This is a genomic window from bacterium, assembly GCA_035559435.1.
GTDB lineage: Bacteria > Zixibacteria > MSB-5A5 > WJJR01 > WJJR01 > JACQFV01.
Genome location: DATMBC010000075.1, coordinates 1 through 56820 on the forward strand (window position 1 = coordinate 1; position 56820 = coordinate 56820).

56 protein-coding genes (1 of these 56 only partly in view) are annotated in these 56820 nt (G+C 63.9%); 28 read left to right on the forward strand and 28 right to left on the reverse strand.

Features of this window, described 5'->3' with window-relative positions; translation table 11 throughout:
* The 3 genes from VNN55_09130 to VNN55_09140 form a co-directional block, all read right to left on the reverse strand.
* Window positions 1–204 (reverse strand): biotin carboxylase N-terminal domain-containing protein (locus VNN55_09130; protein HWO57714.1); only part of this gene is annotated, 204 nt, incomplete at its 3' end.
* Window positions 205–213: 9 nt separating this feature from the next.
* Window positions 214–987 (reverse strand): enoyl-CoA hydratase-related protein, encoded by a 774-nt coding sequence (locus VNN55_09135; GenBank protein HWO57715.1) that lies wholly within the window; start codon window positions 985–987, stop codon window positions 214–216.
* Between the two features lie 20 nt (window positions 988–1007).
* Window positions 1008–2615, reverse strand: coding sequence for a carboxyl transferase domain-containing protein (locus VNN55_09140; protein HWO57716.1), 1608 nt, complete (start codon window positions 2613–2615; stop codon window positions 1008–1010).
* A 259-nt stretch (window positions 2616–2874) separates the two neighbouring features.
* Between VNN55_09140 and VNN55_09145 the strand changes: the two genes are divergently transcribed.
* The 9 genes from VNN55_09145 (at window position 2875) to VNN55_09185 (ending at window position 12074) form a co-directional block, all read left to right on the forward strand.
* Window positions 2875–4554 (forward strand): ATPase, T2SS/T4P/T4SS family, encoded by a 1680-nt coding sequence (locus VNN55_09145; protein HWO57717.1) that lies wholly within the window; start codon window positions 2875–2877, stop codon window positions 4552–4554.
* Between the two features lie 20 nt (window positions 4555–4574).
* Complete coding sequence (locus tag VNN55_09150; protein HWO57718.1) at window positions 4575–5786, forward strand: type II secretion system F family protein; 1212 nt, start codon at window positions 4575–4577, stop codon at window positions 5784–5786.
* 132 nt (window positions 5787–5918) lie between these two features.
* Complete coding sequence (locus VNN55_09155; protein ID HWO57719.1) at window positions 5919–6350, forward strand: prepilin-type N-terminal cleavage/methylation domain-containing protein; 432 nt, start codon at window positions 5919–5921, stop codon at window positions 6348–6350.
* 25 nt (window positions 6351–6375) lie between these two features.
* Window positions 6376–6900, forward strand: coding sequence for a prepilin-type N-terminal cleavage/methylation domain-containing protein (locus VNN55_09160; protein HWO57720.1), 525 nt, complete (start codon window positions 6376–6378; stop codon window positions 6898–6900).
* Window positions 6901–6921: 21 nt separating this feature from the next.
* Window positions 6922–8061, forward strand: a complete 1140-nt coding sequence (locus VNN55_09165) for a prepilin-type N-terminal cleavage/methylation domain-containing protein (GenBank protein HWO57721.1) — start codon at window positions 6922–6924, stop codon at window positions 8059–8061.
* 5 nt (window positions 8062–8066) lie between these two features.
* Window positions 8067–9740 (forward strand): hypothetical protein, encoded by a 1674-nt coding sequence (locus tag VNN55_09170; protein HWO57722.1) that lies wholly within the window; start codon window positions 8067–8069, stop codon window positions 9738–9740.
* Window positions 9737–10309 carry a hypothetical protein gene (locus tag VNN55_09175; protein ID HWO57723.1) on the forward strand — a complete coding sequence of 191 codons (573 nt, stop codon included), beginning with the start codon at window positions 9737–9739 and terminating at the stop codon, window positions 10307–10309. Before VNN55_09170 ends, VNN55_09175 begins: the two co-directional genes overlap by 4 nt.
* Window positions 10306–10788, forward strand: a complete 483-nt coding sequence (locus VNN55_09180) for a hypothetical protein (GenBank protein HWO57724.1) — start codon at window positions 10306–10308, stop codon at window positions 10786–10788. The genes VNN55_09175 and VNN55_09180 overlap by 4 nt, the downstream gene beginning before the upstream one ends.
* A complete protein-coding gene (locus tag VNN55_09185) occupies window positions 10788–12074 on the forward strand; it encodes a hypothetical protein (protein HWO57725.1) in 1287 nt (428 codons plus the stop codon). The genes VNN55_09180 and VNN55_09185 overlap by 1 nt, the downstream gene beginning before the upstream one ends.
* Here VNN55_09185 and VNN55_09190 read toward each other — a convergent pair.
* The 4 genes from VNN55_09190 to VNN55_09205 form a co-directional block, all read right to left on the reverse strand.
* Complete coding sequence (locus VNN55_09190) at window positions 12071–12550, reverse strand: GNAT family N-acetyltransferase (protein HWO57726.1); 480 nt, start codon at window positions 12548–12550, stop codon at window positions 12071–12073. The two genes, VNN55_09185 and VNN55_09190, sit on opposite strands and share 4 nt — an antisense overlap.
* Window positions 12550–13170, reverse strand: coding sequence for a cyclase family protein (locus VNN55_09195; GenBank protein ID HWO57727.1), 621 nt, complete (start codon window positions 13168–13170; stop codon window positions 12550–12552). The genes VNN55_09190 and VNN55_09195 overlap by 1 nt, the downstream gene beginning before the upstream one ends.
* Before the next feature lie 229 nt (window positions 13171–13399).
* Window positions 13400–13930, reverse strand: coding sequence for a hemerythrin domain-containing protein (locus VNN55_09200; GenBank protein ID HWO57728.1), 531 nt, complete (start codon window positions 13928–13930; stop codon window positions 13400–13402).
* Window positions 13927–14349 (reverse strand): hypothetical protein, encoded by a 423-nt coding sequence (locus VNN55_09205; protein HWO57729.1) that lies wholly within the window; start codon window positions 14347–14349, stop codon window positions 13927–13929. Before VNN55_09205 ends, VNN55_09200 begins: the two co-directional genes overlap by 4 nt.
* A gap of 348 nt (window positions 14350–14697) precedes the next feature.
* Here VNN55_09205 and VNN55_09210 point away from each other — a divergent pair, with 348 nt between their 5' ends.
* The 3 genes from VNN55_09210 (at window position 14698) to VNN55_09220 (ending at window position 18288) form a co-directional block, all read left to right on the forward strand.
* Window positions 14698–15231, forward strand: a complete 534-nt coding sequence (locus VNN55_09210) for a hypothetical protein (GenBank protein ID HWO57730.1) — start codon at window positions 14698–14700, stop codon at window positions 15229–15231.
* Window positions 15228–16850: an alkaline phosphatase D family protein gene (locus VNN55_09215; protein HWO57731.1), complete on the forward strand. Its 1623-nt coding sequence runs from the start codon at window positions 15228–15230 to the stop codon at window positions 16848–16850. The genes VNN55_09210 and VNN55_09215 overlap by 4 nt, the downstream gene beginning before the upstream one ends.
* A 76-nt stretch (window positions 16851–16926) precedes the next feature.
* Window positions 16927–18288: an amino acid permease gene (locus tag VNN55_09220; GenBank protein HWO57732.1), complete on the forward strand. Its 1362-nt coding sequence runs from the start codon at window positions 16927–16929 to the stop codon at window positions 18286–18288.
* 84 nt (window positions 18289–18372) lie between these two features.
* On the opposite strand, the gene VNN55_09225 is transcribed toward VNN55_09220, so the two are convergent.
* From VNN55_09225 to VNN55_09240, 4 genes are all read right to left on the reverse strand, one after another.
* A complete protein-coding gene (locus VNN55_09225; GenBank protein ID HWO57733.1) occupies window positions 18373–19626 on the reverse strand; it encodes an ABC transporter permease in 1254 nt (417 codons plus the stop codon).
* The gene (locus VNN55_09230) at window positions 19619–20842 is read right to left on the reverse strand and encodes an ABC transporter permease (protein ID HWO57734.1); all 1224 of its coding nucleotides are present in this window, start codon (window positions 20840–20842) and stop codon (window positions 19619–19621) included. Before VNN55_09230 ends, VNN55_09225 begins: the two co-directional genes overlap by 8 nt.
* 21 nt (window positions 20843–20863) lie before the next feature.
* Window positions 20864–22201 carry an efflux RND transporter periplasmic adaptor subunit gene (locus tag VNN55_09235; protein HWO57735.1) on the reverse strand — a complete coding sequence of 446 codons (1338 nt, stop codon included), beginning with the start codon at window positions 22199–22201 and terminating at the stop codon, window positions 20864–20866.
* 66 nt (window positions 22202–22267) lie between these two features.
* Window positions 22268–24361, reverse strand: a complete 2094-nt coding sequence (locus VNN55_09240) for a S9 family peptidase (GenBank protein ID HWO57736.1) — start codon at window positions 24359–24361, stop codon at window positions 22268–22270.
* Between the two features lie 259 nt (window positions 24362–24620).
* Here VNN55_09240 and VNN55_09245 point away from each other — a divergent pair, with 259 nt between their 5' ends.
* The 10 genes from VNN55_09245 (at window position 24621) to VNN55_09290 (ending at window position 38391) form a co-directional block, all read left to right on the forward strand.
* On the forward strand, window positions 24621–27797 hold the full coding sequence (locus tag VNN55_09245; protein ID HWO57737.1) for a cytochrome c3 family protein: 3177 nt from the start codon (window positions 24621–24623) through the stop codon (window positions 27795–27797).
* Between the two features lie 2 nt (window positions 27798–27799).
* A complete protein-coding gene (locus VNN55_09250; GenBank protein ID HWO57738.1) occupies window positions 27800–28942 on the forward strand; it encodes a hypothetical protein in 1143 nt (380 codons plus the stop codon).
* Window positions 28943–28976: 34 nt separating this feature from the next.
* The gene (locus VNN55_09255) at window positions 28977–30581 is read left to right on the forward strand and encodes a hypothetical protein (protein ID HWO57739.1); all 1605 of its coding nucleotides are present in this window, start codon (window positions 28977–28979) and stop codon (window positions 30579–30581) included.
* A gap of 19 nt (window positions 30582–30600) precedes the next feature.
* Complete coding sequence (locus tag VNN55_09260) at window positions 30601–31173, forward strand: hypothetical protein (protein ID HWO57740.1); 573 nt, start codon at window positions 30601–30603, stop codon at window positions 31171–31173.
* A complete protein-coding gene (locus VNN55_09265; protein HWO57741.1) occupies window positions 31170–31961 on the forward strand; it encodes a hypothetical protein in 792 nt (263 codons plus the stop codon). Before VNN55_09260 ends, VNN55_09265 begins: the two co-directional genes overlap by 4 nt.
* Before the next feature lie 403 nt (window positions 31962–32364).
* A complete protein-coding gene (locus VNN55_09270; GenBank protein ID HWO57742.1) occupies window positions 32365–33381 on the forward strand; it encodes a hypothetical protein in 1017 nt (338 codons plus the stop codon).
* Between the two features lie 56 nt (window positions 33382–33437).
* Window positions 33438–34454, forward strand: coding sequence for a hypothetical protein (locus tag VNN55_09275; GenBank protein HWO57743.1), 1017 nt, complete (start codon window positions 33438–33440; stop codon window positions 34452–34454).
* A gap of 407 nt (window positions 34455–34861) precedes the next feature.
* Entirely contained in the window at window positions 34862–35677 is an 816-nt protein-coding gene (locus tag VNN55_09280; GenBank protein ID HWO57744.1) for a cytochrome c3 family protein, read from the forward strand.
* 150 nt (window positions 35678–35827) lie between these two features.
* Window positions 35828–38086: a cytochrome c biogenesis protein CcsA gene (gene ccsA, locus VNN55_09285; GenBank protein ID HWO57745.1), complete on the forward strand. Its 2259-nt coding sequence runs from the start codon at window positions 35828–35830 to the stop codon at window positions 38084–38086.
* A gap of 101 nt (window positions 38087–38187) precedes the next feature.
* A complete protein-coding gene (locus VNN55_09290) occupies window positions 38188–38391 on the forward strand; it encodes a hypothetical protein (GenBank protein HWO57746.1) in 204 nt (67 codons plus the stop codon).
* Here the strand turns inward: VNN55_09290 and VNN55_09295 are convergent.
* Both VNN55_09295 and VNN55_09300 read right to left on the reverse strand, forming a co-directional pair.
* The gene (locus tag VNN55_09295) at window positions 38388–38840 is read right to left on the reverse strand and encodes a GNAT family N-acetyltransferase (protein HWO57747.1); all 453 of its coding nucleotides are present in this window, start codon (window positions 38838–38840) and stop codon (window positions 38388–38390) included. The two genes, VNN55_09290 and VNN55_09295, sit on opposite strands and share 4 nt — an antisense overlap.
* 5 nt (window positions 38841–38845) lie before the next feature.
* Complete coding sequence (locus VNN55_09300) at window positions 38846–39943, reverse strand: peptidase (GenBank protein HWO57748.1); 1098 nt, start codon at window positions 39941–39943, stop codon at window positions 38846–38848.
* A 272-nt stretch (window positions 39944–40215) separates the two neighbouring features.
* Between VNN55_09300 and VNN55_09305 the strand changes: the two genes are divergently transcribed.
* Window positions 40216–43005, forward strand: a complete 2790-nt coding sequence (locus tag VNN55_09305) for a TonB-dependent receptor (GenBank protein HWO57749.1) — start codon at window positions 40216–40218, stop codon at window positions 43003–43005.
* Window positions 43006–43395: 390 nt separating this feature from the next.
* Here VNN55_09305 and VNN55_09310 read toward each other — a convergent pair whose 3' ends face one another.
* The 5 genes from VNN55_09310 to ruvX form a co-directional block, all read right to left on the reverse strand.
* Window positions 43396–43950 carry a hypothetical protein gene (locus tag VNN55_09310; GenBank protein ID HWO57750.1) on the reverse strand — a complete coding sequence of 185 codons (555 nt, stop codon included), beginning with the start codon at window positions 43948–43950 and terminating at the stop codon, window positions 43396–43398.
* A 146-nt stretch (window positions 43951–44096) separates the two neighbouring features.
* Window positions 44097–45704, reverse strand: coding sequence for a hypothetical protein (locus VNN55_09315; protein ID HWO57751.1), 1608 nt, complete (start codon window positions 45702–45704; stop codon window positions 44097–44099).
* A gap of 244 nt (window positions 45705–45948) precedes the next feature.
* Window positions 45949–46953, reverse strand: coding sequence for an endolytic transglycosylase MltG (gene mltG, locus VNN55_09320; protein HWO57752.1), 1005 nt, complete (start codon window positions 46951–46953; stop codon window positions 45949–45951).
* A gap of 12 nt (window positions 46954–46965) precedes the next feature.
* Window positions 46966–47130 (reverse strand): hypothetical protein, encoded by a 165-nt coding sequence (locus tag VNN55_09325; protein HWO57753.1) that lies wholly within the window; start codon window positions 47128–47130, stop codon window positions 46966–46968.
* Window positions 47123–47590 carry a Holliday junction resolvase RuvX gene (gene ruvX, locus VNN55_09330; protein ID HWO57754.1) on the reverse strand — a complete coding sequence of 156 codons (468 nt, stop codon included), beginning with the start codon at window positions 47588–47590 and terminating at the stop codon, window positions 47123–47125. Before ruvX ends, VNN55_09325 begins: the two co-directional genes overlap by 8 nt.
* Window positions 47591–47888: 298 nt before the next feature.
* Between ruvX and VNN55_09335 the strand changes: the two genes are divergently transcribed.
* From VNN55_09335 to VNN55_09350, 4 genes are all read left to right on the forward strand, one after another.
* A complete protein-coding gene (locus VNN55_09335) occupies window positions 47889–48527 on the forward strand; it encodes a hypothetical protein (GenBank protein ID HWO57755.1) in 639 nt (212 codons plus the stop codon).
* A gap of 131 nt (window positions 48528–48658) precedes the next feature.
* Window positions 48659–49045: a RidA family protein gene (locus VNN55_09340; GenBank protein HWO57756.1), complete on the forward strand. Its 387-nt coding sequence runs from the start codon at window positions 48659–48661 to the stop codon at window positions 49043–49045.
* On the forward strand, window positions 49042–50253 hold the full coding sequence (locus VNN55_09345) for an acyl-CoA dehydrogenase family protein (GenBank protein ID HWO57757.1): 1212 nt from the start codon (window positions 49042–49044) through the stop codon (window positions 50251–50253). The genes VNN55_09340 and VNN55_09345 overlap by 4 nt, the downstream gene beginning before the upstream one ends.
* A 168-nt stretch (window positions 50254–50421) precedes the next feature.
* A complete protein-coding gene (locus VNN55_09350) occupies window positions 50422–51285 on the forward strand; it encodes a decaprenyl-phosphate phosphoribosyltransferase (GenBank protein HWO57758.1) in 864 nt (287 codons plus the stop codon).
* A 24-nt stretch (window positions 51286–51309) separates the two neighbouring features.
* Here VNN55_09350 and speB read toward each other — a convergent pair whose 3' ends face one another.
* From speB to pth, 10 genes are all read right to left on the reverse strand, one after another.
* The gene (gene speB, locus VNN55_09355; GenBank protein ID HWO57759.1) at window positions 51310–52179 is read right to left on the reverse strand and encodes an agmatinase; all 870 of its coding nucleotides are present in this window, start codon (window positions 52177–52179) and stop codon (window positions 51310–51312) included.
* 132 nt (window positions 52180–52311) lie between these two features.
* On the reverse strand, window positions 52312–52860 hold the full coding sequence (locus tag VNN55_09360) for an arginine decarboxylase, pyruvoyl-dependent (protein ID HWO57760.1): 549 nt from the start codon (window positions 52858–52860) through the stop codon (window positions 52312–52314).
* A 147-nt stretch (window positions 52861–53007) separates the two neighbouring features.
* Complete coding sequence (locus VNN55_09365; GenBank protein HWO57761.1) at window positions 53008–53466, reverse strand: hypothetical protein; 459 nt, start codon at window positions 53464–53466, stop codon at window positions 53008–53010.
* Window positions 53463–53945, reverse strand: a complete 483-nt coding sequence (locus tag VNN55_09370) for a hypothetical protein (GenBank protein ID HWO57762.1) — start codon at window positions 53943–53945, stop codon at window positions 53463–53465. The genes VNN55_09365 and VNN55_09370 overlap by 4 nt, the downstream gene beginning before the upstream one ends.
* Complete coding sequence (locus VNN55_09375) at window positions 53945–54172, reverse strand: hypothetical protein (GenBank protein HWO57763.1); 228 nt, start codon at window positions 54170–54172, stop codon at window positions 53945–53947. Before VNN55_09375 ends, VNN55_09370 begins: the two co-directional genes overlap by 1 nt.
* A 114-nt stretch (window positions 54173–54286) precedes the next feature.
* Window positions 54287–54793 (reverse strand): bifunctional nuclease family protein, encoded by a 507-nt coding sequence (locus tag VNN55_09380; GenBank protein ID HWO57764.1) that lies wholly within the window; start codon window positions 54791–54793, stop codon window positions 54287–54289.
* A 2-nt stretch (window positions 54794–54795) separates the two neighbouring features.
* The gene (rplI, locus tag VNN55_09385) at window positions 54796–55245 is read right to left on the reverse strand and encodes a 50S ribosomal protein L9 (GenBank protein ID HWO57765.1); all 450 of its coding nucleotides are present in this window, start codon (window positions 55243–55245) and stop codon (window positions 54796–54798) included.
* Between the two features lie 24 nt (window positions 55246–55269).
* Window positions 55270–55491 carry a 30S ribosomal protein S18 gene (gene rpsR / locus VNN55_09390; protein ID HWO57766.1) on the reverse strand — a complete coding sequence of 74 codons (222 nt, stop codon included), beginning with the start codon at window positions 55489–55491 and terminating at the stop codon, window positions 55270–55272.
* A gap of 125 nt (window positions 55492–55616) precedes the next feature.
* Complete coding sequence (gene rpsF / locus VNN55_09395; GenBank protein HWO57767.1) at window positions 55617–56030, reverse strand: 30S ribosomal protein S6; 414 nt, start codon at window positions 56028–56030, stop codon at window positions 55617–55619.
* Window positions 56027–56767 carry an aminoacyl-tRNA hydrolase gene (gene pth / locus VNN55_09400; protein HWO57768.1) on the reverse strand — a complete coding sequence of 247 codons (741 nt, stop codon included), beginning with the start codon at window positions 56765–56767 and terminating at the stop codon, window positions 56027–56029. Before pth ends, rpsF begins: the two co-directional genes overlap by 4 nt.
* Between pth and VNN55_09405 the strand changes: the two genes are divergently transcribed.
* On the forward strand, window positions 56766–56820 hold the beginning of the coding sequence (locus VNN55_09405) for a PTS sugar transporter subunit IIA (protein ID HWO57769.1). 452 nt of this gene lie beyond the right edge of the window; only the first 55 of its 507 coding nucleotides appear in the window; its start codon is at window positions 56766–56768; its stop codon lies off the right edge, out of view. The two genes, pth and VNN55_09405, sit on opposite strands and share 2 nt — an antisense overlap.

Genomic DNA, 56820 nt, shown 5'->3' on the forward strand with positions numbered 1-56820 from the left:
GGAGGCGCGCGCCGCCTCGAGGATCGTCGGAATGTTCAGGTAGGCCTCGGTGGCGCCGATGCCCACCGCCTCGTCGGCCAGCCAGACATGCCGGGCGTCGGCGTCGACATCGGTGTACACCGCGACCGATGGCACGCCCATCTCACGCAGGGTCTGAAAGATGCGGCAGGCGATTTCGCCGCGGTTGGCGACCAGGACTTTCATCGGGACACGCTACTCCGAGAGCCACCGCGGTTTGCGTTTTTCGAGGAAGGCGGTCAATCCGTCCTGCCCCTCGGCGGAGATTCGCGCGCGCGCGATTGTGGCGATGGTGTACTCGCGCGCCTCGTCGCGCGACAGGCGGGTCACGCGGCGGATCAGTTCCTTGGCGGTGCGCACCGCGTGCGGGCCGTTTTTCAGCAGTGCGTCGATCACCGCCCGCACCCGCCCGTCAAGTTGGTCGGGCGTTACCACTTCATGGACCAGCCCAATCGTGTGCGCGGTGGCGGCATCGAAGATCTCCCCGGTGAGGAAGTACCGCCGCGCCGACCGCTCGCCGATTTTGGCCAGGGAGAAGGGCGAGATGACAGCCGGCACGATGCCGAGACGGACTTCCGTATAGCCGAATTGCGCGTCGGGGGTGGCGATCACGATGTCGCAGGCGGCGATAAGCCCCATGCCGCCGCCGAGCGCCGGGCCCATGACCCGTCCGATCACCGGCACCGGGCATTCGTCGATGGCGCGGAACATCGCCTCCATCCGCGCCGCGTCCTGACGGTTCTCCTCTTCGGTGCGCTGGATTGAATCGCGCATCCAGTGGACATCGGCGCCGGCGCAGAAGGCCGAGCCCGCGCCGGTCAGCACAATCGCGCGCAGTGTGTCGGGCAGGTGCGTGAACGTCTCGTACAACTCGGCGATCATCGCCGCGTTGAAAGCGTTGCGCGCCTCCGGGCGGTGGAGCGCGACGGTCATCACGCGTCCGTCGGTGCTGGTTGACAGTGTGCTCATAGGGGGTGACCGGTCGGCGGTTACATGCGGTAGACGGGCGCCCGCGTTTCCGGGATCGGCGCGTTGAGCGCCGCGGAGAGGGCCAGCGCGACAATCGGGCGGGTCTGCGCCGGATCGATGATGCCATCGTCCCACAGCCGGGCGGTCCCGTAGTATGGGTCGCCCTCGCGCTCGTACTTTTCCCGCACCGGATCGGCGATCTCGCGAGCTTCCTTGGCGGAGAGTGTCTTTCCGTCGCGTTCCAACTGCTGGGTCTTGACCTGCACCAACACGCTGGCGGCCTGTTCGGCGCCCATGACCGAAACGCGCGCGTTGGGCCAGGTGAAGAGGAAGCGGGGGGAATAACCGCGCCCGCACATGGCGTAGTTGCCGGCGCCGTGCGAGGCGCCGATGATGACGGTGATCTTGGGCACCGCGGCGGTGGCCACCGCCTGCACCATTTTGGCGCCGTCCTTGGCAATCCCGCCCTGCTCGTACCGTTTGCCAACCATGAAGCCGGTGATGTTTTGCAGGAAAATCAGCGGAATGCGGCGCTGGGCGCACAGCTCGATGAAGTGAGCGCCTTTGAGCGCACTTTCGGAGAAGAGCACGCCGTTGTTGGCGACGATGCCGACCGGATACCCCATCCAGCGGGCGAAACCGGTCACCAACGTCTGGCCGTAGTTTGCCTTGAACTCGTGGAATCGGCTGCCATCCACCAGCCGGGCAATGATTTCATGCACGTCATAGGGCCGTCGGTTGTCGCTGGGCAGGACCCCGTAGATCTCCTCGGCGGCGTAGAGCGGCTCCTCGGGCGCCGACAAGTCGAGATCGACGCGTTTGACGGTGTTGAGGTTCTCCATCAGGTTGCGGCAGAGCCGCAGCGCGTCTTCTTCGTTTTCGGCCAGATGATCGGTGACGCCGGAGACGCGGGAGTGCATTTCGCCGCCGCCAAGTTCATCGACGGTGACCTCCTCGCCGGTGGCGGCCTTCACCAAGGGCGGCCCGGCCAGATAGATCGTGCCGTTGCCCTTGACGATGATGTTCTCGTCGGACATGGCGGGGACATAGGCCCCTCCGGCCGTGCACATGCCCAGCACCACGGCAATCTGCGGGATGCGCAGCGCCGACATCTGTGCCTGGTTATAGAAGATCCGTCCGAAGTGCTCCTTATCGGGGAAGACCTGCGCCTGCACCGGCAGAAAGACGCCGCCCGAATCGACGAGATAGACCGCCGGCAGCCGGTTCTCCAGAGCGATTTCCTGAGCGCGCAGATGCTTGCGGATCGTCTCGGGGACATAAGTCCCGCCCTTGACCGAGGCGTCGTTGGCGATGATGACGCACTCACGTCCGGCGATGCAGCCGATGCCGGCGACCATGCCGGCCGAGGGCATCTCGTTGTCGTAAAGTCCCCAGGCGGCCAACGGAGACAGCTCGAGGAAGGGCGTCTGCGGGTCGATTAGTTTTTCGATGCGTTCGCGCGCCAACAGCTTGCCGCGTTTGCGTTGGGTGGCGATGGCCGATTCGGGTCCACCCCGCGCGACTTGTGCCATACGATCCCGCAGTTGTGCGGCAAGTGATTTGTGGTATTGGGATTGGGCGGCGAAATCCGCAGAGCAGGTGTCGATGTAGCTTCCCAGGACGTCCATGATGTCTCGGCCGATGCGGGCTGCGCCGGGGCATGCCCTCGTAATTGACGGTCAGTCTTTCAGTTGCCGCCAAAGCAAGATGGCAATTCTCCTGCGCCGGCGGCAAGCGAAATCCGGCCGTCTCTGACTTTTGAGACACAATCAAACCCGAGTTGGACAGATGCTTGGTTCGGCGACGCAAGTTAGGACGCAACAAGTCGATACGATTATTGAAGACGTGGCAGACCGGCTGATTGGTCCGCCGCGCAGAGGGGGGCGTATGGCCCAAGTCGGGTATGCGCGGATCGGCGATGTGATGCTGACGCGCGGTCTCATCACGCAACAGCAATTAGATACCGCGTTGAAGGAGCAGGAAGCGACCGGCAAACGGCTGGGCGAAATCCTCGTCGGGCGCGGGTGGATCAGTTCGACCGATCTGGTCGAGGTGATCAGCGAACGACTGGGACTGCCCAAGATCACGATCAAGGGCCTGGCGGCCGACCCCGACGTCGTCAACATCATCCCATTGCCCACCGCCAAGAAGCACCGCGTGGTGCCGCTGTTCAAAATCGGCAACCGTCTCACGGTGGCGATGGCCGATCCGCTCGACATGGTGGCCATCGATGAGGTGCGTTACCGCACCGGCCTGATGGTCAACCGCGCGGTGGCCACGCCGGAGGACATCGATGCGGCCATCACGCAGTTTTACACCGTGGCCGACAGCGTCGAGCGCGCCATCCATGATGTGCCCGCCGGCGCCGTCACCGCCGCCGAAGACGCGCCGGTGGTGCGTCTGGTCGATGTGCTCCTAAGCGAGGCGGTCAAGCAACGCGCCTCCGATCTGCACATTGAACCGGATGACGGCGTGCTGCGGGTGCGTTTCCGCGTCGACGGTGTCCTGCGCGAAGAGGCCCAGCCTCCGGTGCATCTGCATCCGGCGATTGTCTCGCGCATCAAGGTCATGGCGGGGATGGATGTCTCCGAGAAGCGCATCCCGCAGGATGGCCGCTTCGCCATGCACGCCCCGCAGGGGCCGGTCGACATGCGTGTGTCCACCATTCCCACCATCCACGGCGAAAAAGCGGTGGTGCGTCTCCTCTCACGGCAGACCGGCGGGATGACCCTGGCGCAACTGGGGCTTTCCAGCGGGCACGAGGAGTCGTTGCGGGCTCAATTGCACGCCACCGAGGGGATGATCCTCATCTGCGGTCCGACCTCATCGGGCAAGACCACGACCTTGTATGCCGCATTGCGGGAAATCACTTCGCCGGAAAAGAACATTGTAACGGTCGAAGATCCGGTCGAGTATGCGCTGGCGACCGTCAACCAGGTTCAGGTCAACGAGAAGGCGGGACTGACCTTCCCGTTGTGTCTGCGCGCCTTTTTGCGACAGAACCCGGATGTGATCATGGTCGGTGAGGTGCGCGATGCGCCCACCGCGCAGATCGCGGTGCGCGCGGCGATGACCGGGCATCTGGTGCTCTCCACCATCCACACCATCGATGCCGCGGCCGCGGCGCATCGGCTGGTCGACATCGGTGTCGAGCCGTTCCTGGTGGCCACCGCGCTGCGGGCGGTGGTGGCGCAGCGTCTCGTGCGCCGGCTCTGCAACGACTGCGCCACGCCGGTCACGCCCTCGCCCGCGGTCGCCGAGCAATTGGGCATTGACCTGTTCGGCGCGCAGGGGCAGTGGCGCCGCGCGGTGGGATGCCGCATGTGTCGGGGCACGGGTTACTCCGGCCAGATTGGCGTCTTTGAGATGTTTGCGGTCAATGAATCCCTGCGGCAGATGATTGCCGAGGGCCACAGCGCGGCCGCCATCCGCGACAGATTGCGCGAGAGTGGATTCGAGACCATGCGCGATCAGGCGCGTCGGCTGGTGGCCGAAGGTGTGACGACCGCCGAGGAAGTCCTGCGGGTTGTACCGCGGCGAGTGGAAGCGTGGGAATCGGTCGCTTAACCCGGAGACTGTAAGCCGCAATGGCCGTTTTTCAATACACCGCCGCCAATCGCCTGGGGAAGACTGTCCATGGGCGCATCGAGGCCGACAGTGTCGGGGCCGCCGGCGCCGTGCTGGACCGTCAGGGACTTATCCCGCTGCAGGTGGCGCCAGCCTTTTCCGTGGCCGAATGGCGCCGCCGTCTCTCCGGCGGATTGCGCTGGCCGATCGAAGAGAAGATTCTCTTTACACAGAAACTGTCCTCGTTGCTGAAGGCGGGTATTCCGATTCTGACGGTGCTGCAGTTGGTGGCATCGCAAACGCGGAACCCCCAAGTGGCGGCGGCCATTCGCGAGGTCGCCGACCGGGTGGCCGGCGGCGCGACTTTCTCCGAGGCGTTGGCCGCGGCCCCGGGATTGTTTGACCGCGTCTATCTCGGCGCCATCCTCGCCGGCGAGGCCACCGGACGCCTCGATTCGATCCTCGAGCAGACCGCGCTTTACCTTGAGCGCGAGATGAACACGCGCCGCCAGGTGAAGGAAACGCTGCGCTATCCCATCATGGTGATCATCGCCATGACAATAGCGGCGGCGATCATTCTGAAATTCGTCGTGCCGCAGTTCCTCACCTTCTATGCCAATTTCCACACCGATCTGCCGCTGCCGACCCGGATCCTGATGGGCGTGGCCGCCTGGTTCAACCGTCTCTGGTGGATTCTGGGATTGGCGGCGCTGGCCGGCGGGGTGGCGATGTGGCGCTGGGTCAGAACGCCACGCGGACGGCGCTGGCTGGACCGCAAACTTCTGCGCCTGCCGATCGCCGGCGGGTTGTTCCTCAAGGTCGCGGTCAGCCGTTTCTGCCGCCTCTTCGGTGTGCTTTACTCGGCGGGTGTGCCCGCCACCAGCGCGCTGGACACGGTGGAAGCGGGCGTGGGCAATGTCGTGGTGGCGGCCGATGTCCGGGCGTTGCGCGAACGGATCATCCAGGGTGAGCCGGTCAGCCCCCGTCCCGACAGCGCCAGCATGCCGGAGTTGGTCTATCAGATGATGGCGATCGGGTTTGAATCCGGGGATGTGGACCGGATGCTGACCGAGACGGCGCGGCACTTCGAGCAGGAAGTCGACTATGACGTGCGGCGGCTCAACGAGCGGATCCAGCCGGTGCTGTTGGCGGTGCTGGCCGCGGGCGTGTTGTTGCTGGCATTGGCTGTACTATTGCCAACGTGGAACCTGATTTCACTGTTCCGACAATAACATGACCGTGACAGTCATATATGATGCGCGGTGCGCAAGAAATCGGCCGAGCTGCCGATAGCCAAATTAAGCAGCGCTGAGATTAGAAGCTCGGGGCAGCCGAGAAGTGACAACAGTATGGGGAGGACGCACATGAGTAAGTTCCGCTCATGGAAAAACGATCAGTCGGGTTTCACGCTGATCGAGTTGGTGATCATCATTGTGGTGCTTGGCATTCTGGCGGCCGTGGCCATACCGCGCTACTTCGATATGGTTTCGGAGGCGAAGGAATCGTCGTGCAAGGGAGCGCTGGGCGGTCTGCGTTCGGGCATTTCGATCTGGTACGCCAACCAGGCGTTGACGACCGGGACGGCGTCGTGGCCGGCGATTGACTCGCTGCGGACCGTCGGCGTGGTGATGGCGGGCGCAATTCCGCCGAACCCGTACCAGACCAACGCGCCGGATTCGATCGTGACGGGCGTGACCAAGGGCACGATCGTCGGCACGCGCGGCGGCTGGGCCTACAAGCCATCGACCGGCGAGATCTGGCCGAACACCAACACCGCCGGCGAGAACAATTTCTAAATCGCCGATGCGAGGGGCGTCATCGGTGTTGCGTCGGCGCGAGCCGATCGACGCCATGATCAGCGTGCGCGCACAACGCCACCAATCCGATCGTGCGGGAGTGGATTTCCGTCCGCTTCCGCGCCGTCGCTGTCCACGGAACGCGGGGTTCACCCTGATCGAACTGGTCATTGTGATCGTGGTCCTGGGCGTCATGGCGGCGGTGGCCATCCCGGTCATCGGCACGATCCTGGAATCGTCAAAGGAGACCGCCACCAAGGAAGAGATGCAGCGCTTGGCGCGGGCGGTGGCCGGGGCCGATACCGGTGGCGATCGGGGGTACGAAGGCGATGTCGGCCGACTGCCGGGCACACTGGTGGACCTGGCCGTCAAGCCGGCGTCCGTGCCGGCCTGGGATCCGTTCACCCATGTCGGCTGGAACGGGCCCTACATCGACAGCACCCGCGGCGACTACCTCTATGACGCCTGGGGACAGTTGTACGTCTATGACACGCTCACACGCACCCTTGAGAGCAATGGGTCAGGCAGCGCGATCACGATTTCGTTCTAAGCAGGTCAGCGACGGATGCATATGAAGCGGCATGGCGACCAGCGCGGGTTCACCCTGATCGAAGTTCTGATGACGATCGTCATCATCGGGATCCTCGCGGCCGTGGCCATGCGTTCGGTGCAATCGTCGATCGACAGTTCACGGATCCGCGAGACGCAGGCGGAGATGGACGAGTTGATTGCCGCCATCGCCGGCAATCCCGATCTCTACAACAACGGTTTGCGTTCCGACTTCGGCTACGTGGGCGACATCGGCGCGGTGCCCACATCGCTGGACAACCTGATCAGCAATCCCGGCGGCTACGTCACATGGAAGGGGCCGTATGTCAGCCGGCGATTCGCGCAGGACGCGCAGGGATTCAAGAAAGACGCCTGGGGCAACGACTACACCTTCACCGATGGCATCACGCTGGCATCAACCGGTGGCGGCGCGGTGCCAATGACCAAGTCGGCGGCAGCGTCCGCGGCCGACTTGACCGCGACGTCGATTACGGGGACCGTGACCGACGCCGCGGGCAACCCCCCGGGGGATTCCGCCATCGCCGTGACGGTGAGCATATCCTATCCCGACGGAGCCGGCGGCACGACTTCGGCCTCGACGAATCCCAGCGCGGGCGGATCGTTCACCTTTAACTCGATCCCGGTGGGCGTGCGTCAGTTGACGGCGGTCTATCGCGCGACCAACGACACGGCGGCCGCCTACGTGGCGTCGCTTCCCGGCGACGGCGCGACGGCAGTGCTCCGTTTGCCGGGCGCGCCGTTTGCGGCATCGGGCGGCGGCGGAGGCGGTGGAACCGGCGGCCTCGAGTTCGTTTTCGGATCAGCATCATCTCCCAACCAACACATTTACTTCTCGGTCTGGAATTCCGGGTCGAGCCCGGTCTCTGTCAGTTCGCTGACGGCCAATTGGACCACCACCGCCTATTATCAGATCATCCGCTGGGGCGGTACCATCGTCTTTAACAGCGCCAATCCCAAGGCGGGACGCGGCGAGTTGGTGACGTTCAGCGCGCCGCAGACGCTCGCCGCCGGACAGTTTGTGCAGATCCGGCTGGAGAACTTCACGAACGCGGTCAACGGCGGCGCGAACGTCTCGTTTACCAACGAAGTGTTCAGCATCCAATTCAGCAACGGCTCGTCGATCGCCTTTAACAGCAATTGATGCCTATGGCCAACGATACCGCCCATCCTCCGATCGCCGCGCCGGACACCGTGTCCGAGGTGGTCGTATTGCCACCCGCGACGATGGGTGTCGGTCCGGCGACCGAGGACAGCGTCGGACACCGTCCCAGCTTCCAGTGGGGCGCGCCGGCACGGCGGTCTTCACGCCGCACGACGGTCGGAATTGAGTACGACGGGCGTCGGCTGCTCGTGATCGGGGCCGCGATGCGCGGCGAGCGCGCGACGGCTATCAATCAGATCCTGCGCACCAGTTTCGACGAAGAACCCGGCGCGGAGCAACTGGCCGCGTGCCTGGGCGCCACAGTTGGACAACGACACCCCGACGTGCATCTAGTGCTGGCGACACCGCGCGCGGTGGTGCGCCACTTTCTGATTCCGCCGGTGGCCGCGCGCCGCCGGGAGAAGGCGGCGCTCTGGGAGGGGCAGAAGCTTATCCCGTTTCCGCTGCAGGACGGCCAGGCGCTCTTCGGCTTCCAATTCGTCTCGGCCGGCGACCGTGGGTGGATGGTCACGCTGGTGGCAGTGCCGACCGAGGATGTTCAGCCAATCCTGGCGGCGGTGGAGCAATTGCGTTGGACACTGCGAAGCGTCTCGGTGGCCGGGACGCAGTCGTTGGCGCCGTCGTCGTCGTCGCCCAACGAGGAGGTCGTCGCCGTCATTGCCTGGTCGCAGGAACGGGGATCGTTTGCGATTACCCACGGCGGCCAATTGGTATTCCATTACGACCTGGGGCCGATGCCCGCCTTGCCGAGCGGGCTGGCACAGGGTGTTTCGGACAAATTCCTGCCCGCCTGGCAGCGCTGGATCGATTCAATCGGCGTCGCGGTGGGCGATGCGCTCGACTTTCACCTGAACATCAATGCCAGCATCCCGCCGACCAGTCTCTACATCTATGGTCTCCGCCCGGAGCTGGCGCCGCTGCTGTCCGAGTGGGAGTCGCGTTTCCCCGGGGGTGTGATCCTCGCCGATCCGCTGACGGGTTGGCGAGAGCCCTTACCCGATGGCGTGAGCGAATGGTTGTCGATGCATGGCGGTCTGGTGGCGCCGGTCCTCGGCGCGTTGAGTCGCCCGGTGGCGATCGACCTGACGCCGCGGCGGATCCGTCTGGCGCACGCGCAACAGAAACGCGAGCGCATCGCGCGCAGCGCGTTTGTCCTGTGCGCACTGATCGGAATCGTCTGGGGCGGGTTCCTCTGGTCGGAGATCGCCGGCCACCGCAACGTCACGCTACAGGTGCGGGCGGAGTTTGAGCAGTTGCAACGTTCGCCAGTCTCGAGCCGACTGGAGTACACGCTGGCGGGCATCGCGGCCAATCAGCGTATAGCGCAGACGCTCGAGCAACGCGGGGAACCCTGGATGCCCTGGGCCAAATCGGTGTTGGCGGTGCTGCCGCCGAACGCGGCGCTCCGGCGCTTTGATCTGGCCTACCGCGACGACCGTCAGGCGGTGGTCGCCGAAGTGGATGGCACGTTGGCGCCCGGGACGGCGCCCTACGCGCTGACATACCGTGAGTGGTTTGACCGCCTGCGCCCTCTGTGTGCCGCGCCGCCGCTTCTGGTCAGCGAAAAGCACATCGGGGTGGAGGGGGCCGAATCCTCGGCGTTTACCGTCGAACTGATTATGCCGGCCGCACGCCGCGATCCGGGGGGCACGCGATGACGCACCGCCCTCGTTGGATTATCTGGACGGCCGGCACCGTGGTGTACTGTGCCGCCTGGGTTGCGCTGGTGTATCTGCCGCTCCGGCAGCATGAGCAGCGCGAGTCTGCCGAACGCGCCGACTGGCAGATCAAAGTCGAAGACATGCTGCGGCGACTGGATGCCGTGCCCGCGGCGGTTGCGCGCCTCGACTCGTTGGAACGTGCGGTCGCGCTCGGCGCGGGCGTCTTGCCCACGGGGGATTCGCTGGATGCGTTCTTATTGCAGTGGGCCGCGCTGGGCCTATCCCGCGGCATCGCGACCGTCAAGGTCGAACCGGAACTGGCCAGCATGATGGCGCTGAATCTGCCGTCAAACCGATCGTCGTTCGAATTGGACACATTGCTGGTGAATCTTTCGGCCAGCGGGTCGTTTCACAGTATCGGCGGATGGCTGGACGAGATCGAAGCGCAGCCCGCCTTTCGCTTCTGGCGGACCGGACGTTGGGACGATGCGGAAGAGCCGGGGAACGTGCGGTTCTCCGGCATGGCCGCGATTCTGGTGGCGGTGCCGAAGGGGAGGGCTTCATGAGCGCCTCCCGGCGTCGACAGCTTTTGTTCGCGCTCCTGGTAGGGAGCGCCGTCTTCGGTCTGTACATGAAGCCATGGGAGCGGCGGCGTCCGACGGTCGGCTCCGTTGCGGATGAGTCCGCTCCGATGGCGACGAATGTAGCCACGATGACGCCGTCGACCGTTCCGGTGCTTGTGGCGGATGTGGGCTGGCCGGCACGCGATCCATTTGCGCAGCCCGGCGAGTTTCCGACGCGGCGCGACGATCGTCCGAAGGTCGCTGATCGGGCGTCCCTGCCGAGGCCGTCGTTGCGGCTGCAGGGAATCGTCGGTGTTGACGGAACACGATCCTGTGTGATTGGCGGCGAAGTTCACTGCGTCGGAACCACGGTGCAGGGATGGATGATCACGGAGATCGCCGCGGATGGAATCTGGTTGTCGCGGGCAGGGCAGCGGCTGTTTGTGCCGCTGAAGTCGTTCGAGCCGTCCGGGGGGAAATGATGCATCGCCGATTGCTGATTCTGATGTGGGCCGCCACAGTGGCGGGGAACGCCGCGATTGCCTGGTCGAAACCGGCCGCGCGCGATGTCTCGTTGCGCTTCTCATCAACGCCGGTCCCGGTGGTCCTGCGCGCGCTGGCCGAACAGGTCGGATTTGATCTGGTGGTCGGCCCGGGGATCGAGGCCGAGATCGATGTCGACCTCAACGGCGTGCCCTGGGAGACCGCGCTGGATGCGGTGGCCGCAAGCCATGGCCTCTCGTATCAATGGCGCGACGACGTGCTGGTGGTGCTGCCCGGCGGCGAAGGGAATGGATTCTTGACGCACCAAGTGGTGACGCTGCGCTATGCGAATCCACTGGCGGTCAAGACCGTGCTCGCGTCAGTCCTGCGCGCGCCGGCGAAGGTGGAACTGCTGCAGGCGGTGACCACCGGCACGACCGCCGCCACCGCCGCGCCTCCGCCCGTGCTGGTCGTCTCGGAATCGCCGCAGGCGATGCCGGCGCTGCTCGCATTGATTGATTCGCTGGACGTCGAGCGCCCGCAGTTTGAAATCGAAGTGAAGTTCGTGGAGACGACGCTGGACGACAAGATGGATGTGGGGTTCAATTGGCCGACCCGTGTGTCGGCCACGCTCTCCAACCGCGACGCGTCGGGCACCGCCAGCGAGACCAACCAACTCCAGCCCGCCGCCGAGTATGACATCCCCGACGGCAAGATCTGGAAATTCGGCACGCTGAGCATCGATCAACTCACCGGCTTCCTCGACCTGCTCAAGCAGAACGGCAAGTCGAAACTGTTGTCCGACCCGCGCGTGACGGTGGTCGAGTCGGAGCGCGCGGTGATGCGGGTGGCCACCACCATTCCGGTGCAGACGTTGAACCGCTTCTCCGAGGGCGGCACCATCCAGGATATCGTCAGTTTCCAGGATTTGGATGTCGGGATCACGCTGGCGGTAACGCCCCGGCTCAATGAGAACGGTCTGATGACCTTGGATGTCGAGCCGGTGGTCGAGGAGATCACCGGATTCACCGGGCCGGCGGATAATCAGCGGCCGATCACATCCAAACGGACCGTCCGCACCACCGTGCGGGTGAGAGACAATGAGACGGTGGTCATTGGCGGTCTGGTCCGTGAGAACGACATTTCCACCAAGAGCAAACTCTTCCTGCTGGGCGACCTGCCGCTCCTTGGCGGCCTGTTCACCCATTACAAGACACAGAAGCAAAAGACCGATCTGTTGATTTTCATCACGCCGCGTCTGATCACATCGATGGCCGCCAATTAGCGGACTGTCAGGTCCAACTCGAAAAACATCGCCCCCGGCACCGGGTTTTCCCGGTAGGGGGCGATTTCGTTGAAGCCCAGCGCGCGATAGAGCCCGACCGCCGAGCGCATCACCGGCAACGTGTCCAGCCGCATGCGCTCGTAGGGGACATCGCGGGCATCGGCAATCACGCGTTCGGCCAATTGCCGTCCGATCCCCCGACCGCGAAAGGCATCGCGGACATAGAGGCGCTTCATTTCGCAGATGCCCGCTGCGAGACGGCGCAGGGCGACGCATCCGGCGACGTTCTCATCGACATGCGCCAGATACAGCCGTCCGGCCGGGGGAGCATAGCCGCCCGGAAGATCGCGCACTTCGGCGTCGAATCCCTGGAAACAGAGGTCGATGCCGAGCCAACCGGCGTACTCCAGGAACAGCTCCCTCACGGCCGGGATTGCGCGGGCATCATGCGCCGGGCGTATGGCGATGTCCGACATCAGTCGAGTGTCCTCAAGATCGCACGGACCGGCGAGGCATCCATGCCCGCCAGCTTCAGCGGCAAGGCGATGAGCTCGTAAACGCCGGGCGCGGCATCGGCCAAAGTCAGATTTTCCAGCACGCTTACGCCGCCGAGCGCGAGGGTTTTATGCGCGTCCAGACCGTGCGATCCATGCGGATCCACAGAAGGCGTATCCAGGCCGACGAGAACAATCCCCCGGCGCACCAGCCACTCGGCGGCGGCGGGCGTCAGATACGCGTAATCCTCACGCCAGCGGTTGGGATCGCATGAGCCGGTGCGCAACAGCAACCGTGGGGGGATGTGTGCGGGCAGGCGATCCAGGTGCGTCTCAGAGATCGCGCGGGAGCCCGAACAATCGACCAGCAGCGCCTCGCCGATGAACGGCGACAGCTCGGCATCGACCGCGGGTCCGTCGGCGAGGAAGTGACGCGGCGCATCGGCATGAGTTCCGGTGTGCAGACTCATGCTGACGCCGCCGACATTGCAATGATCGCCCCCTGCCATCTGCGCGATCCAGAAGGTCCGAAACGGTGGGTCGCCGGGCCAGACGGCGATGCCCTCATGGAGTGTCTGGCTGATGTCAATGATCCGTGGCATGGCGCCGCCTTTGTGTCAGGGTGGGAGGGCGCTCGACTCGTTGCCGGATGATGGATCCGCTTCGGGTTCATACCCTCGGCAGGCGTTTACCGGCAGCAGCGGGTATTTCGGAAACTCCGATCGCGAGAACGATAGCCGGCAAAGGACAAAGCGCCGGTTCCGGTCGTTGACCACCACACCGGCGTGACGGCAATGGCGGCAGAGTCCGGCTGACGGGGGGATGTCACGTTCATTCGGCATCGTCTCCGCCCACACCGCTGATGTTGACCCGGCAGCCGTCGCCGCCGGGAATGACGACCGCCGCGGGGGCATTCTCCCAGAGGAAGCGTCCCAACTCTTCCATCTCCTCCGGTGTCAGCGCCGCTTCGATTCTGGGGAACAGCTCGCGCTCCTCGAACCGCACGTGCGTTTCCAGCAGATCGGTCAGTTGCGTCAACGGGGCCGCCAAATCAGCGCCGGCGGCCAACGCCGACTCCACATCGAGTATTCGCCGATGGAGCAGGACATGGTCGGTGAGCAGTCGCACCACCTGAGGGTCCTCGGAACTGGCGTGGAGGAGGTACCGTGGGAGCAGCCACTCTTCTTCGTGTCGGAAGTGGGGCAGTAGCGCCTCCGAACGGAAGAGGCTGAACTCCCTGGCGATCTGTTCGAGCCGGGCGCGGTCGGCGCCGTCGCGGATATGTTTGCGCGTGAAGACCACGCTGGTCAAGGCGGCGTGATGATCCCAACTGAGCGGATGTAGATTCCTGTCGCGTTTCATCGTGCGCCTCCCCATTGGCCGGCCGGGATCGCCTGGCGGCGCCGCATGAACCGTTCCAAGTCGCGCGCCACCCCGCGACAGACCGGCGTCCGCCGGCGCCAGTGTCCGCACAGACTCAACCGCATAAGCTCACATACCCGCACACGGTTCCGGTGGGTCCACCGGCGAAGTGGCCCGTGCAGTTGCTCGTCGGTGAGCGCGCGCGGCGGGCCCCATTCGATGATACGAGAGGGCCAGTTTAGCGGCAAGCCGTGAACCTGCTGGCGGTAACGCAGGATCGTCCCGACCGCCAGGGTCGGAATCGGGTCATTGAGCATGTGGAACCGCAGGAAGGCCGGGGTCGTGGCATCCAGATTGCGGCAATCGCTGACATCAGCGAATTCTTGGTCCAACGGGCTGTCGAAAGTCTGCTCAGCCACGCCCTCCCCGAAGCCGGTACCCTCAGTCAGGGTAACGAGCGGGGGCGAAATAGAGGACTGAGTCAGTAAGATTTTGGCTTGCAGTTGCGGCGATGGGGCCGTATATTGAGTTTGGATTTTGGCTTACCCGCCATTTGTCGGATTGACTGTCAACGCCGGCTTGTGCTGAATCAAGTAAGTACCTAGCAACGACAGGGAGATGGTGTCATGAAAGCGCGCCGGTTCACTCTCGCTATGCTCGTGCTGATGTCCGTTACCGTCGCTTTGGCGGCGACGCCGGAGAAGCGTGGAGCCACCAGCACGCGTGTCGCCACGCCTTCGACCCGGACCCCAGGCTCGGATGTGGCCGTGCCGGAACCTGTCAAGCCGGTCGAAACGGACAACGGCGATGTGGCGCCCTTGTCGGAGCCGATCGAGACGGCGGCGCCGGTTCCCGCCGGAGCGGCGGCGGCGGTCAATATGGACTGGTATTCGATTAACAACGGCGGCGCCATCGAAGTGTCCAGTGGGAATATCAAGATGGGGTTGTCGGTTGGACAGAATGCCGTGGGTGAGGTGTCAGCCGGCAACATCAAGATGGGCTTGGGCTTCTGGTATGGCGCCGCGGGCGGCGCCGCCCCCAGCTGTGCCTGCGATTGTTTTGCCGATCCGGAGTGCGACGGTGTGACCAACATCTTCGATGTCACACACCTCGTCAATGTGGCGTTTCGCAATGGGGCCGATATCCCTGAACCTAATGTCCTCTGCCCGGTGGAGAACACCACCGACGTTGACTGCAACGGCGTGACCGACGTCTTCGACGTGACGCACATGGTCAACGTGGCGTTCCGCGGCGGCGACCCGTCCGTCGAATTCTGCGATCCTTGCGCTCCCAATCTATGATTGCCACGCTGCAGGAGTTGATTGTCATCGCCCGGAGTTGTTGTCCGGGCGATGTTATTTGGGGGGCGGTGCGCACGCTCGCGCTCTTGTGCGTCCTTGTGCTTTCCCCTGTCGTTGATATCCGCGCCGCGGTCGATTACGTGTGGTGCGGAGCGGTCACGCCGACAACGGCGCGTATAAAGGCCAAGGCGCAAGCCGAGGGAGCCGTGGCGCGGGCGGTGTACGCCACCGATTCGGCTCTGGGGAGTCCGGTCTACTCGTTGCCCGATACTGCCGCGGATGCCGTCAATCATGGGGTGGTCGAACTTTCGCTCTCCGGGTTGGCGCCCTCGACGAGGTATTTCTATGCGATCGAAATCGATGGCGCCGTCGATACGCTGAAGCGGGGGGAATTCACCACGATGCCGCCCGACGGCGCGGCCATCTTCACGATCGCTCTTGGTTCCTGCGCCTCGACCGGTTCGAATCATGCCGTGTTCCAGACCATCCGCGGCCACCGGCCGCTTCTGTTTCTGCACACCGGCGACTTTCACTACCAGAACATTGCTGTCAACGACGCCTCCCTTTTCCGCGCGGCCTATGCGACCGTGCTGGCCGCGCCGAATCAGTCGGCGCTCTATCGCAGCACGGCGATCGACTATATCTGGGACGATCACGACTATGGCCCCAACAACAGCGATTCGACCGCGCCGGGACGGTCGGCATCGCGGCTGACCTACCAGGAACAGGTGCCCCACTATCCGTTGCCGGCCGGAGGCGGCGATGTGCCGATTTATCACACCTTCGCCATCGGACGCGCCCTGTTCATCGTGACTGATTCACGATCGGAGCGCAGCCCGGCTTCAGCGGTCGATGACGCCAGCAAGACCATGCTCGGTGCGACCCAGAAGGCCTGGTTCAAGCAGACGCTGCTGGATGCCCAGGGTGTCTATCCACTCAAAGTCTGGGTCAATACGTTGCCGTGGATCGGCCTCACCGGTGATGACGGGTGGCACCTGTACACCAACGAACGGCGTGAGATCTCCGACTTTATCAAGGACAACAGGATCACCGGCCTGTGCATGCTCTCCGGTGATGCCCACATGCTGGCGATTGATGATGGCACAAATAGTGACTATGCCACCGGCGGCGGGGCTGGGTTTCCCGTCTTCCACGCCGCGGCGCTCGACCGAACCGGGAGTATCAAGGGCGGCCCCTACAGCGAGGGGGCCTATCCCGGCGCCGGGCAATACGGACTCATGACTGTCATCGACTCGGGTGGTTCCGAAATCCGAGTGGTCTGGAGTGGCCGGACGGCCGCCGACGTTCAGCGCGTCGGTCATTCGTTCACCGTCCCGGCCGAACCGCTGCCCTGCGATTGCGCCCGTCATGGCGACGTGGCTGGAGACGACGGCGTGGCGACTGTGTTCGATCTGGTCAGTCTGATTGACCATGTCTTCCGGGGCGCCGCCGCGCCGGTCCGCGACCTGGTCTGCCCGCATCTGCACCGCGGCGACCTCAATTGCGATGCCGCCGCCGATGTTGTGGATGTCGTGTTGATGGTGCAGCGCGCTTTTCGCGGCGGGATGGAACTCTGCGCCCCGTGCGACTGCCCGCCCTACCCGGCGATCTGTCCGTAGTCCGCCGCCGTCCCACAATACCGCTTGGCCGCAAGTCCGCGATGTGCGATAGTATCGGCCGGGATTCATCCGGCGCATGCCACAGGTTCAATCACAACTGCAGACGACCTCATCGCCACCCGCCGGCGATGACTTGCGGCGTGTCCTGACGTACTGGGACGCGGTCGCGCTGATTGCCGGGATCATGATCGGCTCGGGGATTTTCGCGACGCCACCGCAGATTGCCGCGTCGCTGGACCGGTTCGGGCCGATGATCTCGGTGTGGCTGCTCGGAGGGCTGCTGGCGCTCTGCGGCGCGCTCACCTACGCCGAGCTGGCGGCGATGTACCCGCGCACCGGCGGCGCGTTTGTGTTTCTGCGCGAGGCGTACGGTCGGCCTCCGGCTTTTGTCTATGGCTGGTCGGCCCTGCTCATCACCTATCCCGCCTCGGTCGCCGCGGTCGCGGTGGTCTTTGCCGCGTATCTCAAGCGATTGGTTCCCGGCATCCCGATCCCCGAGAGCGTCATCGCCGCGGGGCTGGCGCTTTTCGCCTGCGGGTTGAACATGCTCGGCGTGGTTTTGGGCGCGCGGGTTCAGCGGACGTTTACCGCCGCCAAGGTGGGGGCGCTGGTGTCGCTTGTTGTCTTTGCGGTCTTTGCCACCGAGGGGCAATTTACGCACCTGACGCCGATTTGGGCGGCTCCGTCGGGAGGCTGGCAGGTGGGCGCGTTCGCGCTGGCGATGGCGTCGGTCATGTGGACCTATGAGGGTTGGGCCGACGGCCCGACCCTCTCCGGTGAAGTGAAGGACATCCGCCGCGATCTGCCGCGGGCCCTGATCATCGGCACCGGCGCGGTGACGATTGTCTACATCCTCGTCAACGCTTCCTACGTCTATGTTCTCTCGATTCCCGGCATCGCGGCCAGTTCCTCGGTGGCGGTGGACATGGCCGAGCACACCATGGGGCAGTTTGGCGGGCTGTTTGTCAACCTGCTGGTGATCGCCTCGACCGCGGGGAGTGTCAATGGGATGGTGATTGCCGGTTCGCGGGTGTCGTTTGCGATGGCGCGCGAGTGCCTGTTCTTCGAATCCGTTGGACGCGTGCATCCGCGTCTGCAGACCCCGGCGAACGCGCTGGCGATTCTCGGCGTGGTGTCGGCAACGTACTGCCTGCTGGGCACCTTTGACCAGCTGATCCGCTACTTTGTGTTCGTGGCAATGATCTGGTTTGTCATGAACATCCTGGCGGTCTTTGTCCTGCGCACCCGCGCGCCGCGTCTGGACCGGCCCTTCCGAGTTCCCCTCTACCCGGTGACACCGGCGATCTTTCTCGTCGTGGCGCTGGGGCTGATGTACCAGCTCTTCCACGAGAACACCCGCGATTCGGTGATCGGGCTGGTCATCATCGCGGTGAGTTTCCCTGCCTACTGGCTCTGGCGGCGCTTCTACTGCAAGTAGAGTCGCTCCTGCCGTGCACGGCCCGCGAGGGCCATGCCCGACGGCCCGAACCTGCTCTGTTCGATGTCCGCGAATTATGCGGTCTTACTCGTAGCGCAGCGCTTCAATGGGGTTGACGCGCGCGGCGCGCCAGGCGGGGTAGAGGCCGGCGATCATGCCGGTGCCGGCCGACATTGCCAGGCCGATAAAGGTCCACAGCAAGGAGAGCGAGTAGTGCCAGTCGAGCAGGGAGGTTACCAGCAGGCCGACCAGCGCGCCGACCACGATGCCGATGATGCCGCCCATGCCGGTCAGGGTGCCGGCTTCGACGAGGAACTGGAACATGATGTTGGCGCGGCGGGCGCCGACCGCCTTGCGCACGCCGATCTCGCGCGTGCGCTGGGTGACCGCGATCAGCATGATGTTCATCACGCCGATCACGCCGACCAGCAACCCGACGCAGGCGACGCCGGTCGCGCCGAGCTGCACTTTGACGACGATGTCGCCGACCTGGTCTTTGAACCGGGCCTGGGTCTCGACGCCGAAGTTGTTCTCGTCTTCCGGCCGCAGTTTCCGCACCCGGCGCACGGCGTTGACGACCTGATCGAGGGCCTCGTCGAAGACCTCGCGCGAGACCGCGCTGACCAGCAGTTCCACTTCCTTTTCGTTGGGGTAGAGCCGCTCGAAAGTGGACATCGGGATGAAGGCGAAATCGTTCTCACTGATGTTGAAGAAGTCCTCGATGTGCTCCATCACGCCAATGACCTGGAACCTGTAGCCGTTGATGCGGATGTCCTTGCCGACCGCGTCGGCTCGGGTGTCGAAGAGGGCGTCGGCGATCTCGGGTCCGATGACAACCACCATCGCCTCGCGCGCCATGTCGTTGTCGTCAAACGAGCGGCCGTGTTCGATCTCCCGCGCCATCACATCAACCCACTCCGGCCAGGTGCCGCGGAAATCGTCGGGGGTGCGGATTTCCTTTTCCTCGTACTTGAGGATGTTGTTGCGGGCGCTCTTCTGCGGCGCGATCGCGCCGACCAACGGACACATCTCGCGGATGGCGTAGGCCTCGTCCATCGTGATCGGCTTGCGGCGGCGCTCCTCCTCGGTCAGGTTGTCCCAGTCCTCGTGGCCGGTCCACTGGCTGACGTACATCACGTTGCGGCCGATCTTGTCGATCGATTCGTAGGTGTACTGCGTGAACCCGTCCATGATCGTGTTGACAAGGATCACCGCCCCGACGCCGATCATGACGCCGATAATAGTCATGATCGAGCGGAACTTGTTGACGCGGACGGCATCGAACGCCAGCCGCATCCCCTCGACCATCTCCGGCCAGGTCTTGACCGACTTACTCATAGGACAGCGCCTTGATCGGGTCGAGGCGCGAGGCCTTCCACGCCGGGTAAATGCCGAAGAACAGGCCGACGCCGGTCGAGATGCCGAGGCCGAGAATCAACCCCAGCGCCGTGGCCGAGACATGGATGTCCAGCAGGGAGGTCAGCACGGTCCGTCCCAGGAGGATTCCGAAGGTGGCGCCCAACAGCCCGCCGACCAGCGAAAGGATCAGCGATTCGTAGAGGAATTGCAGCAGCACATGCCGCCGGCGCGCGCCGATCGACTTGCGGATGCCGATTTCGCGAGTGCGCTCGGACACGGAGATCATCATGATGTTCATGATGACGATCCCGCCGATGACAATCGACAGAAGCGGCAGCGACACCACCAGCACCCGGAAGGCGCGGGTGATGTTGTTGATGAAGCTGAGGATCGCATCGGGGGTGAAGATCTCGAAGTCATCGGGCTTCTCGTAGTCGACCCGACGGATGGTGCGCAGCACCACGCGCACCTGGTCCATGGCGCGTTCGCGGGACTCCATCGATGCGGCCCTGATCACCAGATTGACCGGGTTGCCCGGCTTGGGATACAGCGACTGATGGGTGGCCAACGGAATGGAGACAAACTCGTCGGCTTCGTCGCCGAAGAGGCCGCCGACCGACTCCGCGACGCCGATCACGGTGAATTCTTTGGGCCCGATCCGAATGCGTTTGCCGATGGGATCCTCGTTGGGAAAGAGCTTGTCTTTCACCTTGCCGCCAATGAAGGCGACTTTGGCGCGGCGGTGGTCATCCTCCCAGGAGAAGTAACGTCCTTCCACGACGTCCTTTTCGCGAATGGCCAGCATGTTGGGCGTCTCGCCGGTGACCTGCACCCAGCTCATACCCTGCGCGCCGTATTTGAGATGATCGCTGGCATACCCCTCGGCGCCGATGTCCTCGCAGTCGGGGCAGCCCTCGCGCAACGGATCGATCAGGTGGCGGTTGAGTTTCTTGCGCTTGAGACGCTCGAGGTACTGCTTCATGTCGACGGCGAAACCGATGCGGGAAACCATGAACGTGTTCGGCCCCATCGACTCGAACGTCTGCACCATGTTCTTCTGCATGCCCTCGACGGTCGAGACGATGGCAATGACCGACGTCACGCCCATCACCATGCCGACGATGGTCAGGACAGAGCGGAGGCGGTTGACCCACAGGGCGGAAAACGCCTCTTTGATGAGAGACAAAAGGATCATGGCCGTCCGCGCGCGAGGCGGCTACTTCTTGTCCGGGCCGCCGCCGGTGGGATTATCGACGCGCACCAACTCCCCGTCGGAGAGACGTCGCAACGTCTGGAAGGAGCCGGAGACCACGCTGTCGCCGGGAGCCAGGCCCTCGTGCACGGCGATGTTGCGGTCATCGGCAATGCCGGTCCGGATCTCCCGGAAGGCGGCCTTGCCATCCTTGATCAGAAAGACGCCGGTCTTGCGGATCTTCTTGGCTTTGCGTGCCGGGCCTGATTCAGTCGACTCGGCATCGGGGTCGTCAGTGGCGGCGGCGTGCGCCGTGCCAACCGCGCTGGCCTCCTCGACGGGCGTCGCGGACTTCTTGAGCGAGTCCGGATCGAACTCACGGGTGACGACGGCGGCATACGGAACCAGCAGGGCATCCGCCGCGGTCGCGGTGGTGATGTCCACCGAGGCCGACATGCCGGGACGCACTCCGGGGTTGGCATCGGCGAAACGCACCTTGACCCGGAAGCTGGTGGTGTAGCTTTCGGTCCCCTGGCCCGAGATGGTCGCCGAGTTGCCGACTTCCACCACTTCGCCGGCAAACGACGTGTCGCGGAAGGCATCGACGCGGATCTTGGCGGTCTGGCCCACCTGGACCTTGGCGACTTCGGTCTCATCGACATCGACTTCGACCTCGAACACCGACAGATCGGCGATCGTCATCAGCGTCTGGCCCTGTGTAAACGAGGTCTGCGCCTGCGAGATTTCGCCGACCTCCGCGCCGAGGTAGGTTACCACGCCGTCCATCGGCGCGGTGATCCGGGTCTTGCGCAGATTATCCAGCGCCTTGTCGAGGCGGGCGCGGCCGGTTTTGACCTGCGCCTCCATGGCGTCGTACTCGGCCTTGCTGCTTTCGTAGGCAAGCCGGGCGTTGGTGTATTCGGTTTCCGAGGACAGTTTCTGGGCGTAGAGTTTTTCCTGCCGTTCGGCCTCGAGCTTGTCGCGTTCGAATTGCGCCTTGGCGGAAGCCGTGCGTGAGGTCAACTCATCCAGCGAGTAACGCGCCTGGGCGACATCCGATTTCAGCTGGACGGTGTCCAAAAGCAGGAGTGGTTGCCCCTTGGTGACTCGATCCCCTTCGCGGACATAGATTTCGCGAATCTCGGCCGAGACCTCCGCCACGATGTTGACCTTGGTCTGCGGCTGGATACGTCCGGAAGCGTTGACCAGTTCGGTGATGTCGTCCTTGATCGCGACATCCGCCTGAACCACCGTGCGTTTGTCGCCGGATTTGGTGAGGGAAATCAGAGCAAAGACGATGATGATCAAAGCGATGCCGCCGCCGATCAGCAGCTTCTTCCGGGAGCGCCATTTGATAGCCATGCCCCCTGAGTACGGACATGACAGCGGCAAGTTGCGTTGGTGCCCGACTTTTTTCGGCCGCGGCGCTCACTCCAAGCCGTAATCAAGCACATAATCCGGCGGCTCGCCGCCGGGCCCCTTCAGGTAGTGCTCCAACCACTGAAGCATCCGCAGGTTGTAGTCGCGCTGGGCGGCGGCCTTGCGATTGCCGTGCGCCTCATCGGGATACCACACCAGACGGACCGGCGCCTTCCCGCGCATCGTCAGGTGGGTGTAAAGCTCCAGCGATTGGGAGGGATTGACTCGCGTATCCTTCTTGCCGTGCAGGATCAACGTCGGCGTCTTTGATCGGTCGGCGTAGTAGATCGGGCTGCGTTCCAGCAGGAATTGCCAGTTCTCCCACGGCGTCTTGCGCAGATGCACTTCGATCAATTCGTTGGGAATGTCAGAAATCGCGAACTTTGAGACCTGATCGGTGACGCCGACCGACATGACCGCCGCGGCGAAGCGATCGGAGTAGTAGGTCGCGCACCAGGCCGTGGCGTAGCCGCCGTATGATCCCCCCGTCACTCCCACCTTGGCGCTGTCGACCAGTCCGGCGCCGATCAGGTGGTCGACGCCGTCGATCAGGTCGTCGAATTCCTTCCCGGCCAAATCGCCGTGGTCCATCTTCGAGAATTCCACTCCCCGCCCGGTGCTGGCCCGGTAGTTCGGGTAGAAGACCGCCATGCCGCGGGCGGCGGCGACCTGCCCGGCGCTGGCGTAATTGGTCAGCCAGCCATTCTGATAATGCGCCTCCGGACCCCCATGCACCTGCAAGATGAGGGGGTAGCGGGTGCCGGGTTGTTCGTTGAGGGGACGGATCAGGATGCCTTCGATCTCCAGGCCATCCCGCGCCGTGTAGCGGACCACTTCCTGCGGCGCCAGGGCGCAATCGGCCAGCCAAAGGTTGTTGTCGGTCAGACGCACCGGCTCGGAACCGGTGCTCCGGCGGTAGTAGACTTCCGTGGGATGCCGCGGTGAATTCCCGGTCAGCGCCAGCGCGCCGGTCAGGTCCGCATACGAAAACGACGTGAAGATCGCGCCCTCCTCGGGCCGGCCGATGGGTGTCTGCCGGTCGGACCAGATCGGCGCGGGAGAGGCATACAGGCGCGACTGGCGTTCATCGAGGCCGATCACGTCGAGATGCGACCAAACGCCCTGATTGACGAGGACGACCAGCGACTGATTGTCGCGCCAGGCAAAATCGGCGATGTCGCCCTGCAGGTCGGGGATGATGTCGATCGGAACGCCGCCGGAAGACGGCGCGATCATCAACCGTCCCGCGGCGGGATCGTTGGGATCGGCCCCGGCGATCATGGCCAGATGGCGCCCGTCGGGCGACCAGGCCACCTGTCCGATCTTGCCGGGATTGTCGATTCTGGCGATCAGCGCGCCGTTTGCGGCATCGATGACGTGCACGCGACGGCGCATGTACTCATCGTCGGCCATGGCGGTCGGCGCCAGACAGAGCGCGATTTTCCCGCCGTCGGGGCTCCAGTGCGCCTCGGAGGCGCTGCCGGTCAGGTCCAGCCGCTTGGCCAGCGAATCGGGGGCGTCCACCGCGCGCACCCAGACCCGGACCGGTTCTTTGGACTCGGTATAGACTTCCTGCGTGAAGCCCTTCTTGCGGAGTGACTCGATCGCCTTCGGGGTCGGCTCGGTCGCCAGGAAGAACAGGCGCTGCCCGGAGGGATCCAGTTCATAATTGGCGATGTCGGCGCCATGTTCGGCGATCTTGCGCGATTCGCCGCCGTCAAGGGGGATCTCATAGAGCGCGCGTTTCTCATCCTCGCCGCGGCGGGCCAGATAGGTGATCGCGCGGCCATCGGGCGTCCAGCGCACCGTGGTCACATTGACCGCGCCGGTGACATACGGCCGCGAGCGCCCGTCGGCGTCGACCACATGCAGCTCCTCCCACGCCGCGCCATCCTTCTCGGTGCGCAGATCGCGGGGCACGCGCAGCGTGTAGGCGATCCATTTCCCATCGGGGGAGATGACGGCGCTGGTGACGCCGCGCAGGCGGGCCACTTGATCGGGTGTCAGGGGATCGCGCGCGGCGGCGTCACGCGGCCAGACGGCCAACACGACCAAGGCGACCAGCGTGGCGATCGTCACAACCGGCAGTGGACGACACTTCATGGCAGCCTCCGGAGATTGCGGCGCGGTGCGCAATGAACCGGACCCGCATACGGGTATTTCCGCGCCGCCGGGGCCTACGATAGCAACACCGGGCCGCGTTGTCGACGGCGTTGTCAGAAATCTGGCAAAACTGTCAAAAGTCGCGGCGAATTCGGACAAGAACCTGTCACTATGTGCCGTCGCTCCCTTGCGTTTATCCCCTATCCCATATCTTGTTTGCGTCACCGGAGCGTACTCCGGTCGGAGGATGAGAACCCCTATGCCCCATCGGCGTGGCGTGACAATGGTGTGGTTGCTGCTTTGGGCGGCGGCCCTGATGCTGACCGTGGCTTCGCGCGCGGCCCTCGGCGCGGAGAAGACTTGCTACGACTGCCACGAGGAGGCAAAGACCCGCTTCAAGAAGAAAGTTCAGCACGAACCGGTCGCCAAAGGCGATTGCGAAGATTGCCATCTGCGCCACGGGTTCTCGAATATGCTGATCCTCAAAAAGGACGGCAAAGAACTCTGCTTGGAATGCCACACCGATTTCGACACCACCGTGGCATCCGGCGCGCATGCGCACCCGGCGTTCGCGCAGGGAATGTGCAACACCTGCCATGAGCCGCACGCCTCCGATCAAAAGGGACTGATCCGCCACCTCGACGGCGATGTAGTCTGCCTCGCCTGCCATAAGCAATTGGCGGACACGTCATCGGCCTCGCGGCAGCATCCGCCGTTTGCCGAACGCGCCTGCGGGCAGTGCCACGTGCCCCACACCGGTCCGTTGGACAAGCTCCTCAACGCCGATCAGCGCTCGCAGTGCGGGGTCTGCCACGACAATGGGGGCGTTCAGCGCGCGCATGACGCCAAGGGGATCAACCCGGCGGGGCTGGAATGCTCGGGCTGCCACGATCCGCATCGCTCGTCCAAGCCCGCGCTGATCGGCGAGCATGTGCATCCGCCAGTGGCCGACGGCATGTGCGACGCCTGCCACACCGGGGAACCTGTGCCGCCGCAGTCCATCGGCGCGGCCGATTCCACCTGGAACGGGTGCTCCGCCTGCCATGAGAACATCGGCGCCAAACTGGAACTGGCCACGCCGCATGCGCCGGCCGCCATGGGCGAATGCTACCAATGTCACTCGGCGCATCAATCCAGTCGCCCGGGGCTTTTGAAGGATGGCGTGGCGCTGCTGTGCCAGACCTGCCATGAGGACATGTCGGCGCCGGTGCTGGAAAAGACGGTCAGCATTCACCAGCCGGTGCTGGCGGGAAACTGCAACGTCTGCCACGACGCGCACGGCTCCGCGGAAAAATCGCTGTTGATCAAACCCGGCGAGGCGCTCTGCCGCGATTGCCACACGGACGCGAAATTCACCGCGTCGCATCATCTGCAGGCCGCCGACCTCGGCTGCCTGGACTGCCATTCGCCGCATGCGAGCATGCAGCCGGCGCTGTTGCGCGAAACGCCGCAAGCCACCTGCGTCAAATGCCATGATCCGCGCCTGTCGCCGACGATGGTGGCGCACGAGCCGGTCAAGCAGGGCGATTGCGCCATCTGTCACGACCCGCACGCCGGCGTCGGCGCCAAGTCATTGCAGCAGGAGCCGCCGATGCTCTGCTTCAATTGCCATCAGAACATCGCGCGTTTTGTCACCGCCGAACACAAGCATTCGGTGGTGGAGGACTGCGGCACCTGTCACGGCGCGCACGAAGCGCCGCACAAGGGACTACTGTTGAAGCCCGGGTCCGGGGTCTGCGCCGATTGCCATGATGTCGCACGCGACCCGGCGGCCAAGTCGGTGCACAAACCCTTCGATCAGGGGGATTGCGGCGGTTGCCACAATCCGCACGGCAGCCAGTTTGCCAACCTCCTGGGCCCGCGCCGGCAGATGCTGAGCACGCCGGTCGGACAGATATTCAACTACCCCAAACTGGACAGCACGTCCGTCTCTCTCTGCCGGACCTGTCACGCCGACGAAATCGATCTGTGGCAGACCAAGACCGTGCAGCACCTGCCGGCGCGCAACGGCGAGTGCTCCGCCTGCCACTCGGCCCATCAGTCGCCCAATGGCAATCTGCTGACGAAGCCGACCTACGAGCTCTGTCAGGGGTGCCACGATCCCGCCGCCATTCCGGCCGAGCCGCATCGGGGGATCAATCTGGCCAGCGCCGATTGCGCCCAATGCCATGACCCGCACGCTTCAGAGCGCAAGGGGCTGATCAAGTCGAACACGCACGTGCCGTTCGGCGATGGCTCCTGCGATGCCTGCCACACCGGCCCGGGGAGCGTCACGCTCACGGCCGCGCAGCCCGATCTCTGCCTGACCTGTCATGAGGACCTGCAGACGCAACTGGACATGACCGTCGCGCATGCGCTGGCGGCAGGCGGCGAGTGCACGGCCTGCCACAGCGCACACTCGTCGAACGAGCCGCATCTGTTGACGGGCAAACTGTCGTCGGTCTGCGGATCATGCCATGATGCCACCCCCGGCAAGATCCGCCACCGTCCCTATGCGGAAGGCGACTGCCGGCGCTGCCATGAGCCGCATGGTTCCGCGCAGCCCGGCCTGCTGGTGAAAAACGCGAACGGTCTCTGCCTGGATTGTCACACCACATTGGCGGAACGTATGCAGAACGAGACACGTCACGGCGCCATTGCCGAAGGGTGCCTGGCCTGCCATGCCGGCCATGCGTCGGACAACGCCTCGCTCCTGCAGTTGCCGCCGTCGGAGCTCTGCGGCAAGTGCCATGACACCAAGACCGCCGCCTGGCGCGCGGTGCATGTGGTGCCGGGCGTGGCGGCCACCGGCGGCGACTGCATGTCCTGCCACGATCCGCACACCACGGCCGCCCGAGGCATGGCGATGCTCAAGCGCTCGCAGCATCCCCCCTTTGAAGCGCGCGAGTGCGGCGCCTGCCACGAAGCCGGCGCGACCGAAGTCCGTGGCGACCGTCAGCTGTGCGGGCAATGCCACGACGAGACGATCGCGGCCATCGACGGCATGCCGGTGGTGCACGCGGCCATGGCCGACAGCGCCGCCTGTATGACCTGCCACTCGCCGCACGTGGGCGACACCCCCGCGCTGCTGCGCAAGACCGGGTTCTCCGTCTGCACCAACTGCCACGAAACGATCAACCTCGCCGATTCGGTGGTGCACAACCCGGCGCGCGAGGACTGCGCGATATGCCACACCCCGCATGGCGGCAGCGACGCGCGGCTGTTGTCCGAGACGGACATCATGGCGTTGTGCATGCGCTGCCACGAAGACGCGCCCAAGACGCACTTCCATGCGATGGGCGAACAGACCAAGAATCCCGACAACCGCGGCAAGATTGTCTGCACCAGCTGCCACTCACCCCACAATTCCGCGCAAAAAGCGTTGCTTCTCGGCGACGCGATGCGTGGTTTGTGCGTGCGCTGCCATGATCCGTCGGCATCGCACAGTGGAGGATGACAATGAGACGAGGTTGGGGACGAGAACTGTCGTGTGCGCTGGCGGTGGGGACCGCGGCGCTGGCGTTGACGTTCTCGCATGAGGCCCGCTCGCAGGCGCCGCTTGATCCGCCGGGGAATCTGCCTTACGACGGGGCGCATCTGTCGCCGAGCGACGGAGTGCTGCGCGATCCGGCGCTGCCGCGCGGCGACTGCGGCCAATGCCACATCACGCACGCGGAGACGCAGCCGCAGGCGCAGAACCTGTTTGCGCCGAACAACAACATGCTTTGCTACTCGACCAGCGGCATCGGCGGCTGTCATATCAACCGCCCCGACGGCGGCGCCGCCGGCTACCCGGCGCAGGAGCAGGACCGGTTCCCCGACCAGCATCCCTACCACGGCTACTTTGAGGCCGGCGCGGGAGGCGTGCGCGTGCCGGGGGTCAACAACCGCACCCGATGGCCGGGCAAACTGATCTGGGAGAACACCGCCTACTCGGCGCATTACGCGAGCCCGTCTATGCCGCGTCTGGACAACACCGGCCGGGGCTCATGCCTCAATTGCCACGATCCCCACAACGGCGCGACGCCGTATGATCAACTCAAGCGCCGTTACGGTCCAATCGCCGGTTCGGGCACCAACGCCGCCCCGGCCGAATATGCCCTGTGCCTGGACTGTCACGGTCCCAGCGGACCCTCCGGGCTTACGCCCGAATCGCGCCGGATCGCCGACTTCTACAGCCGTGTCAGTTCCGGTTCCTCACGCGCCGGCCATGCGATTTCCTACACCCGCGGCGCGGTCAAGCGGGGCGATCGGCTGCCCTGCTACGATTGCCACAACCCGCATGGCTCAGCCGGCAGCGACGGGCAGCATCCCAACGGTTATCTCATCTCCGATCAACGACCCGGTTGGTATGGCCTGACCGACATCAGGAACGACGCGGCGCAGGTGCGGCGTTTCTGCACCGGCTGCCATGCCTATCCGGATCAACCGGGCAGCGGGGGAACGGTCGAAGGCATCCGGCCGAAGGCGCTGCCGAATGAATACCCGCATCGCTCGTACGAGACCAAGCATTGCTACGACTGTCACGGGCGCGACTACTCCAGCCCCGGCGGATTCAACGTGCACAATCCCTCCTCGGGAGAACACGGCGGAGGCGATTGATACGCGGTCCCGGTGTCACCGATGGTTGGCGGGTGTGCCGGGGCGTGCCCTGGGAACGATCGCTCTGGTGTGGGCGGCCGCATGCCCCGCGGCGGCGCAGGAAATCGGCGGATCGATGAAACTCGACTACCAGAGCACATCCGCCGGCGCGGAGGCGGATGCCAATGAATCGGTCGCGCAGCAATACTATCTGCGGCTGACCGACCGTCTCTTTGTCAAGAACCTGTTGGTGTTCACCGGCAACTTCTACTACCGCACCGGCAACGCGGTTCAGCCGGTGGATTTTCGCCCGCGCTATGACCTGCAGCTCTCCAGCGCCGGCTATGGCGCGCGGGTCGGGTATGAGCCGTACACACTGCGTCGGGGCGGCGCGGCGCCCGATGAACAAAGCCGCCGCTGGCGCGCCAACGTGCAGCTGTCTCCGGCGAAGTGGCCGCGCCTGGCCTACGACATGTCGCGCTTCCGGACGGAAACGGCCGATCGGCCCGGCGGACGCGACAACTGGGATTCGTACATGATGAACTGGCAGGGAGGATCGCGAGTGCTGGCTACCACTTACTCCCGCCAGCGCCGGCACGCGCGCGACACGCTTTCGGAAACGGTCGAATCCTACCGCGCGATCGCCTCGATCGATCTGCCGCTGCCCGGCCAGGGGCGGCTCGGGCTCGGGTACAACTTCGACCGCACCTGGAATCGCCGCGTCGGCCAGGTCACGACCGCGGTCAATCAGCATGTGCCGACCGCCAATCTGTCCAGCCAGCCCGCCCGTTGGGTCTCGCTGACCGGTCAATACAGCGGCCGCTACATCCGCCGCGACGCGGGCGGCAACCCCACAGACAACACCGACGATCAACTCGCGACCGGTGTGCTCACTCTGATGCCCACCGCGCGCTGGTCGATTGGCGTGCTCCGCTACTTCGAACGGACCGAAGAACGGCAGGGCACCGAGTCCCGCAACACCGACTACTGGCAAGTGCGCGCCAACACCGACCGGATCTTCTTCCGCCGGATCAACAGCCAGTTCACCGTCTATCGCATCGCCTACCAGGGGGCGGGCAAGGGTGTTCGCTTTTCGGACGCCTACTTCGCGGCGCTGCGCGGCCGTCCGCATCGGCACGCCGAGCTGTCCACCGAGGTCAGTTTGGCCGACCGGCACGGACTGCAGGCGGTGCGCTACGCGGTCAGCGGCACCTCCTATTTGCGTCTGTATCCGACACACGGCTCGCAGGCGCAGGTGTCCTACAATGCCATCGCCGAGGGCAAGCGGCTCTCGGAGTTTGACATCAGCGAGGAGAGCGTCTCCGGCTCAATGCAGTACTCGCCGGATGCCAGACTGAGCTTCACCGGAACCAGCACTCTGCGCCGCAACCGGCTCCTGGAGTCGTCGTGGACGATGATCTGGAGTGTGGCGACGACCTATCGCCTGGCATCGGTGGCCAACGCCAGCGCGTACTACGCCAGCCGCGAGACCGCCCGGACCGCCGGGGCCACCGCCCCCGCGGAGGCGGCCTCTTCCTGGATCCTGACGTTCGATTACTGGCTGAGCCCATCAACGACCATCTCAGTGAACTACACATGGCGCGGCAGCGGCCGTGACACACATGACATCTGGGGCGCGGGATTCTCGGCCCAATTCTGACCATGCGCGAGGTGAACTCATGAGATTTGCCAATGTCCTTGTCATCGCATCCCTGACGGCGCTGCTGGTGTCGTGTTCCGGCACGCGCTCCTATGTCAATCCCGACGCCGATATGGCGTACTACCGCCGTGTCGGCGTGGCCGCCTTCGAATCTCTGGCCGAAGATTCGCGGGCCGGGCAGAAGTTGCAGCGCATCTTTCTGACCGAATTGTTGAAGAAGGGCAAATTCGACCTGGTGCCGCAGGGTCAGTTCGACAAGGTGGAACTGGAAGTGCGCAACAAGCAGGGGCTGGCTTTTCCGGCGGCGTTGGATTCGGCGGCGCTGGCTGCCATCGCGCAGCAAACCGGCGCGCAGGGGATCATCATCGGCACCGTGCGCGACTACCGGATGGAACGGGTCGGGCAGGAGGAATTCCCGATGGTGGCGTTCTCGCTGAAGTTAATCGATGCCCCCACCGGGCGGGTGGTCTGGGATGTGTCGGTCGGCGAACGCGGCGGGCCGAAACTGCCGGTGATTTCGCTGGGCGAGACGCACACGTTGAGCGAACTGGCCACCAAACTCTGCCGCCGGGCGCTGGGGACGTTGCCATGACACGGTGTGCACTGGCCGCGCTGGCGCTTGTTGTCGCGCTGTATGGCGCCCTCCGGGCCGAGCCGCTGACGGTGACTTGTCCGGATGGCCGGGAAGTGCTCTGCCGGCTCCTGGATGACCTCGACGCTTGCGGGCGTCCGCAGGTCGCCGGCGGATGCGGGGGCGTGTCGCTCCTGTACCGGGACTCGGTGCTGGCGGTCGATTCGCTGGTGATTCGCATCTGGTCGGTGGCGGACACCTGCGGGGAGGCGCAGGTCTGCTTCCAGCCGCTGACACTTCTGCCCGGACGACCCCGACTCGCCGTCTTGCCGCTTGAAAACCTCTCGACGGCCGAGGAAGGGGCGCGGGTATTGCAGCGGCTTCTGGAGGAGGCGCTGGCTGGTCTCGAGCCGGCCGAGCTCATCGCGCCGGCGAAGGTCGACGATGCGGTGATGCGCGGACGAGTGCGGCAGCCGGTGTTGATGGATGATGAACAGCGGGCGCGGCTAAGCAGGGCGCTGGACGCGCAATATCTGGTGGTCGGCTCGCTGCTTAACTACGAAATCTACCAGGACCAGTACTCCGGGCCGATCCCGATGATCAGCTGTGTGTTGCAGCTTCAGCGGGCCTCCGACGGCCGCACCTTGTGGTCCGAGTCGCTGCATGCGGTCGGCAACGATGGGGAATGGCTGTTTGCGCTGGGGGTGGAGCATGACATCACCCGTCTGGGCCGCAATCTGGCGCGCAAAGCGGCCCGCGCGCTGGCAAAGCACATCGCCGATGCCCCCTGCGCGCCGCGCGCCGATTAGCGGCGTGCCAACCGGTGTAATTGCGGCGAACTTTGTGTCACAATCACGGCAGACTCCTCGACTTACTGCCGAGATGGTCGTCGCACGGCCCCCGTCGGGCTTCGAATCGGGCGTGACCGTTGACGTTGGCGCGTGTCGATTCTGACAGCTCCTCGCACTTTTCTTTCGTGATTGGCACGGCGTTGCGCTGTCAAAACAAGAGAAAGGTTTCACAAAATCCGTTGACTTTTCCCGAGTAAACGCGATCTTTTGCTTCGTCGGGCGTCACCGCGGCGACCCCCCGTGGGCGTCGCGGCGGCAAACACTGTATCCGGTACTCGCCAAGACGCGTCGCATGTGCCACATACGAACCAGCGCTGTATCCCCAAGAGATTGTGAAAATAATCGCAAAGTAAATATATATGTGACGCTTTTTGTCCTGATCGTCGCGGCCGTGATTCCCGGCGCATCCGTGCGTGCGCAAGTCTCGCCGTGGGAGGTCACGGCCATTCTCACCGAGTCTGCCAGCGGGAAACCGTATCGCGCCATCGTCGGACTCTTCGCCGATCCGGTGACGGGCGAGTTGTACGTCCTCGATGGCGGGCGCAGAATGATCGACGTGCTCGATTCGACCGGTCTGCCGCGCTACTCGTTTGTCCACTGGATCACCGACCCGCAGACGGGGCGTCGCGTGCCGGGTGAACCGCACGCGTTGGTGGTTTCGGCCGAAGGCGAGATTTTCATTACCGACTACTATTCCCGAATGATCGATGTGCTCAACATCCGCGGCGAGCGGATCGACCAGATCGATGTGCTTGAGGCCATCGGCTGGCATGATCCCTCGCTCCGTCCCGAGAAGATCGCGCTGGACGGAGAGGGGCGCCTCTACGTGAGCATCGCCGGCTCACGCACCGGGGTGGCGCGTTGCCTGACGGATGGGTCATCGTGCGAACTTTTGGTCAACACCACAGCGGAAGGAGTGCAGGCGATAACGGCGATGAGTGTTGCTCCGGATGGTCGATTCGCGGTCTTGGACTACCGCGGCGAACCGGCGGTGCGCGTCTACGATCCCAGCGGCCGGCTGATTGTGGCCTTTGCCGGGCACGATGTCGCGGAGGGGGATTTGTCCTATCCCGCGTCGTTCCTGTTTGCCGCTGACGGGTCGTATTGGATCGCGGACGCGCTTCGTCACGCGGTCAAGCACTATTCGGACAAGGGTGAATTCATCGAATACGTCGGGGGATACGGCGCCGGACCTGGCAGCGTCCGTTATCCCTCCGGAGTCACCGGGGATGGCGTCGGACGGCTGGTCGTGGCCGAGCGGGTCGGTGCTCGGATTCAGGAGTATGTCCTTCCCGGCGCGGTCTATGCCGCCCCCGCTCAACCCACACCCGCGTCCGGCCCAGGAACCGTCGTGGTGGACCCGGAAAGCGTTGAATGAGATTACAAGTCATGACGTACTCACACGTTTCAACCATCAACCTTGGGAGGCTTCACATGAAGCGTACCTTCGTGCTGATGGTCGCGCTCGTTCTCATCGTGCCTGTCGCAGTCATGGCCGGTGATTATCACAAGGGCGTGACCCTCAACTGTTCCGAGTGCCATGTAATGCATGGCTCTCAGCAGCACGGCTACAACGCCGACGGCAGCGGGGTGTTCACCCCGATCGGCGGCGCCCCGCCGTACCAGTACCTGCTCCGCAATGAGATCAACGCGCTCTGCCTGACCTGCCATAACAATCAGACCTTCGCGCCTGATGTCCTGGAGGCCAACGGCGGAACGGCCCCGACCACCGGTCGCCAAGGCGGCGCATTGAACATGAACAACACGGCGCCGTATTTCGCGTCCACCGGCCACACCTTGGGATCGCATGACGTGGCCCCGGGCGGCACGTTCAGCAACCCCCATGGACTCGAGTGCGTGGACTGCCACCAGCCGCACGGCCGGAGCAGCGGCACCAACACCAACCCCTATCGCAATCTGGGCAACTACGACGCCACCCACACGGTGTACACGGCGTACATGACCTATGCGATTGGGACCAACGATCTGACCAAGGACGTCTTCGAGCGCACCGCCAGTGGTTCGGATCACTATGACATCGGCAATGTCGACTTCAACGAACCGAACGTCACCGGCTCACGCTATGGCGACTTCTGCAAGAGCTGTCACACGAACTTCCATGGCAACTCGACCGACGCCCACATGGCCAACGCCGACGGCTGGCTGCGTCACCCGGCGGCCGAAGCGAATATCAGCATCTCGACGTTCGGCGCCCGTCTCTATCGTCCGAAGGTTATGAGCGCGACCGGCGATTGGGGCACGCAGGGCACGGCCTTCACCACCGGCCCGACCGACCTGACCCCGTCCTGCTTCTCGTGCCACCGGGCGCATGGCAACACCAACAGCTTTGGCATAATCCTTCAGGATGGTCTGTCGACCATCGGTGAAGACGGCACCGCGGGCGCGACGATGCGCACCACCTGCCGCACCTGCCATCGCCAGGGCTCGTAAGACGTTCGCGTTCCCGTCCCGCATCGGGGACGTTGTTCCGGGGGGACACCGCAACGGCGGTGCCCCCCCATTGTATGGAGTAACACGATGAGATCGCAGAGATATCAGAATCGCGCCGAGGACCACACGTGAGACCCATACTGTCAATCGTACCGATCCTGATGAGCATCGCGTCCGTGGCGATTGCGGCGAGCGGTCCTTCGCCTCTGCGTCCGATCCATTTGCGCACGGCCCCGCGGTCCCCGATGGCGGCCGGCGCCCAGGCTCTGGACACTTATCACAACGGCGTCACGTTGCGTTGCGCTGATTGCCATGTCATGCATCAGTCGAAACAACATCGACTCAACGATGACCCAGTCAATGATCCGTTTGGGGGATATCCCCAGAATTTTGCCGGGGGAGCGCATTTGCTGAAGACGGCGGATCCGATCGACCTGTGCCTGACATGCCACGACAACCAGCCCGGGATCCCCGATGTCGTCGGCACGGACATCAATGGCCTGGCGGCCCGTTCGGCGGGCTACTTCGCTGACATCGGAGAACGCAATCCCCGCGGGCATTCGTTGGAGCGCGGTCTGAAGACGGAAGATTACGAACTTTGCCTCCGTTGCCATTTCGGCGGGGAACTGGCCACCGCCTCGGTCACCTGCATCGACTGCCACAATCCGCACGGCAACGGCCGCCCGCGCAATCTGCAGTGGGCGTCCTACCCGGGCGGCGAGCCGCAGTTCGGGCTTCTGCAATCGGGGCCGGCCGCGGGTCTGGCGCGTTACGAGGAGGCGAATGTCGCCTACGGGACCGCCAATTCCGACCTGTTGCGCGAAGTCTCCAACATGTGCCTGGATTGCCACCATGTCTACAGCGGCGAGTCCTACATCGATCCCGACGGCGACGGATGGCACAATCGCCATCCTTCCTACGACAGCGAGCGCGGGTCGACCAACTCCATCGCTCAGGGCGCGGCGCGGGGCACTACCGACCCGTCGCACTGGGAAGCGGGGTCAGGCGCCGGATTCAACGGCACGTCGCGGCTGAAGTGGGTTGGCATCAACGCCACCGACTTTGTCACGGCCACGCAGGTCCAGGCGACGACCAACGGCGTGTTCTGCCTGAGCTGCCACCAGGCCCACGGGAATGGCCACGCGTTTGCCCTCCGTTGGGATCCGACGACCACTCCGGATGGCCTCGGTTGCGAGCAGTGTCATAATCGGACCGAATTGTAGGGCGTGTGATCGGCCTGTACGCCCTCCGGCCGGATGGTTTCCGGACACGGCAGCGTTGATTCTGTCAAAATCGCGAGTGAATCGGTCGGAATTGACCGCCGACGTCTTGCCCCCCGCGTAGATTCCATGCGGGCGGGAGGAGAACGCTAAATGATGAATGTTCAAAACATGACGCTGTGGCTGGCCGGACTGACGATGTTGGCGGCCATCGTGCTGTACGCGCGCGCACGCGATGCGCGCATGCTGCGCCTGGCCGACCGGATGGTCTACGCGCATCTGGGTCTGTTGTCGGCGGCGCTGGTCCTGCTCCTGGTCGCCTTTCTGGCGGACCAGTTCCAGTTCGCCTACGTCGCGCACAATTCCTCGCTGGCCCAGGAGCTCTTCTATAAGATCTCCGCGGTCTGGGCGGGGCAGGAGGGGACATTCCTGCTCTGGGCCTGGATGGTCGCCGTCATGGCCGTCTTCGTCATCCGCCGCGGCGGCGAATATCATCGCTGGGCGATGGTCTATGTGCTCGCGACCCAGGCGTTCCTCATGCTCCTCCTGTTTGTCCGCTCGCCGTTCGCGCCGGTGGAGGGCGGCGTTCCGGCCGACGGCAGCGGGATGAACCCGCTTCTGAAGGATCCGTGGATGGTGATCCATCCGCCGATCGTCTTCATCGGGTATGCCGCGTTCACCATTCCCTTTGCCTACGTCATCGCCGCGCTAACGATGCGGTCGTTCAGGTCGCTGGCGACCACAATTTTCCCGTGGGTGGCCTTTGCGACCGTGACGTTGGGCGCCGGCATCTTCATTGGCGGTTTCTGGGCTTACAAGGTGCTGGGGTGGGGAGGGTACTGGGGCTGGGATCCGGTGGAGAACGCTTCGCTGGTGCCGTGGCTGACCGGCATGGCGCTTCTGCACGCCCTCATTCTCTATCGCACCAAGGGGCAGCTCCCCAAGACCACAATGTGGCTGGCCTGTGTGTCGTACATCCTGGTGGTGTATGGCACCTTCCTGACGCGGTCCGGCGTGCTGTCCGATTTTTCGGTGCACTCGTTCGCCGATGCCGGTATCAACTCGTACCTGTCGGCCTTTCTGTTCATCGTCGCGCACATCTCCTTCATCATGCTGCTGATGCGCGGCCGCAAGGTGACCGGCCCGCCCATTCCCAAAGCGATCAGTTCGCGGGAGTTCGGGCTGGTGACCGGCGTGCTGCTTTTCTGCCTGGCCGCGGCGTTTGTGATCCTCGGGACGTCGTCACCGATTCTCACTGGCCTGGTCGGGAATCCCTCGAATGTGGCGATGAGTTACTACAACCAGGTCTCGTTGCCGATCGGCATCCTCATCGCGCTGGTGCTGGGATTTTCGCCCTTCCTGCTGGTCGAACGCACCCAGTGGGGCGAACTCTTCCGGACGGTCATCTGGTCGATCATCGCTGCCACGGTGGTGACCGTTGGGGCGATTTTATTGACGACACTGGCGCCGTTGCACGCGGTTTTGATTTTCGTCTCGGTGGCGGCGCTGGCGTCCAACGGCCTGGCGATCTGGCGGTTTTCGCACGGGCATCCATTGCGGATGGCCGGGCACCTGACCCATCTCGGATTCGCGGTCATGCTGCTTGGGATCATCGCGTCGGCCGCGTATTCGGGCGAGGAGACGCTGACTTTGCGCTCGGGCGAAACGGGTGAATCCTACGGCACGCAGATTCAATTTCTCCGCGCGGTCAAAGGCGAGACCACCGAAGACGGTTATCTCGATCTTCGCCTCGTGCGCGGAAACGACACGACCGTGGCGCATCCGAAGCTCTACATCTCCGAGTATTCACAGCAAGTGATGCGCACCCCGCACATCGAGAAGGGGTTCCTTTCCGATCTCTACATCGCGCCGCTGGACCATCAGGCCTCAGCCCACGCCGGCCACGGTCTGACGCTGACCAAGGGTCAGACCTCCTCCTATGGCGGCTGGAATCTGAGCTTTGTCCGCTATGACATGTCGCAGCATGGCGAGGGCGGCGCCATGAAGGTTGGCGCGGTCATCAACGCCGAACAGAATGGCACATCCTACGAGATCATCCCGTCGATGGAGTCCACGGTGTCGGGCAAGCACTCCCCGATCGTCCGGATCCCCGGCACGGAGATGGGGCTCTCGCTGGTCGGGATGTCGGTGGAGCAGCGATCGGTCACGCTGGAGATCGATGACCCCACGACGGGGCAGATGGCCGGCGGCGAGTCGCTGGTTCTGTCGGTGTCGCGCAAACCGTTGACCAGTTTGGTCTGGGCCGGCTGCATCCTGATCACCCTCGGTACCGGCTTTTCCTACTGGCGCCGTCGGGTCGAGGAGAAACTCGTGATCGCGCACGATCATCCCGCTTCCGCGTTCCCCGGCCTCCCCAAAGGGGGCCGTCTGAAGACCACGCTGCCGCATTAGCCGTACCAGTGACGGCGCCATTGCATCCCCCGTTGACAGGATCGACGGGGGATGTCTGTTTTGAGGTAGAACAATTGGCGGGAATCCACGTAACAGAGAGCATGGCGACCTTCATCATCTGGCTCATCCTGTTTGTCGTGTGCTGGCCGCTGGCGCTGTTGGCGTTGGTGCTCTACCCGATTGTCTGGCTGCTCTTGCTGCCGTTTCGGATTCTCGGAATCGCGGTTGACGCGGTCTTCGAGGTGCTGCGCGCAATCCTCACGCTGCCGGCGCGCCTTCTCGGCGGGCCGCGCAGGGTTGCCTAGACCGGCTGCCGTACCATGACGTAGTGCGGGCCGACGCCGGGTATCTCAAACTCGTCTCCGACCGTGACGAATCCGTGTTTGCGGTAGAAAGGCACCGCGCGGGTGCGGGCGTTGCACCAGATGAGCGCGCCGTCCTTGGCGCGCACATGTTCGATGCAGGCGGAAAGCACCAGCGCCCCGATGCCTTGCCCCTGCCGCGCCGGGTCGGTGGCCATGCCGCGCAGCCGCCAGGTGTTGGGCGGATCATCCGCGCGCGGGCAAATCGCCATGGAGGCCACACCGACGACTTCGCCATGGCGGAAGGCGGCGAAGTGCGCGGTGGTGGGCTCATCGTCCTGCGCCCAGATGCAGTCGGCGAAGGGACGGCCGGGACGCAGGACCTTGTGGCGCAGTGGATAGATGACCTGCGCGGGAACGATCCGGACCTGAATCTCATCGTGCTCTGCCATATCCGTCAATCCACTCCATGGGCGAACGTTGGCGCATTGAGCCGCTCGAGAAATCCCCGCGCCCGCTCGAAACTGCCCAGCAATGTGACCGGATTGTGTGTGCCGCCGGTGTAGAGGAAGACGGCGTAATCGGGGGCTGTCAGACCGGCATCGTCGAAGACGTCCCGCAGACGCTCGGCCTCGCCGACCGGCACGATGTTGTCGGATCGGCCATGATGCGCCTGGGTCGGCGGCAGCCGGTCGACAAAGTAAACCGGCGAGCGGCGCAGCATCGCCAGCCGGACGTCGCTGTAACTCATCGTGCCACTCTTCAGCGGCTGGATGATCTCGGCGTTCAAGGCCTGCAGCCCGGGCAACGGACGCAATGAGCCGGTGAGCGCATCCTCGAAGACATCCTGCGCGAAGTCGCCGTAGAAGTCGGTCGGGCCGAAGAACTCGATTACCAAATCGATCCGCTCATCGCGAATCCCCATCAACATCCCGACGCATGCGCCGCGGCTGAAGCCTACCACGCCGATCCGGTCCGGATCGGCCGCCGGAACCAGCGACAGGGCGCTGTTGACCAGCGCGAGGGCATCGTCGACATCGTAATCCCAGGGGCTGGCGGCGCCGGTCGACTGGTAGACCGCGCCCTGGTATCGCAGCGGCTCGGAACGGAACGATGGGATCAGGTATACGTAATCATCCTGGGCGCTGGCCAGCGCGACGGTCAGGATCGTGAGCAATTCGCTGACATCCACGCCTTCGTCGCCGCCGTGCGAATAGACAACCAGTGGCAGCGATGCCGCCCCGGCATTGTCAGGCGCAATCGCCGCGCCGAAGTGGGTGACCCCGCCGACGGTGTGCGAAATGATGCTGACCGTGGCGGCGGTGCCGCCCAGCGAAACAGGGGAAGAGTTCACAATCACCGCGCCGCCGGCCGCCACCGACCGCGCCGCCCAGTCGGCCACGACCGCCTGCTTTTCCTGCGCGGTCGGCGGCTGGAACAACTGGGTGAGGTTGATGCCCTCCACAATGTGATCGCCATCGTCACTGCCCGTTGAGGAACTGCTGCAGGCCAGGAGCGTCATCGTCGTGGCGCAGGTCAGCACGGCGACGAGCATGTGACGCCCGCGCGGGCATTCTCTGACCAACGCATTCTGTTTCGAGATATCCACAAGCGCCCCGTTGGTTTGGGATTCCCCGGTACCTTCAATTTAACGATCAGTTTACGCCCCCGTCATGTTCCGGCAACGAGGGGTCGGTTCCATCGAACGCATCGATCCCGATATGTGGCGGACACGATCTGACGTCGTGTCTTACGAACCGGGGTCATGAAGCCAAGATAACGAATCACGGGATGGAGAAGACAGATCGCAGGCGAGGAGCGCGAGAAATGTTCAAGCGAGCGATTCATGCCATCGTCCTGATCGTCGCCATGCTGGCGGCGCTCGGCGCGTCCGCCCATGGCGCCACGGGACAGATTGTCGGAACGATCCTCGACGTGCGGACCGGCGAACCGTTGATCGGCGCCAGCGTGCTGATCGAGGGAACCAGTGTGGGGGCGGCCTGCGACATTGACGGGCGCTACACGATTCGCAACGCGCCGGAGGGGACGCACACCCTGGTGGTGGCGAGTCTTGGCTACGCGACGAAGAAGATCACGCAGGTGGCCGTCAAGGCGGGCGAGACGCTGAGCGTGGATGTGTCCCTGGCGGAGGCGGTCACGGAGATGAAGGCGATCGAGGTGACGGCCGAACGGGCGCGCGCCACCGAATCGTCGGTGCTGATCAAGCGCCGGTCGGCGGTCAACGCGACCGACGGTGTCTCGGCGGAGATGATGCGCAAGGCCGGTGACGCCGACGCCGGCGACGCGGTCCGGCGGATGGTCGGCGTCTCTGTGGTCGGCGGCCGCAGTCTGGTGGTCCGCGGAATGGGCGGACGTTACTCGTCGGTCAGTCTCAACGGCTCGCCGATGCCCAGCCCCGAACCGGAAAAGCGCGAAGTGCCGCTGGACTTGTTCCCAACGAGTCTGCTGGATGAGGTGGTGGCGTCCAAGACCTACACCCCCGACATGCCGGCGACCTTCGGCGGCGGCGGTGTCAATTTGTCAACCCGCGACTTCCCCACCGGTCGGGAGATCTCGTTTTCGGCGTCGGGATCGTATAACTCCGCCACGACCGGGAATGCCCAGCTGACCTACGATGGCGGCGAGAAGGAATTCGCCGGGCTGTTCAATCTGGGCGTTGATGACGGCTCGCGCGCGATGCCGTCCGAACTGATGGACCCGGGCTGGGGCGCCAGCGACTCGGCGCGCGAGGCCGCCGGCGAAGCGCTGGCCGCCGGCCGGCAATGGACGCCCACGCGCACCAAGGCGCCGCTGAATCGCAGTTACAATTTGAACATAGGTGACGTGTTCGCGCTGGGCCGGCAGACCGACCTCGGTGTCGCCACCTCGCTGTCTTACGGCAGCTCCTACCGGGCATCGAAGGAACTCTATCGCGAGTACCGCGGCGCCGGCGGCGTCAAAGATCTGGAATTGAATGTCGAACGCGGTGTCACCACGGTTCTGTGGGGCGGGCTGTTGAACTCGGCGCTCCGGCTCTCCCCGAACCACCGGCTCTACTTCCGTGGCCTGCACAATCGCACGGCCGACGATGAAGCGCACATGGGGTATGGTTACGACCTGCTGACCAGCTCCTCAATCGAAGATGTCCGTCTCCGATACTCATCCCGGCGGATCACCTCGGGGCAAATTGGCGGAGACCACAATCTTCAATGGCTCCTCGGCTCGATCATCGGCTGGCGCGCAGTCGTCTCCGGCGCCGACCGCGACGATCCGGCCATGCGCTCGAATCTCTATTCATTAGACGTCGTGGACGGCGACACAACGCGCACATGGTATCAAGCCGGGTACTCCGGCGCCTTTATTGACATCGCCTTCGAAGACCGCGACAATCAATTCGGGCTCGATTGGACCCTGCCGTTTGTGGCGTCGGGCTCAAAGCTCAAGTTTGGCGGAATATTCCAGGCGCGGACGCGTGACTTTCGGTCCAGCCGGTTCCGCTATGTCACCACCTCTGGATTGGTCTCACGCGACGGGTACGCGGAGCAGATCTTCACGGCCGACCAGATTGCCGGCCGAAAGAATCGGGGGTTTGCTTTGGAGTCCGGGTCGCGCGGGACCGACGTGTACGATGTCAACGAACATGTGGCCGCCGGATATGCGATGCTGGAGCTCCCTGTTGGACCGCGGGTGAAACTCATGCTTGGCGGGCGGTATGAAGACCTTGTTATGCTGATGAACACGGGACATCCTGACACGGTCGGTCCGCTCAACATCTCAATGCACACGGGAGATTGGTTCCCCGCCGCAAATCTGGTCGTCACGGTATCGGACCGCATCTACTTGCGCGCCGGACTGAGTCGGACTGTGGCACGGCCCGAGTATCGTGAAATCGCCCCGTTCCAATTTCAGGATTATGTCCAGGGACGGCCCGTGCAGGGAAATCCCGGGCTTCGGTCGACCTACATCACCGGCTACGATCTGCGGGCGGAGATGTATCCCGGCCCCGGCGAGGTGCTCGCCGTCAGTCTGTTTGCCAAGGGATTTGACGACCCGATTGAGTTCACTTCGATCGATGGCGGGCGCCCCATCATCACCTGGGAGAACGCGGACGAAGCCAAAAACATGGGAGTCGAATTCGAGGCACGCAAGTCGTTGGGCTTCCTGAGTTCCGCGCTGAGCGCGGCCACCATCGGCGGCAATCTCACAATTATCGAGTCGCAGGTGGTCTATCGTGACTCGGGACTCTACCAGTACGAAATCGACCGTCCACTCACCGGGCAGTCGCCCTACACGCTGAACTTCGTTCTCGGCTATGTCACCCCGGACGGCAAGACCGACGCAAACGTGATCCTGAACGCCTTCGGCAGACGAGTGGTCGGTCTCGATAACGCCTTTGCGCCCCCTTACTACGAGCAGCCGCGGCAGGAACTGGACGTGTCGGTTGCACGACGGCTCTGGCAGGGTGTGACAGCCAAACTCAGCGTCAAGAATCTGCTGGGCGCAGACTACGAGGAAAAACAACGGCAGATCGGCGGAGAACTCGCCGGGCAGGACGTCCTTGTCAAGCGCCGGGAAATCGGGCGCTCGTTCTCGCTGGGGTTCTCTTACTCGCTGTAGCGGGCGCCGCCATCGCGGCGGCCTGCCGCGCTGGCGCCGAATCTTTCGTGGAATTTACTCCGCCCTGACGCCGGCGACGCCGGGCGGCACGACCCTGAGCGCATTGCCGGCGGCCCATCCAGCCGCCCCGGGAGGACCCATGAGGAACCGATCACGCCGCCGAGCCGCCAAAGTTGTCTGGCATCCGTTGTCGCTGCAACAGTTGGCGCCCGGCCGATTCATCAATGTTGTGAACAGCATACTGAGCGGCAGGAGCGTCGTCCGCACGGGCACGCTGCGGTCGGCAACCTCAGTAAGCGAGGACGAACAGCCGATCCGTCCGACGCGCGTTTTGTCCGATACGGCCGTAAACGCGTAGCTTCGCCGGTCCCTGGTGTGGGAGACGGTCCGTCAGTCGCGAATACTGACGAGCTTGTACCGCCCGTCCTGCTCGAGTATCGAGCCGAAGATCCCCAGCACCATTTCCTCACCGGCAGCGTCCCGGACTCTGACCTCGGTCCCTTTGTGGACGATCAGGTGCCCGTACTTCTCCTCGGGCCGGTTGAATTTCACTGACACGAGTTCGAATCGCTGCCCGCCATAATCGGCTAAGGCGCGACGGATTCCCTTGATGTTGCGTTGTTCCAGCATGTACCAGGCCAATGCGAGATCCTTGTGGCCGGTCGTGTCCTTCCCAATGGGCATATGCGGCACCAGGATCGAATCATGCTCGAAGCGCGTGATCCGAATCGTCTCAAGGGCCAGTGTGTCGCAGGCGGCCAGGGCCACCAGCACCCGTTGACAGAGCGTCGCGGGAGAGTCGTAGGAATTGGTCAGAGTCATCAAATCGGGCGACTTCCGGCCGCATCCGACCACCGCGCCGATCAAGACGCAGAGCACCGCAGTTCGAGCTGCGCGTTTCCGGGTCTGCAGGAGATTGTTCAACAACCAGCGAGTCGTTGTCATCGATATTCCTTTCATTGGGTTGTCGCCAGCGCAGATTCCAACGCAAAAAGAACCGCCCCGGCGGGGGAGGGGCCGGGGCGGTTTCTGCCGATGGATGCGTGGTTGACGTTTGCTGCACTCCCCACTTGAGTCTTCTGGCCGTTTGATTAGAACTGCGAGAAGTCGGTCCAGCCGAGCCACCAGGGCGACGCATCGTTGGCCGCGATTGCGCCCAGATATGTGGCCGTCGAGTCGAAGAAACCGTCGTTCGGCGGCGTACCGCCAACCTTGGTGTCGAGGTTGATCGGGTTGGAGCCGGTGATCGGACGGAAATCCGGGAAGCCCGCATCGCCGTAGTTGACTTCGACGAAGATCTCGGCCAGCGGCGCCGCAGGGGTCGCGTTGACATACGACTCGTTGGCGTACGCCGGATTGTCGCGGAACTGGTTTTCCAGAACGGTCGAGTCGCCGTCGCCGAAGAAGCGGTAATCGTACCACACCGAGTTCTTAATCGACAGGTCGCCGTTGGCGATGAGCGTGGCGGCGGGCGGGTTGTTGTCGATGTCGAGCGCCATACGGAACTTCGTCCACACCGTGTTATTAATGTCGCAGGCAGCGCCTCTGCGGATGTGATTGCCGGCGTTTTGCGAGGTTGCGAAGTTCGCGGTCTGGCCGATCACCGTCATGTTCCAGACCGTCGGCCTCATGCGCGGCAGAGAATCGACGAACGACGGGTGGTTGTCCCACTCGTTGCCAGTCGGGTTCGATGAGGAGGTCTTGGTCGGGTCCTGGATCGTGATCAGGAACTGGCCCTTCCACTGCGCACCCAGGTCGGAGTCGAAACCGTCATCGTCCGTGCCGGAGAGGACGATGTGTTTGACGTTGCAGCGTCCGCCGAACCATTCAATCCCGTCGTCCGCGTTCTGGTTGATCTGGATGTACTCCATCGTCGTGCCGTCGCCGACGCTGTTGAGCGTGATTCCGTTCAACTCATTGTCGGTGGTGAATTCGCGGCCTGCAAATTCGACGCGCAGGTATTTGTAGCACCCGCTGTTGTCGTTGGGATCGGTGCCGCCGCCGAGGCCGCCGTTCCCCTCGGCCTGATAGAGGTAGCTGGGAGCGTTGTTGTTTGGCGCAAAGCCATTGATCACGAGACCGCCCCAGTCGCCTCGATCGCGCAACCCGTCCGGAAGGAGACTTGTGAACACCACCGGATCGGTGGGGGTTCCGACCATATGTGCGTAACCCGTCCGACGAACGATGAACGCCGAAGGCGTGGCCAGGGAGGTGTCGCCCTCGACATCCGTGCCCGGCTGAATGCGCAGCGTGTCCGTCTTTGGGGTCGACCCCGTGCCGAGATCGGCGCGATCCTCTCCGATCGAGTAGACGCCGAAGAACCGGTATTGGATTGAGTCGTCGGCGATCAGCGTGTAGGTGCCCTGGCCGGACCGTCCGCTCAGCGCGTAGATGCGAAACGGTGTGGTCGCCGCCTGGCCGCGGAAGGCGACGTTGACGATGCCGACCACATCCTGCACGTTCACGACGCCGTCACCGTTGATATCGTCGGCGCCGAGGAAGCGTGAGTTCGGCTGTCCGCGGAAGGCCACATTGACCATCGAGACGACATCCTGCACGTTGGCGCGCACGCCGTCGCCATTGGGGTCGCCGATCAATGTCGGCGTCAGTGGGTCGCACTCGGCGCGGGCGATCGACGCGGCCGCGCCGACCAGCAGGCATCCGGTCGCGAACAGCGTGATCATTCGATGAAACTGCATTGCGAGTTCCTCCATGGGTCATGGGGACCCGGGTTGGTGGTGGCCACCCCGCTCGAGTCGGCCGCGGGATGGGTGAAACGGCAAGTATGGTGGAGCGGACGCTTGGCACGGCGTCGACGGGTTGTGTCTCGACCACCCGTCGGGCGCGAAGAAGTCGGATGGGGATTAGAGCGGGATTAGTGCCACATTAAGAGGAGGTAAAGTATCGCATGCTCAGTAACAGTTTGTACCGCATGTCGCTGTGTCATCGCCGCTGGCGTTGTTCGCGTTTGACGCGGCTGTTGGCGGCGTTGTGCTGCTCGAGGGTGCGGGAGAAGATGTGCGCGCCCTGGCCGTCGGCCACGAAGTACATGGCGTCAGTGGAATCGGGGTAGAGCGCCGCGCGGATTGACGCCAGCCCCGGATTGCAGATCGGGCCGGGAGGTAGGCCGGGGTGGAGGTAGGTGTTATAAGGCGAATCGAGATTCAAGTCCTGCCGGGTCAATTGCCGGCCCGGCGGCAGGCCGCCCATCGCGTAGATCACGGTCGGGTCGCACTGGAGAAGCCAGCCCTCGCGCAGGCGGTTGTGAAAGACCCCCGATATCAGGCCACGCTCGTTGCCGTCGGCGGCTTCGGCTTCGATGAGTGAGGCCAGGGTCAACACTTGGTGACGGGTCCAACCCAAAGCGGCGGCGCGCACCGCCAGTGTGTCGTTGAATTGCTCGCGTCCTGACTGCAGGAGGCGTGTGAGCGCTTCGCGGGGTTCGACTCCCCAATAGAACTGATAAGTCTCCGGCCAGAGATACCCTTCCAGACTGGCCGCTCCGGGCGCCCACTCGGCCAGAATCGCGGTGTCGCTCATTAACGTGGTCAGCGCGCCGGGAGGCCACTGTAACTCGCCTTCCAGGTGAAGCGCAATCCGCGCGAGGGTCCATCCCTCGGGGATGGTGACCATGACAGAGACAATCCGTCCTTCGTTCAGTTGTTGCAGGACATCGGAGAGCCGCACCGCGCCTTCAAAACGGTACCGTCCCGGGCGCAGATGTCGATCAATCCCCTTCCATTGGGCCAGCCAGCGGAAGGCGCGCTCCGAGCGGATCACACCCGCCGAATCCAGTTTGGCGGCGATCTCACGGGTGCCATCGCCGGGCGCGACTGTGATCTCACGCGGGGCATCGAACGCAATCGGCCGTTCGACCCAGTAGCCGAGCGCGAAGGCACCGGCGAGCGCCAGCACGAGGAGCGTGAAAACAGTCAGGACAAACTTCATGATAGGCTCATTTCAATCCAACCCGCCGCGTCGCCGGATCCACCACGCGGTGACCCCATCGGCGGCGCGGATGACCAGCGCCGGCGGAATCATCAGGATGGCCAGCGTCCATCCGACCAGCGCGCGCCATGCGTCGTCCAGCCACTCCGCGAATCGCGGCGCGCGACGCTCAGGCATTCGGATCATACCCCGAAGCGGCGTCCAGCGAATCGAGGTAATTGCGCAGGAGAATTTCGGCGGCCAGACGGTCGATCTCGCCTTTGCGTCCCTTCAGTTTCTTTCCCGTCTGGTGGAAGATGCGCATCGCCTCGCGTGAGGTGTATCGTTCATCGACCAGCCGAACTTCGACACGGGTCCGTTCGCGCAACCGCTCCGCAAACGCGCGCACCGCGGCGGCCATCGGTCCTTCGACACCCGATTCGCTGATCGGCAACCCGACGATAATGGCGCGGAAGCCCCACTCGATATGCCCGGCGGTGATGCGGTTTAACGCTTCCTCGTCGTTTTGCACCTCGATACATCCCAATCCGGTGGCGATGGTGCCGGTCGGATCGGAAATAGCCAGCCCGATCCTCCGCCGTCCGTAGTCAATGGCGAGAATCCGTCCGCCCGGTGCGCCATGGTCGGAATGGTCCATCCTTCAATCTTAATTATTCCATCGCCTTCGGTCATGGGGTTTGGTGTCGTGAATTGTGCACCCGACTGCGCATTTTGGTGCGTATTTCGGCTAGCGGTCCACGGGTGTGGACAATGTGGACATCGCCGAGTGGAAATCGCCGTTACGGATGTGCTCGTAACGTGTTGATGGTGAATCGGTTAAGTGCGACGGCGGGGTTCCGACAGATTTGACACAGGGTCGCGCGCGGCCCTCCGGCCCCGGATTCAGCGGCATGTGGGTTGCCTTAGTCCAAGGCATGAGACCTGAGCAAACACCTATGACAGCGCCGGCTCCCCATCCCCTGGCTGATCTGGAACGTGGATTTCCGACCGCGCGTCTGGAGCACCAGCGCGAGCCGAAGGTCAAGCATGATGAACGCGGCTTTTACATCATGACCTTGTCGGAAAACATCAAGGTCTACTTCGAAGATTACTACCAGTTCCTCGAACTGATCGCGGGCCGTTGCCAGGCCGAATTGGCGCACCTGGACAAGTCACTGGCGGAGACCGCCGCCGACCACATCGAGTCGCTGGCGTACTTCCGGGCCCGCCGCCTGATCGTCGATCTGGTCTACCGCAACGTGCGCTCGTTCTACTCCGACCGGCACAATCTCGGCGTGATCATGACCCCGTGGTGTTTCGGCACCGTCATTCTCGAGAAAGTCGAGTTGATGCGCGACCGGGTCTCGCGCGGCGAGGTCACCACCAGCGACATCGGCGAGTATCCGTACGACACGGTCCGGTATATCGACGAGATCAAGACGCGCGTGCTGATGGACATCTTCGATTTCCCGCCCAAGGCGTTTGCGATGCGCTGGCAGTACAGCGAGCTGATCAAGCGCTACTCGACGGCGCTGTCGAACGTGACCACCTCGCTGCAGAACATCCTGGAGTTGATGAAAAACTACGGCAAGTGACCTCCTCCTTCTCCCGTTGGTGGACGGACGCCGCATTGGACACAATGCGGCGTTCGTTTTTGGGGGCGACGATTCCGCTTTTTCCCGCGGCCCGGCGGAGCGTAATTCGGTGCCGGGAGGTACCACCTATCATGAGTCACCAGGCCATTCAGACAGCCAACGCGCCGTCCGCGGTGGGGCCCTACAGCCCGGCGGTGGTCTTTGAGGGCGGCAAGATGGTGTTTGTCAGCGGACAGATTCCGATCAACCCGGCCACAGGCCAGATCCTCACCGGCGGCATCGCCGAGCAGACCGAGCAGGTGCTGAAGAATCTGCGCGCGCTCCTGGAAGCGTCGGGTACGGGGATGGACCGAGTGCTGAAGACCACGGTCTTCCTGATCGACATGAACGAATTTGCGGCGATGAACGAAGTCTATGCGCGCCACTTTCCCGGTGTGCCGCCGGCGCGTTCGACCGTCGAGGTCCGTCGCCTTCCCAAGGATGCGAAAGTCGAGATCGAGGCCATCGCGCTCGTATGATCGATTTCCGACTCTCCGATGAGCACCACGCGGTGCAAGCGCTGGTGCGCGAGTTCTGCGCCCGAGAGGTGTTGCCGACCATCCGTGAGCGCGACCGCAACAGCCGTCACGACCCGACGCTGATGCCGAAGATGGCGGCGGCCGACATTTTCGGGCTGTGCTTCCCGCAGCGCTACGGCGGCCTCGGGCTCGATTACACCGCCCTCGGGCTGGCCTGCGAGGAGACCGAGTATGCCGACACCTCGGTGCGGGTCATCCTGTCGGTGCACGTCGGGCTGGTGTCATTGACGCTTCTGACCTGGGGGACCGACGCGCAGAAAGAGCGATATCTGCCGGATTTGATCGCAGCACGGCGGATCGGCGCCTATGGCCTCACCGAGCCGAATGTCGGCTCCGATGTGGTGGGGTTGCAATCCACCGCCGACCGCGACGGCGGCGACTACATCCTCAACGGCGAAAAGACCTGGATCTCGCTGGCCGACATCGCCGACACCTTTCTGGTCTTCGCCTGGACCGACCGCGCCAAGATGAAGAAGCGCGATCACTCCGGCATGAGCGCGTTTGTGGTCGATCGCGGGATGCGGGGGCTGACGACCTCCAGCATCCACGGCAAACTCGGCGTGCGGGCGGGCAACACCGGCTCGATTCAGATGGCCGACCTGCGGGTGCCATCGTCGGCCATGCTCGGACATGAGGGAGAAGGGTTCAAGGTCGCGATGTTCGCGCTCGACCAGGGACGGTTCACCGTGGCCGCCGGCGCCACCGGGCTGATCCGCGCCTGCCGCGATGCCAGCGTCGCCTACAGCCAGACCCGCAGGACATTCGGACGTCCCATCCGCGATCATCAATTGGTCAAGGAGATGATCGCGAAGATGGAGGCCAACTTCCAATCCTGTCGGTTGCTCTGGCTGCGCGCCGCCTGGCTGAAGAACACCGGTCAGACCAACACGCGCGAGACGGCGCTGGCGAAATGGACCGCGGCCGCCGCCGCCGAAGCCGCGGCCGCCGATGCGGTGCAGGTGCATGGCGCCTATGGATTCTCCGATGAGTACCCGGTGGAGCGGTTCTACCGCAACTCCAAGGGATCGTCGATCTACGAAGGCACGCGCGAAATTCAGATCTTGATGCAGGCGGATTATGCCCTGGGATTGCGCAACGATGAACCGACCCGCTGCATGCTGCCGGTGCCCGAGCGCATGCCGGAGTAACTGTGCGATGGCAGCGGCGAGGACGCATGTGATGCAAAGCAGGCTCGGCAGAAGTCTCGCCCTCCCGATTGTATGGGATGACCGAACGGGAGGGCGGGGCTCCTGCCGAGCCGCACAGCCAAAGGCGATGAGGCGGCGATCTCCGACCGTCACCGCCGGGGGGCATGAGTGATTCCGCTTCTTCGCTCCCTGCGTCCGGTGCACTGGGTGAAGAACCTTGTGGTCTTTGCCGGGCTGATCTTCTCACGTCATTTCGACCGTACCGATGACATTCTGCGATCGCTGGGGGTCTTCGGCGTCTTCTGCGCGCTGGCCAGCGCGGTCTATCTGTTCAATGACATTCGCGACCGCGACAGCGATCGCGCCCACCCCGACAAGCAGCGCCGTCCGATCGCGTCCGGGGCGGTTGCGATTTCGAGGGCCGTGGTGGTGATGGTGATCTTGCTTGCCGGCGGCATGGCGGGCGCCTGGCTGCTGGGGCCGCCGGTGTTCATCACCGTGGCCATCTATGTGGCCTTGAATGTCGCGTATTCGCTGGGATTGAAGCGTGTGTCGTTGATCGATGTGATGGTGGTGGCGCTCGGTTTTGTGCTGCGCGCGGTGGCGGGGGCGGAGGCGATCAATGTGGAGATTTCGCCCTGGCTGGTGGTCTGCACATTGCTTCTGGCGCTCTTTTTGGGATTCGGCAAGCGGCGTTGGGAGTTGGAATCGCTGGGCGCCGATGCGACCAGTCATCGCGCCGCGCTGGCCGGCTATACCATTCCGCTTCTGGATCAACTGACCGCGGTGACCACCGCCGCCACGGTGGTGGCCTATTCGCTGTACACGCTCGCGCCGGAAACCCAGGCCAAGTTCGGCACGTCGCAGTTGATCTGGACGCTGCCGTTTGTCCTCTTCGGCGTCTTCCGATACCTCTGGCTCATCCACGGCGCCCACAAGGGCGGAAACCCCACCTCGGCGCTGTTGCGTGATTGGCCAATCGTGTTGACGGCCATGTCGTGGCTGGGAACGGTGCTATGGCTGATTGCCTGATTGAACGTCAACACGAGCACTGAATTAGAACCGCACCATCCGCACCATCTCCGCGGTCAGCTTTGCCGCGAGAAAGTCGGGGTGGTGCAGGCCGGGGATGGGGGAGAGCTCGACGATGTCGAAGCCGACCACCTGCTTACGGGCAAAGACCATTCGCAGGAAATCGAGGGTTTCATACCAGTGCAGGCCGCCGGGTTCGGGCGTGCCGACCGCCGGCATGATCGACGGGTCGAGCGCGTCCAGATCGAGCGTGATGTAGACTTGGTCCGACAGCGGTTTGATCGCCTCTTCCTGCCAGCCGCTCCGTCCGACAATGTCCCGCGCCCAGTAGACCGGCGCGTTGGCGGCCCGCAGTGAACGCAGACAGTCCTCCGAGGCGTTGCGGATGCCGACCGACACCGCCGGGCAGAGTTCGCGCACCCGGCGCATGACGCTGGCGTGCGACCACTTCGACCCTTGATACGACTCGCGCATGTCGGCATGGGCGTCGATGTGCAATACGCTCAATTCGGTGTATTTGGCCCTGTGGGCGCGCACCGGTCCGGTGGTCAGCGAATGCTCGCCGCCCAGCATGACCACAAACTTGCCGTTTCGCAGATGCTGCGCCACCGCGCGCTCGACCACATCGATCATCTGTGCCGGGCCGTCGGCCTCGGCTTCGATCTCCAGCGCGGTATGAATGCCGATTTCGCCGATGTCGCGTCCAGATGCCGGGTCAAACGTCTCCACCTCGCGCGAGGCGGCGATGATCGCGGCGGGGCCGTACTTGGTTCCTGACTTGTAGGAGGTGGTCGCGTCGTAGGCCACCGGCAAAATCACAATGTGGGAATGGCCGTATTCGGTCTCCTCGGGAGTCAGCCCGAGGAAGTTGTAGCCGCGCAGGGGTTCGGTCATGGAGGTCTCGCTTGATTGACGCTGGGGGCTCATCGCCCCTTGTCCCGGACGGAGTCTGTCTCTCTGTTCATCACAATATAGCGAACAAGGGGCTTTCAGCCCCTTGTCGATCGAATTCATCGGGCGCCGGGGTTATTCGGTGATCATCACCGCCGCGGTCACCACCGTGGTCCAGAGCCCGTCCTTGTCGCCGGTCGCCGATTGGGTGATGTTGCGGGTGGTGTAGATTTTCCCCTGCACTTTCCACTCTTCCTTGTTCTGGTTCCAGCTCTTGTCGAGATCGATTTTCCAGCCCATCGAAGTGGCCAGCATCGAGATGGCCAGATCTTCGGAGTAATCACCGGCCTTCTTTTCGGTCAGGCCATAATCGTGATGTTCGGTCAGGTAGCCGATGGTGTTGCGGTCCTTGGGAATGGCCAACCCGACCGTGGCCGAGATCAGGCGCGAGGGTTCGTTGGTGTCGTTGCGGCTCATGACCACAAACAGCACCTGTCCGCGATTGAGCTTCTTTTCGCCCTGTTTGCGGGAGATCAGCCGGCATTGCGGCGGGAAGATGGACGACACGGTGACGATGTTGTAGTGCGCGATGCCGGCGTCGCGCAGCGCCAGCTCGAAGCTGGAGAGGCGCTCGCGGTGCCGTCCGACACCCTTGGTCAGATACAATTCCTTGGCGATGATCATCGGCGCATCCTCCCGTTCGACGCGAAGTGGTGCAGTTCCCGGTCACCTGACTGGGGGCCGTTAGGGCGCGCAATATACACGCGCGCCGGGGGAAATCAACATTCGCGCCGGGTGCGCGCCAAAATTGGGGGAGAAAAGTGGGGCGGCCTACTTCTCGGGGGGCTCGGACGGCGGCGTGACACGGGAGCCGAAGGGCCACCACCAGCGGCGGCGTCCGCTCGTTTCAGCCAATCGGGCGGCGCGTCGCGCCGCCCTGGCCTCGCGCTGGCGCTCCAGGGCGCGGGCGTCGAATTCTTCGATTTTCAGGAGCAGCCGCTCGACGTTTTCCCGCTTCTCCATCATGACCCGGAAGGTTTCATAGTCCTTCAGGTTAAAGAGGGTCTGTACGAAGGGTTCGAGGAAGATCATCGCCTGCGACCCGATGAAGTTGAGCGGCTTGACCGTCTCCAACGCCATGATCGCGGGCACGGTCGCCTGCCAGCGCACCACTTTTTCCGCCAGCTTCTCGAGGAGGGCCTCCTCCTCGGCCAAGCGTGCCTGCGTTTCGGGATCGTCGGCCGGCGGCAGCGCCGGCTGCTGGGTGCGGAACCAGTCGCCGAAGCTCATGCGGACTCCTTGGAATCGGAGGGCGGCAGCGGGATGCGCTCACGCACCACCGCCATCACCGCCTCGCGGTTGCCATGAAAGCGGACGAAGAGGCCCCGGAAATTCTCCAGGCGCGACGGACGCGGGAACGGCGACAGCAGCACGCCGTTGCGGTCCGGGTAGTAACTGCGGAACTGACTCCAGGTGAAACGACGGGTCACGCCGAGGAACCGTGTCTCCAGTCCGCCGACGAAGAGCGTGTAGTGTGTGGGCAGGAAATAGATGCCCAGCGAGGCCGAGAGGATGACCAGCGCCAGCAGAACGAAAAACGGGCCATACAACCAGCCGACCAGCGCCGGGATTCCGATCAGGCAGGCGACCACTGCCGCCAGCCGCCAGCCGCCCTCGCGCACCGGGTGGTAGCGCCAGCGCAGCAGTTCGCGCGCCGGATCGTCGGCGGTCGCGACTTCCGTCGTGGTGGTGGCGGTCGGTTCGGTCATCAGGATGACGTGCCGCCCGGCTCGGGGCGGTACCGTTCGGATTTCACCGCGCCGATCTCCTCGAGCAATTCTTCGGTCTTGATCAGCTTCTTTTTCACCAGCAGGCGCACGAGCGCCTCCTGGGCGAGATTGTTCGAAAGCGCCAGTTCCTCATACGAGACCAGCCGTTCCTTGCCGTCAACGACCAGGCGCAGGGCATAGGGCGAGGGTTTCTTTTCATCCGGCACGACTGTCTCCTTCCATCGGTTTCCCGCCGCGCGGGCGTTGTCCCGGCAAGATAGCCAATGAAAAACCGCGGCGCTCCGAATTCGCGCCGCGGTTGGCCGGACGAACCGGGTCATTCAAAGCGAGTATTTCCCGAAGTCCTCGGGATTAATGTTACGGAGGCGCTCCTTGAGCGCCTCGGCGTCGTACTTCTCGGACTGTTCGCCGGAGGCCGGGCGTTTCTGGAACAAGTCGTAGCGCACGAGGATCGGCGCCTTGGCCTTCAGTGCCAGCGCGATCGAGTCCGACGGGCGGGCGTCAACCTCGATGGTGGCGCCATCGCGCTGGAGCACAATCTTGGCATAGAAGGTCTGATCGCGCAGGTCGATCACCTGGATCGATTCGACCCGGGCGCCGAGGGTGGTGATCATGCCGATGAGCAAATCGTGCGTCAGGGGCCGCTTCGACTTGACCTCCTGCAACTCCATCGCAATCGCCCAGGCCTCGTAATGTCCGATCCAGATCGGCAATATCAGGTCTTCATTCTCCGGCGCCAGCACCACCACCGGCGAGTTGGACGAGATGTCCAGCGCCAGGCCGTTGACCTTGGCTTTGACCAGTTCCTGACCGGATTCGGGCGGCATCGTCACTCCGGTTTCTTGACCACCCAGACCTTCAGCTTGGCGATCACATCGCGGTCGATCTTGACGTCGACCGTGTAGACCCCCAGCGCCTTGAGCGGCTCATCGAGGAGGATGTCGCGACGGTCAATGGTGAAGCCCTGATCCTTGAGCAGTTCGGCGATGTGGGCGGCGGTCACCGACCCGAACACCTTGTCCTCCTCGCCCACCTGGACTTCGGCGGTGCAGGAGACCTTCTCGAGCGCCAGTTTGATACGGTCGGCTTCACGGAGGCGTTTTTTGTCCCGCTGCTCCTTCTGAAGGCGGACTTGGTCGATCGCGCGCAGGTTGCCCGGGCTGGCGGGGATGGCCAATTTGCGCGGGATCAGGTAATTGCGGGCGTATCCGGCTTTGACCGTGACGATCTCGCCGACCTTTCCCACGTTTTCCACATCATCTCGCAGAATGATCTTCATCGGAGTGCACCTGTTGGATTCGGTTTACTTGAACGTCTCCGCCACATAGGGTAGGAGGGCCAGATGCCGCGCGCGCTTGATCGCGGTGGTCAGACGGCGCTGGAAGAGCGCCGAGATGCCGGTGGTCCGACGCGGCAGGATTTTGCCGCGTTCGGAGACGAACTTGCGCAACAAGCGCTCGTTGCGATAGTCGATTTCGTATAGTTTCAGATCGGTAAAGCGGCGTCCGCGGCGCTGTCCGCGCATGCCCCGGCCGCCGTAACCTTCCTTGCCATCCTGATCGCGGTCGCGATCACGGTCGCGGTCACGGTCACGCTCTCTGCGGTGAAACTCTGCCATGTATGCGTCCTTCCTTCGTTTGATCGATCGGGTTATGAGGCGCTGCCGCTTTCCGGGCCAGCGGTGTCAACGGCGGGCGCCGCAGTGGCGGCGGCTTCGGCGGCGGCCGCTTCGGCCTCCTCACGCGCCGCGCGTCGCTTGTCCATCTCTTCCAGGTACATCGGATTGTCGGCCAACACCGTCAGGTAGCGCAGGCAGTTCTCGTCGAGCAGGAACTGACGCTCCATCTCCCGCGGCACCGACGGCGACGACTCGTGCACGATGTGCACGTAGTAGCCCTGCGTGCGCTTCTTGATCGGATAGGCCAGGCGGCGCAATCCCCAGCGTTCGGTGCGCTTGATCTGACCGTTGCGCGTGATGATCTCGGAGTAGCGCGCGATCGCCTTCTCCCAGCCCTCATCCAAAAGCTGGGGATCCATGATAAAGGTTGTTTCGTAGAGCTTCACGTACCCTCCCTCGGTCTGTCGGCGCCCGCCTCATCCCCTGGAGGGGAATCGGGCGCGGGGGGTTTGCGGTTATAGGTATTTGCAGCCACAGCCACCCCGTCAGTCAGGATGGTCCTGACCGCAGCGGCAGCACGGACTGCCATCTCTCGCGCCAAGGATAACTCATTTTCAGGGAAAGGAGCAAGGACAAACTCGGCCGGATCGACCCCGTCGGGCACTGGCCCCACCCCGCAGCGCACACGGGCAAGCTCTTCGCTGCCAAGGGATTCGATGAGCGATGCCAGACCGTTATGCCCGCCGGCTGACCCGCTTGCCCGGATGCGTAATTGACCCAGCGGTAGATCGATATCATCCAGCACCACTGTTACACGGTCCGGGCTGACAGGATGCCTTGCGGCGAATTCGTCCAGGGCATGTCCAGACAAGTTCATGAATGTCAGTGGCTTAAGAACTGTTACATTCGTCTGCCCGCAGGGAATTACCGCATACTCGAACTTTCCCCAGCCCGGCAGGAAGTGCCCCGATGCGCCGACCAGGAGGTCGGCCACCCACCAGCCGAGATTATGCCGGGTCATGGCATAGCGTTGGCCCGGGTTGCCCAGGCAAACGACAAGCGGGGATGCTGCGGGTATGGCAATCGACATCGACCGGCGAATGACAATGGTTGCGGCCGGGATGTCAATGCCGGAGAGGAAATCTGACGTTCGCCCCCCTCGATCCACTAATTTCCGGCCCATGAATCTGGCACGCCTGCTCGATCCGGCCCTGATTAAACTCTCGATGGAGACCC

What these genes read in the sequence shown, in the direction of transcription:
- VNN55_09135 (HWO57715.1), bottom strand. Translation starts at nt 987, where the DNA reads ATGAGCACACTGTCAACCAGCACCGACGGACGCGTGATGACCGTCGCG.
- VNN55_09140 (HWO57716.1), bottom strand. Translation starts at nt 2,615, where the DNA reads ATGGACGTCCTGGGAAGCTACATCGACACCTGCTCTGCGGATTTCGCC.
- VNN55_09145 (HWO57717.1), top strand. Translation starts at nt 2,875, where the DNA reads ATGGCCCAAGTCGGGTATGCGCGGATCGGCGATGTGATGCTGACGCGC.
- VNN55_09150 (HWO57718.1), top strand. Translation starts at nt 4,575, where the DNA reads ATGGCCGTTTTTCAATACACCGCCGCCAATCGCCTGGGGAAGACTGTC.
- VNN55_09155 (HWO57719.1), top strand. Translation starts at nt 5,919, where the DNA reads ATGAGTAAGTTCCGCTCATGGAAAAACGATCAGTCGGGTTTCACGCTG.
- VNN55_09165 (HWO57721.1), top strand. Translation starts at nt 6,922, where the DNA reads ATGAAGCGGCATGGCGACCAGCGCGGGTTCACCCTGATCGAAGTTCTG.
- VNN55_09170 (HWO57722.1), top strand. Translation starts at nt 8,067, where the DNA reads ATGGCCAACGATACCGCCCATCCTCCGATCGCCGCGCCGGACACCGTG.
- VNN55_09175 (HWO57723.1), top strand. Translation starts at nt 9,737, where the DNA reads ATGACGCACCGCCCTCGTTGGATTATCTGGACGGCCGGCACCGTGGTG.
- VNN55_09180 (HWO57724.1), top strand. Translation starts at nt 10,306, where the DNA reads ATGAGCGCCTCCCGGCGTCGACAGCTTTTGTTCGCGCTCCTGGTAGGG.
- VNN55_09185 (HWO57725.1), top strand. Translation starts at nt 10,788, where the DNA reads ATGCATCGCCGATTGCTGATTCTGATGTGGGCCGCCACAGTGGCGGGG.
- VNN55_09190 (HWO57726.1), bottom strand. Translation starts at nt 12,550, where the DNA reads ATGTCGGACATCGCCATACGCCCGGCGCATGATGCCCGCGCAATCCCG.
- VNN55_09195 (HWO57727.1), bottom strand. Translation starts at nt 13,170, where the DNA reads ATGCCACGGATCATTGACATCAGCCAGACACTCCATGAGGGCATCGCC.
- VNN55_09200 (HWO57728.1), bottom strand. Translation starts at nt 13,930, where the DNA reads ATGAAACGCGACAGGAATCTACATCCGCTCAGTTGGGATCATCACGCC.
- VNN55_09215 (HWO57731.1), top strand. Translation starts at nt 15,228, where the DNA reads ATGATTGCCACGCTGCAGGAGTTGATTGTCATCGCCCGGAGTTGTTGT.
- VNN55_09220 (HWO57732.1), top strand. Translation starts at nt 16,927, where the DNA reads ATGCCACAGGTTCAATCACAACTGCAGACGACCTCATCGCCACCCGCC.
- VNN55_09225 (HWO57733.1), bottom strand. Translation starts at nt 19,626, where the DNA reads ATGAGTAAGTCGGTCAAGACCTGGCCGGAGATGGTCGAGGGGATGCGG.
- VNN55_09230 (HWO57734.1), bottom strand. Translation starts at nt 20,842, where the DNA reads ATGATCCTTTTGTCTCTCATCAAAGAGGCGTTTTCCGCCCTGTGGGTC.
- VNN55_09235 (HWO57735.1), bottom strand. Translation starts at nt 22,201, where the DNA reads ATGGCTATCAAATGGCGCTCCCGGAAGAAGCTGCTGATCGGCGGCGGC.
- VNN55_09240 (HWO57736.1), bottom strand. Translation starts at nt 24,361, where the DNA reads ATGAAGTGTCGTCCACTGCCGGTTGTGACGATCGCCACGCTGGTCGCC.
- VNN55_09245 (HWO57737.1), top strand. Translation starts at nt 24,621, where the DNA reads ATGCCCCATCGGCGTGGCGTGACAATGGTGTGGTTGCTGCTTTGGGCG.
- VNN55_09250 (HWO57738.1), top strand. Translation starts at nt 27,800, where the DNA reads ATGAGACGAGGTTGGGGACGAGAACTGTCGTGTGCGCTGGCGGTGGGG.
- VNN55_09260 (HWO57740.1), top strand. Translation starts at nt 30,601, where the DNA reads ATGAGATTTGCCAATGTCCTTGTCATCGCATCCCTGACGGCGCTGCTG.
- VNN55_09265 (HWO57741.1), top strand. Translation starts at nt 31,170, where the DNA reads ATGACACGGTGTGCACTGGCCGCGCTGGCGCTTGTTGTCGCGCTGTAT.
- VNN55_09275 (HWO57743.1), top strand. Translation starts at nt 33,438, where the DNA reads ATGAAGCGTACCTTCGTGCTGATGGTCGCGCTCGTTCTCATCGTGCCT.
- ccsA (HWO57745.1), top strand. Translation starts at nt 35,828, where the DNA reads ATGATGAATGTTCAAAACATGACGCTGTGGCTGGCCGGACTGACGATG.
- VNN55_09290 (HWO57746.1), top strand. Translation starts at nt 38,188, where the DNA reads ATGGCGACCTTCATCATCTGGCTCATCCTGTTTGTCGTGTGCTGGCCG.
- VNN55_09295 (HWO57747.1), bottom strand. Translation starts at nt 38,840, where the DNA reads ATGGCAGAGCACGATGAGATTCAGGTCCGGATCGTTCCCGCGCAGGTC.
- VNN55_09300 (HWO57748.1), bottom strand. Translation starts at nt 39,943, where the DNA reads ATGCTCGTCGCCGTGCTGACCTGCGCCACGACGATGACGCTCCTGGCC.
- VNN55_09305 (HWO57749.1), top strand. Translation starts at nt 40,216, where the DNA reads ATGTTCAAGCGAGCGATTCATGCCATCGTCCTGATCGTCGCCATGCTG.
- VNN55_09310 (HWO57750.1), bottom strand. Translation starts at nt 43,950, where the DNA reads ATGACAACGACTCGCTGGTTGTTGAACAATCTCCTGCAGACCCGGAAA.
- VNN55_09315 (HWO57751.1), bottom strand. Translation starts at nt 45,704, where the DNA reads ATGCAGTTTCATCGAATGATCACGCTGTTCGCGACCGGATGCCTGCTG.
- mltG (HWO57752.1), bottom strand. Translation starts at nt 46,953, where the DNA reads ATGAAGTTTGTCCTGACTGTTTTCACGCTCCTCGTGCTGGCGCTCGCC.
- VNN55_09325 (HWO57753.1), bottom strand. Translation starts at nt 47,130, where the DNA reads ATGCCTGAGCGTCGCGCGCCGCGATTCGCGGAGTGGCTGGACGACGCA.
- ruvX (HWO57754.1), bottom strand. Translation starts at nt 47,590, where the DNA reads ATGGACCATTCCGACCATGGCGCACCGGGCGGACGGATTCTCGCCATT.
- VNN55_09335 (HWO57755.1), top strand. Translation starts at nt 47,889, where the DNA reads ATGACAGCGCCGGCTCCCCATCCCCTGGCTGATCTGGAACGTGGATTT.
- VNN55_09340 (HWO57756.1), top strand. Translation starts at nt 48,659, where the DNA reads ATGAGTCACCAGGCCATTCAGACAGCCAACGCGCCGTCCGCGGTGGGG.
- VNN55_09345 (HWO57757.1), top strand. Translation starts at nt 49,042, where the DNA reads ATGATCGATTTCCGACTCTCCGATGAGCACCACGCGGTGCAAGCGCTG.
- speB (HWO57759.1), bottom strand. Translation starts at nt 52,179, where the DNA reads ATGACCGAACCCCTGCGCGGCTACAACTTCCTCGGGCTGACTCCCGAG.
- VNN55_09360 (HWO57760.1), bottom strand. Translation starts at nt 52,860, where the DNA reads ATGATCATCGCCAAGGAATTGTATCTGACCAAGGGTGTCGGACGGCAC.
- VNN55_09365 (HWO57761.1), bottom strand. Translation starts at nt 53,466, where the DNA reads ATGAGCTTCGGCGACTGGTTCCGCACCCAGCAGCCGGCGCTGCCGCCG.
- VNN55_09370 (HWO57762.1), bottom strand. Translation starts at nt 53,945, where the DNA reads ATGACCGAACCGACCGCCACCACCACGACGGAAGTCGCGACCGCCGAC.
- VNN55_09380 (HWO57764.1), bottom strand. Translation starts at nt 54,793, where the DNA reads ATGCCGCCCGAATCCGGTCAGGAACTGGTCAAAGCCAAGGTCAACGGC.
- rplI (HWO57765.1), bottom strand. Translation starts at nt 55,245, where the DNA reads ATGAAGATCATTCTGCGAGATGATGTGGAAAACGTGGGAAAGGTCGGC.
- rpsR (HWO57766.1), bottom strand. Translation starts at nt 55,491, where the DNA reads ATGCGCGGACAGCGCCGCGGACGCCGCTTTACCGATCTGAAACTATAC.
- pth (HWO57768.1), bottom strand. Translation starts at nt 56,767, where the DNA reads ATGGGCCGGAAATTAGTGGATCGAGGGGGGCGAACGTCAGATTTCCTC.